Origin of the sequence: Paenibacillus sp. FSL M8-0228, from assembly GCF_038007385.1 — a bacterium.
GTDB lineage: Bacteria > Bacillota > Bacilli > Paenibacillales > Paenibacillaceae > Paenibacillus > Paenibacillus polymyxa_D.
Map to the genome: position 1 here is coordinate 4,457,672 of NZ_JBBOXA010000001.1, position 57,671 is coordinate 4,515,342.

The window sequence follows — 57,671 nt, forward strand, 5'->3', positions numbered from 1 at the left end:
GCTTGGTAACGGTACCCTACAGGTCATTTTCGGGACTCGGTCCGAAATTCTGAAAGATGAAATACAGCGGTTGATGTCATGAGCTGAATCCCTAACTTAAGCACGTGCGTTCTTCATATAACAGACGCACGTGCTTTTTTTTATGGATAAACGTTTCAAATTTTTTGTTTTTGGTTAAGGCAATGCACATAAATGGGTAACAGCTTCATATGATGGAGCTAAACCATTTACAACTTGTTTAGCAGGCAGATTATCTCAGACAGCAAGGAGGGAAATGATGTGAAGACAGTACAATGGTTGGTATTATGTCTTACTTTTCTCACTATGTTCAGTGCTTGTAGTGGACCCTCGTTCTCTGAAAGTCAATCATCTGAAACTAATTTGTCAAACGGAAAAAAGATAACGCTTACATTATGGTATTGGAACCGTTCCATTGATGATGAACTACTCGCCCAAGCGGAAAAACACTTTCCCAACATTGAATTAAAAACTCAAAAAATAGGTGGTGACTTCAAAGCTAAACTGAAGACAACGCTCGCAGCTCGTTCTGGTGAACCAGACATCGTAGCTCTGAACGACTGGATGGTGGAGCTATTTCCTAGTGCGGATCGTTTTTATGATTTAAGGGAACTCGGAGCAGACCGCCTAAAAGATCAATATTTGGAATGGAAATGGAATCAGGGGATCACTCCTGATGGTAAAATGATTGCATTTCCCATGGATACTGGGCCTACTGCCCTCTTCTATCGAAGCGATCTATTTGAGCAAGCAGGCTTGCCTAGTGATCCTGAAAAGGTTAGTGCCTCGATCCGCACATGGGATGATTACATGGCAGCCGGAGAACAACTTCAGCAGAAATTCGGAAGCCGTTCGTTTTTGGCTGATAATATTGTAAACGTTTACAATCAAGTGCTCGCTCAGCATACAAACCTCTACTTCAAGCCGGATGGCAGCTATATTGGCAATCAATCTCCTGACATCCGTCTGGGCTGGAAAACCGCTGTCGATTTCCACAAGAAGCATCTGCTCGCCAATGCGGATGGCTGGACTCCCGAATGGAACGCTTCGGTCAATAACGGCAAAATTGCCTCTTTTGTAGGGGCTGTTTGGATGAAGCAAGTTCTCACAGAGGCCGCGCCGGATACAGCGGGCAAATGGAGAGTCGCCCGTGCTCCTGGAGGAGACGGCAACCTGGGTGGTTCGTTCATTTCTATCCTCAAATCCAGCAAACATCCCAAAGAAGCCTTTGAAGTCCTGACCTGGCTGCAAAACCCGGAACACCAGTTGGAAGCCTACCACAAAATCGGTCTGTTCCCGTCCACTCCCGGCGTCTATAACGATCCTATCATGGGGATACCCGAGCCTTTCTTTGGGGGTCAGGCCACCGGACTCATCTTCTCCGCCTCCGCACGTCATGTGAAAAGCAGCTATTTCGGCGAGCGCTACCCTGTCATCCACGGCATTGTGACCCGTCGCCTTGCTAATGTTGCCAAGCAGGATGCTAATCCTGATGCATTATGGACGGAAACCATGGAACGAATCGAACGGGAATTACAGCGATAAAAAAACAAAATTCAAAAAAGGCGTGTGGACAATATGCTGAGAGAAATCTGGAAGCACCGTGCCGTTTATGCTGCGATCTCGCCGTTTTATCTGCTGTTTGGCATCTTTGGACTGTTTCCGATTGGTTTTTCATTATACCTGGCGTTTCACAAATGGGACGGAATCGGAGACATGACCTACAACGGCTGGGGCAACTTTCGCTACCTTGTAACAGATCATGAATTTTGGCAGGCTGTAGGCAACACCTTTGTGATCTGGGTGTATGCAACGATTCCAATGCTATTCTTCGCACTGATTATTGCCTTTCTGCTTTATGCCCCATTTGTGAAAATGCGCACCTTATGGCGAGTTGGATTCTTCCTGCCCAATGTGACGTCTATTGTGGCTGTCGCCATCATATTTGGTGCCTTATTTGCCAACAATTTCGGATTTCTCAACTACCTTCTGCAACTCTTGGGACTGCCCATGGTTCAATGGCTGAATGTGCCATGGGGTATCCAAATTGCCATTTCTTCTATGGTCGTATGGAGATGGATGGGCTATAACGCAATCATCTATCTGGCCGGACTTCAGAGTATTCCGCATGTGCTGTATGAGGCCGCCAAAATAGACGGAGCAACCGGAGCGCAAGCTTTTTTCCGCATCACTATCCCCATGCTGCGCCCAGTCATTCTGTTTACGGTCATTACGTCCACCATCGGCGGTATGCAACTCTTCACCGAGCCACAGGTCCTGGTCGGTAATGACGGCGGTTCCGGGGCAAGTGGCATGACCATCGTTTTATACCTGTACCGCGAGTCGTTCATTAACAACTATTTTGGATATGGTGCAGCCGTCGGATGGGGCATGTTCCTCATCATTGCTCTATTCTCCATCATCAACTGGAAACTCGTTCAAGGTAAAAAATAACGATGGGAAGGAGCTTCACAACATGATACAGACACGTGCAAAATCCTTTGTTTTATATGCCGGATTGTTGGTGGGAATCATCCTGTCGATGTTTCCATTTTACTGGCTGATCGTTATGGCAACCCGTACAACTTCAGACATCTATCGTTTTCCACCGCAATTGTGGTTTGGTAGCCACTTCTTGGATAACATAACTAGAGTATTACAGCAGATTAATTTTGCCGGAGCCTTTTTTAATACCCTTTTTGTAGCCGGTTCTGTTACCTTATTGGTTCTGTTTTTCGATTCACTGGCAGGTTTTGCATTCGCCAAGTTTGATTTTCCGGGCAAAAAAGTGCTATTTATCGTTCTGCTAGCTACCATGATGGTCCCTTCACAACTTTCGCTTGTCCCCTCCTTTGTCATGATGGCCGCCTTTGGATGGGTAGGTACGTTCAAAGCGCTTATTATCCCGGGGATGGTAAATGCCTTCGGCATTTTCTGGATTCGTCAATATGCGGAAGAATCCATTCCAAAGGAGCTGCTGGATGCGGGGCGGATGGACGGATGCAGCTTTTTTCGACTGTACTTGAATGTAGCACTGCCTATTCTACGTCCTGCGTTCGCTTTTCTCGGCGCGTTTACCTTTATAGGAGCCTGGAATGATTATTTATGGCCGCTAATCGTCTTAACGGATGAGCGTAAATTCACGCTCCAGATTGCACTGTCACAGTTAAACGGGATTTACAATACGGATTATGCGATGGTCATTGCGGGCACCCTGCTTGCTGTACTGCCACTTATTATTTTGTTTCTTTTCATTAGCCGCCAGTTTATTTCCGATCTTGCCGCTGGTGCGGTCAAAGATTAGATTCACTTGAATTCCCTTATTCATTTCATGTATAATAGTTAATCGTCATTTCAAATAGCTTACATGGTAAAGTTAGGTATTCAACAGGCAATCAGGTTAAGCGATTTACGATTTGAACATGAACTATGAACTGAGGGGAACTTTCCAGATGAACAAATTCACATATTATAACCCCACCAAATTAATATTTGGAGACAATCAAATTGAAGAACTGCAGCAGGAGCTGCTGAATTACGGCAAAAATATTTTACTGATATACGGAGGCGGAAGTGTCAAGCGAAATGGTCTGTATGACCAGGTATTAAACGCGTTAGAGCCGCTACATCTTAACATTCATGAATTGTCCGGCGTAGAGCCGAATCCGCGCTTGTCTACCGTTAAGAAGGGCATCGACATTTGCCGAAATGAAAACATCGACTTCTTACTTGCAGTAGGCGGCGGAAGCGTTATTGATTGCACCAAAGCCATCGCAGCAGGGGCTAAATATGACGGCGATGTGTGGGATATTATCAACAAAAAGCACATGCCGACCGAGGCTCTACCATTCGGCACCATCCTCACACTCGCCGCCACCGGTTCAGAAATGAATCCGGATTCTGTCATCACCAACTGGGAAACGAACGAAAAATACGTATGGGGCAGCGCGGTGACGCATCCGAAGTTTTCGATTCTGGACCCAAAAAACACCTTCTCTGTGCCACGTGATCAGACGGTATATGGCATGGTGGATATGATGAGCCATGTATTTGAACAGTATTTTCACAATGTTAAAAATACACCGTTGCAAGATCGTATGTGCTTTTCCGTGCTGCAAACCGTAATCGAAACTGCACCTAAGCTGTTGGAGGATTTGCACAACTACGAGCATCGCGAAACGATTTTATATGCCGGAACGATTGCTCTTAACGGAACACTGCAAATGGGCTACTTCGGGGACTGGGCTTCGCATACGATTGAACATGCATTATCTGCTGTATATGATATTCCTCATGCTGGCGGTCTGGCGATCCTATTCCCCAACTGGATGAGACATACGGTGGATCAGGATGCTGCACGCATGAAACGGCTGATGCTCAGCATGTTTGACTTAGACACCGTAGATAAAACAGATAGAGAAATCGCTTTGGAGGGTATTGACCGTCTTAGTGCATTCTGGACAAGTCTCGGTGCCCCTTCCACCCTGGCCGATTACAATATTAATGATGAGCAATTGGAAAAAATCGCAACCATTGCAGCCCGTGAAATGGAATATGGAGGCTTCGGTAATTATAAAAAGCTGAATCAAGAAGATATTTTAGCTATTTTGCGTGCATCGTTATAACATTCAAAAGGGAGTGTCCTCAAGCCTGTGATGGCTGAGAGCACTCCCTTTTGAAATTTATGAATTAACCGTTTGTCCCTTTTCTTCTACTTGAATAGCTGCCCCTACACTGGCACCTGCAAGAATGCCCTTTTTCTTACTAGAATTCAGAGAATCCATATAGGTTCGGGTTTCTGCAACGACAATGCCTGATAAGCCGAGCAGTGCAATCAGGTTCGGGAAAGCCATCATTGCGTTAAAGATATCTGCCAGCAGCCAAATCGCATCCAGTTTAATGAACGCGCCCCCGCCAACGAGTAGAATGAACAGATAACGGTATGGCTTAATCCACTTGACCCCAAGCAAATATTCAACACAGCGTTCCCCGTAATAGTTCCAGCCGAGCATGGTGGTGAACGCGAACATAATCAGAATAATTGTGAGCAGTTCTGCCCCCAGCGGGAATGCGCTGGAAAATGCTTGCTGAGTCATCAGACCCGCATCGGTAGGCCCGCTCCACACACCGCTAACCAGTAGCGTCAACCCGGTCATCACACAAATAACCATCGTATCAATAAACACGCCTGTCATGGAAATCAACCCTTGCTCCGCAGGCCATTTGGTTTTGGCAGCTGCGGCTGCAATCGGTGCGCTCCCCAATCCGGCCTCATTGGCAAAAATACCTCTGGCTACCCCACTTCGCATCGCCAGCATAATCGTAGCTCCGGCAAATCCGCCCGTTGCAGATGTAGTTGAAAATGCCGAATGGAGCACCAGCGCAATTGCGGCAGGAAGCTGGTCAGCAAACCGAATCAGTACGATGAGACAGATCAGTACGTACAAGCCTGTTTTAAAAGGAACGACCTTCGTCGATACCTTGGCAATGCTTTTGAGTCCTCCAATAGTAACCAGTCCAGTAAGGATAGCTATAATCAGTGCCGTTACAATGGGCGGAACGCCAAAACTGTTTTCCGTCGAAGATACAATCGCTTTGACCTGCGGAAACGTTCCAATCCCGAACAACGCCACCAGCATGCCCGAAAAAGCAAACAGCATCGCCAGCGGTTTAAAACGACGTCCTAGACCTTTCTCAATATAATACATCGGGCCGCCGGAAAATTGTCCATTCCGATCCTTCACCCGGTATTTTACTGCAAGTACACCTTCCGCATATTTCGTCGCCATCCCAAAAAAGGCTGCAACGACCATCCAGAACAAGGCACCCGGCCCGCCCAGCTTAATGGCTGTCGCTACGCCGACAATACTTCCTGTGCCAACTGTAGCCGCTAGCGCCGTACTCAAAGCCGCAAAACTACTTACATCCCCGCTGCCTTCATTCGGGGCCTTACCGATCAGCTTGATCGCCAGGGGCAGGCGGAATACCTGCAACATTTTCAGACGTATGGTCAGCCACAACCCCGTTCCCATGACAAGAATGATGAGAGGCGCCCCCCATATCCAACTGCTAATCGCTTCTAACACATGTACCAAATTCATTTCAACCCGCTCCTCCAGCATATTAGAAAACAAAAAAGAGTCAAATCAGCTGATTCGACTCCTGGAGAGGTTAAAGGCACGAAAAAATACAACCATCTTGTGCAGGTTTCTGCCTCTAATAGCTCATAAAAAAGCCTAGGGCATTCCCTGTCACAGGTTATTCGCGTCTCTGTCCTTTTGCCTGAGAGTTTAAGCAGATGTTCTCTGCGGTGCACCTTCGGCGCCCAATTAAGGGTCTCTCCAGAGTTCTGTCCGTTTACGGTCCCCGCTTGTGGCTGTAAACAGCCTAAGCACCTGAGAGTTTTGCCCCTTCGGTCGGAACTTTCGTTCCATCTCCCGCAAACATCAACCAGACATATGAAATTTTTATTCATTATACAGAAAACTTTCAGCTTATTACAAGTGAAAAGTTTGTGAAGCCCTCTGAAATATTATTATGTCTATCAAAAAAGCGGGTACAGCAGATTGCATCCTTAGGATGTCCTCTGCTATACCCGCCCGAGACGATATGAAATTACAATTCTTCACCATTGGTTGCTATCACATTTTTATACCAGTTAAAAGAGTCTTTTTTGGAGCGTTTGAGCGTTCCGTTACCGTCATCATCCAGATCAACGTAAATAAATCCGTAGCGCTTGGACATTTCGGAAGTAGACATGCTCACAAGGTCGATAGGGCCCCAGTTGGTGTAACCAATCAGATCAACACCGTCGGCAATCGCTTCCTTCATTTGGACAATATGCTGACGCAAGTAATCAATGCGATACGTGTCATGCACAGAGCCGTCCTCTTCCACCTTATCATATGCACCCAAGCCATTTTCCACGATGAACAGAGGCTTTTGATAGCGATCATAAAACGTATTCAGTGTAACACGCAGGCCGATCGGATCGATCTGCCATCCCCAGTCGGAGGACTGCAGATACGGATTTTTCACGCCGCCAATCAGGTTTCCTGCTGCTTTCTCGCCTTCTGGACCTGCCGATACGGTCAAGGTCATGTAGTAGCTAAATGAGATAAAATCAACCGTATTATTTTTCAAAATTTCGTCATCGCCGGGTTCTGTCTGGATCACAATATTATTTTCTTCAAAATAACGATTCATATAGTTGGAATATTCCCCACGGGCATGCACATCCGTAAAGAATAGGTTCATCTGATTTTCATGCTGGGCTTTCAGTATATCCGCTGGGTTACACGTATGTGGATAGCTTTCTATACGTGCCAACATACAGCCGATCTGAGCACCCGGGATGATCTCATGTCCCCGTTTGGTTGCCAGTGCACTAGCTACAAATTGATGATGCAATGCTTGATATATCGCTTGCTGTTTGTTTTCTACACGGTCAATAACCACACCGCCACCGGTGAACGGACTCATGGTCATTACATTGATTTCATTAAAGGTCAGCCAGTATTTTACTTTATCCTTATAGCGTGTAAACACCGTTTCGGCATAATTGACGTAATGCTGTATGACTTCACGACCCAGCCAGCCATTATACTTCTGAGTCAGACCTAGCGGTGTTTCATAATGTGACAATGTTACCAAGGGCTCAATATTATATTTGCGCAGCTCATCAAATACATTGTCGTAGAATTGCAATCCTGCTTCATTCGGCTCGTGATCATAGCCATTCGGGAAAATCCGCGACCAGTGGATGGACATACGAAATACTTTAAAGCCCATTTCAGCGAACAATGCAATATCTTCTTTGTAGTGGTGGTAAAAGTCCACACCTTCACGTTTTGGGAAACGGGCATTGACTTTGCCTGCCAAAATGTCTTCGAGTCGCTCGGACGAAATCTCTATAGCGTGATCGTTCTTACGTTCCGCTTTGGGTACATAAGCAATCATGTCTGCGCTGGACAAGCCTTTTCCATCTACGTCAAAAGCACCTTCCAATTGGTTGGCTGCAGTTGCCCCGCCCCACAAGAAGTTTTTCGGAAATCCTTTTAGCATCTTCGTCATGGTATAAAGACCTCTTTCCGTATATAAGATTTTTACTTTGGCCTAAGTAATCCCATCAAATGCTGCAAATGTGAATCCATACCTAACGGTAACCGTTCTCCTTTGAAATGCATTGACAGATGCTTTAAAATAGATGTAATGCCCTCATAAGCATCCTAATTGTTGTAACGCGTTTCATGTCAAGTATTTTTTTCTTATGTGAGGAGAAGCACCATGTCGAATCTTGATCAAATTGCAAAACTGGCGGGCTTTTCCAAGGCTACGGTATCCAGAGTATTAAATCAGTCCCCCCATGTCAGTCATGAAACAAGAGCTAAGATTTTGAAAATCATGCAGGAATTAGATTATGTTCCTAATCGGAATGCCATTTCCCTATCCAAGGGTCAGACGCTTCAGATTGGTATCATCACTTCAACGATTAATGAAATTGTTCTTGCTTTTCTGGACAGCTTTGTAGAAATCGCCGGACAATATGAATTCCAGACCATTATTTATACTTCGGGAGAAGACAAAAAGAAAGAGCTTCAAGCTTTTGAAGATTTAAAAAGAAAAAGAGTCGACGCGCTGGTCATCATTTCCTGCGTGAATGACACTGATTTTTTGAGTACCTATTGTAAATATGGCCCGATCGTGGCCTGGCAACGAATGGAGCATACCGATATTCGCTCCGTCGCAATGGATCAATATGAAGGTTACATGCTAGCATTAAAGCATTTGATACAAAAAGGCTATACCCGTATAGCCAATGCTTTTGGTCGTCCGAGCAGCATCAATACCCATAGCAGACAACGAGCCTATGAACAGATCATGAGTGAGCACAATCTGTCAGTGTTGCAACACTGGAATCACTCTTCAATTTATAATATCCGTGATGGCGAACAGGTCGTACGGGATTTGTTACAGCATCGGGGGGAATTCCCAGAGGCTATTTTATGTGCTAACGATTATGTAGCTGTGGGCATTCTCTGCGAAGCACGCAGACAACGGCTGAACGTACCGGGAGATCTGGCGATTGTTGGGTTTGATAACACGGAGCTGTCGCATACGTTGGGGATTACAACCATTCAAAATCCCATCATGGCTCAAGCACAAAATGCTTTTTTCATGCTTTCCCCCCAGCTGATTGGACGCCAAATGGAGCTTCATTCGCTAGAGTACAGCCTCATTGAACGTACGACCACATAAGGTAACGCTTTACTTGCAAATTAGGCAAAAGGGTCTTGATATAAAATGTTTTTTGTCGAAACAGAATAAAAAATGTTGAAATCGCTTTTTTTTGTGCTACAATAGCACTATATCGAAGGATTGTGACCGGTGATGCGGGCAATGCCTGAGTTCAATTGAGTACTATTGCTAACAATAGTATTGAATTGTGCTTAGGCATTTTTTATTGGTAAAGGATGGGAGGGGGAACTTCAATGATTATTGAGAAGGTGCTCAATAACAACGTCCTATTGACTAAAAACGATAAAGGCAAAGAGGTCATCGTGATGGGAAGAGGTATTTCCTTCAAAAAGGTGGCTGGCGATCAAGTCGATGATGATAAAATAGATAAGATTTTCATGTTAAATGAAAACGAGTTCACGGCCAAACTAACCGAGCTGCTGAACGATATTCCTGTATCTCATCTGGAGGTCGTGAATGAAATCGTAACCCATGCAACAGAAGTGTTGGATACGGAGTTAAGCGATAATATTTATTTAACGTTGACCGACCATATTCATTTTGCCATACAACGGCAAGAAAAAGGACTGGCACTCCAAAACGCGATGCTGTATGAAATTAAACGCTTTTACAAAAAAGAATTTGCAGTTGGACTGGATGCTCTCCAAAAAATTGAAAATACGCTCGGAGTAAAATTGGGCGAAGATGAAGCGGGATTTATTGCATTGCATATGGTGAATGCACGGATTGACGGTAACGAAATGAAATCTACACTGAAAATGACTGAGATTGTCCAACATATATTGAACATTATTACGTACCATTACGGGATTGTGCTAGATGAGTCTTCTTTTAGCTATTCGAGATTTTTGACACATTTGCAATATTTTGCGATGCGAGTGATTCGTAAAGAAGTCATTCACAGTGGTGAAGAATTCTTGTACAACCAGGTGAAGCAGACGTATACCGAAGCTTTTGCTTGCGCCCAAAAGATCAATGAGTATCTGGAAAAAACATACGATCAATATTTAAGCAAGGATGAATACGTATATCTAACTATCCATATTCATCGGGTAACTGAGCGTAATAACATATAAGACTAACAACTTCATACCCCTCATCGTTCATGGATTGTGACTGGTAAGGCAGGCAAAACCTAAACTGATGGTGAAATCGACGTTCCCTTATAGGAAGAGTGCGCAGTTTTCACCACGAGTTTAGGTTTTTCTTGTTTACAAGGTTAAAAAGATGCATGCCGGCGCATCTTAGCAACAAATGTAAACGGTAAACCCTATCAGTAGCAAGAATAACCCATAAGGAGTTCTAAATATGAGTGATAAAGAACTATCTAAAAAAATAGTGACTCTCGTTGGCGGCGAAGAGAATGTCAATTCCGTATTCCATTGCGCTACACGCTTGAGATTTAAATTAAAAGATCGCACAAAAGCAGACAAAGCTGCACTGGAAGCAACACCTGGTGTCATTACAGTGGTGGAAAGCAGCGGCCAGTTCCAAGTGGTCATCGGCAACAATGTAGGTCAAGTATTTGAGCATATGATGGCAGAAACGAATTTGCAGGATGCAGACAATCCTAATGCCAAAAAGGAAGAATCTTCCGAAAAAACAAATGTTCTCGGCAAAGCGGTCGATATCATTTCCAGCATTTTCTCACCTCTCTTGGGTGCTCTTGCCGGAGCAGGTTTGCTCAAAGGGATTATGGCCTTAATTGCGTCGCTTCATTGGATTGATACTACAAGCGGTACGTATCTCATTTTGAACGCCGCTTCGGACAGCGTATTTTATTTCTTGCCTATATTCCTGGCTATTACTTCGTCCCGTAAATTTAAGACAAATGCCTTTGTATCGGTCGCAGTTGCTGGAGCACTCGTGTACCCGGATGTTATTGCAGCGGTGGATCATCCGGCAAAACTGGCTTTTCTCGGGATTCCAATCATTCTGATAAAATACAGTTCCAGCGTAATCCCAATTATTCTCGCGGTATGGGTACAGTCCTATGTGGAACGTTGGTTTAATTCCTTTGTTCATCAATCGGTTAAAAACATTATCGTCCCTATGCTATCACTGCTAGTTGTTGTTCCGTTGACGTTTTTGGCCTTTGGTCCAGTCGGTAACCTGATCAGTCAAGGCTTGGCGAACGGTTTTACATGGGTATACAATTTAAGCCCATTGATCGCCGGAGCTGTGGCTGGTGCATTCTGGCAAGTGTTTGTTATTTTCGGTGTACATTGGGGCTTCGTTCCTATTATGCTGTCCAATATTCAAACATTGGGTTATGACACGATGCTTCCAATGCTTACAGCAGCCATACTTTCTCAAGCCGGTGCAACACTGGGGGTATTCCTGAAATCACGAAATACTCAAATGAAGGCTTTGGCGGGTTCCTCTACACTGGCAGCTGTATTCGGGATTACAGAACCAACGATTTATGGTGTAACTTTGAAATTGAAAAAACCTTTCATTTATGCTTGCATATCCGGTGGTATTGGGGGCGCTATTATCGCTTCTGGCGGAGCGACTGCAAAATCCTTCTCCCTGCCTAGTTTACTGGCGCTGCCAACTTATTTTGGAGCTGGATTCTTGTGGGTAGTCATCGGTTTGCTCGTTGCCTTTGTACTCGCAGTTGTGTTGGTTATGATTTTGGGCTTTGATGATCCAAAAGAAGAAACTGCAAAAACAGAAGCTGCGCCTATAAAGAAAGAAGTGACAATCGAGAAAGAAATTCTCGTAAGCCCACTGCAAGGTAAAGTATTGCCTTTGGAACAATCTTCTGATGTTGCTTTTGCTTCAGGTGCTATGGGGAAAGGAATCCTTATTGATCCTACAGAGGGTGTGCTGACATCTCCTGTCAATGGAACGATTACGACCGTATTCCCAACCGGACATGCCATCGGTATTACTTCCAATGACGGAGCAGAAATTCTGATTCACGTTGGTGTGAATACAGTGAAGCTGAAAGGACAATTCTTTGACAAGCGCGTCAAAGAGGGTGATGTAGTGAAGCAAGGGCAATTGTTGCTCGAATTTGATATCGAACAAATTAAGGCGGCAGGCTATACAACGACTACGCCGATTATCGTAACAAATTCCGCTCAATACCTGGACGTATTGAACACAATGGAAACTGAAGTGAAGCGTGAGGATTACTTGTTGACTGTTGTGGTCTAACATTTAATTATCAGACTAGGGCATTTTGCATAAATCCCAGGAGCGTTTTCAAATCAGCAGTATATAGATCGAAATGCTTTAATTCGTCTATATACTGTACTTACAAGCGTTGGGAATCGAATTATGCAAAATGCTGACTAAAGAAGCTTTCCCTACGGGAAAGCTTCCAGATTGTCGAGAAACCCCGTCATTTTGAGACGTGGGTTTCTTTTTCACATCATAATGCTTTGGTCTCTGGAGAAGCAGGGGGGGTTACCCCTGTTTCTCCAGGCGATCTAGGTGGATCGCCATCTTCTTCATGTTCTGCACGGCTGCCGTCATAAGGGCTTGTTCCCTGACGTTTGGAAGACCGCGCAAACGGCAATAGCGAAACCCATGGAGCTCTTTGGCATCCGCGAAGCTTCGCTCAATCGTCTCTTTTCGTTTGCGGTACAGCTTTTTACCAGATGGGCTCAGCCGGTTGCTCCGTACCCACTCTTTGCTGTCTTCCCAGACATGCCGAGTCACCACTTTGCGGTGGTTTCGAGACTGGGTACACTGACTTAGCAGTGGGCAATGCTGGCACTGAGCTGGGTCAGAGGCATACTGCCGGTATCCCTTACGGTCCGTCGTTCGGTAGGGCAGTTCCTGTTGGGCTGGGCATCTATACGCATTGCGTTTGGCATCGTATTCAAACTTCCATTTCGGAAACAGTCCTTGTCTGGGATGGAATCTTCGGTGAGCAATCACGGCAAAAATCTTTCGGTTCTGCAAACCTCGGCAAATCGGCGTTGTTAAATAACCTGAATCTAGTGCAACAGCTTCTACTTGAAAACCAAAACGTTCTCTTTGGCGATCCAAACGGGACAAATAGGGGACAGAATCATGTACATTCCCTGGTGTCACATACACGTCCGTAATCAGATTGTACTTCATATCCACCGTGCGGTGGTCCAGATAGAAGAAGCCTTCGGGCTTGCCATCACGGATCATATAGCCGCTGTCCGGGTCTGTTTTGCTCACTTTAATTTCTTTTTCTTCGTTCACTTCCTCTCGGGATTTTAAGGCTTTTTTCCGTGGTTTCTCCGGTCATCCTTCACCGCTTCGTTCAGCTCGTCCATATAGTCTTTAGTATTCTGCAACACTTGTTCTTTGGTGTACTGGTGCCTGTTAGCATTGGCTTTGACGTGTGTGGAATCGGTGACGAGAACACGCCCACCCACCATTCGGTGAGAGATCGCCTGCAGCACAATTTCATCGAAGATATCTTGAAAGATCGTGGTGTCTTTAAAGCGAGTGCGACGATTCCAGCTAATCGTCGTATGGTCCGGAACTTTATCCGTTAAGCCCAACCCCAGAAACCAACGATAAGCTAGGTTCGTCTGAATTTCTCGCTCGAGTTGCCGTTCTGAGCGAATGCCATAGAAATAACCGAGAAAGATCATTTTAAACAATACGGTAGGATCAATGGCAGGACGCCCGTTGTCTGCACAATACAGTGGTCGAACTTTATCATCGATAAACGAAAAATCGATATACTTATCTACTTTGCGGAGCAAGTGATCTTGAGGAACCAGATCTTCGATGGAAACAAATTCGTAGGATTGTTGTTTTTCGCGGTTGGAGCGTAGCATATCAACACCATCCGTTCTACAATAGTTACCTATATTATACAACATTAACGCGGTGTCGTCTTAAACAAAATTAACATAAAATAGGCTGTCGAGACTTTCTCGACAGCCTGGAAGCTTTCCCTACGGGAAAGCTTCTTCAGATTGTCGAGAAACCCCGTCATTTTGAGACGTGGGTTTCTTTTTTACATCATAATGCTCTGGTCTCTGGAGAAGCAGGGGGGTTACCCCTGTTTCTCCAGGCGATCTAGGTGGATCGCCATCTTCTTCATGTTCTGCACGGCTGCCGTCATAAGGGCTTGTTCCCTGACGTTTGGAAGACCGCGCAAACGGCAATAGCGAAACCCATGGAGCTCTTTGGCATCCGCGAAGCTTCGCTCAATCGTCTCTTTTCGTTTGCGGTACAGCTTTTTACCAGATGGGCTCAGCCGGTTGCTCCGTACCCACTCTTTGCTGTCTTCCCAGACATGCCGAGTCACCACTTTGCGGTGGTTTCGAGACTGGGTACACTGACTTAGCAGTGGGCAATGCTGGCACTGAGCTGGGTCAGAGGCATACTGCCGGTATCCCTTACGGTCCGTCGTTCGGTAGGGCAGTTCCTGTTGGGCTGGGCATCTATACGCATTGCGTTTGGCATCGTATTCAAACTTCCATTTCGGAAACAGTCCTTGTCTGGGATGGAATCTTCGGTGAGCAATCACGGCAAAAATCTTTCGGTTCTGCAAACCTCGGCAAATCGGCGTTGTTAAATAACCTGAATCTAGTGCAACAGCTTCTACTTGAAAACCAAAACGTTCTCTTTGGCGATCCAAACGGGACAAATAGGGGACAGAATCATGTACATTCCCCGGTGTCACATGCACGTCCGTAATCAGATTGTACTTCATATCCACCGTGCGGTGGTCCAGATAGAAGAAGCCTTCGGGCTTGCCATCACGGATCATATAGCCGCTGTCCGGGTCTGTTTTGCTCACTTTAATTTCTTTTTCTTCGTTCACTTCCTCTCGGGATTTTAAGGCTTTTTTCCGTGGTTTCTCCGGTCATCCTTCACCGCTTCGTTCAGCTCGTCCATATAGTCTTTAGTATTCTGCAACACTTGTTCTTTGGTGTACTGGTGCCTGTTAGCATTGGCTTTGACGTGTGTGGAATCGGTGACGAGAACACGCCCACCCACCATTCGGTGAGAGATCGCCTGCAGCACAATTTCATCGAAGATATCTTGAAAGATCGTGGTGTCTTTAAAGCGAGTACGACGATTCCAGCTAATCGTCGTATGGTCCGGAACTTTATCCGTTAAGCCCAACCTCAGAAACCAACGATAAGCTAGGTTCGTCTGAATTTCTCGCTCGAGTTGCCGTTCTGAGCGAATGCCATAGAAATAACCGAGAAAGATCATTTTAAACAATACGGTAGGATCAATGGCAGGACGCCCGTTGTCTGCACAATACAGTGATCGAACTTTATCATCGATAAACGAAAAATCGATATACTTATCTACTTTGCGGAGCAAGTGATCTTGAGGAACCAGATCTTCGATGGAAACAAATTCGTAGGATTGTTGTTTTTCGCGGTTGGAGCGTAGCATATCAACACCATCCGTTCTACAATAGTTACCTATATTATACAACATTAACGCGGTGTCGTCTTAAACAAAATTAACATAAAATAGGCTGTCGAGACTTTCTCGACAGCCTGAAGAAGCTTTCCCTACGGGAAAGCTTCTTTTTTATACATAATGAGACAAGTGTTACAGTGAAAAACGAAAAAATCATTTATTGTAAGTTTGAGATTGTAAAAAAAGGAGGGTTTCTGTGAAAAAAGGATATATCGCCGGGTTAAGTGTCATTGTATTGCTTCTCATTGGTATCGCTATTTCAGCTGTAGTTAAATTTCAAGATCTGGAGCAGGTTGTTCAGCAGAAAGATAAAGAGATCCAAGCAAGCAAAAGCAATTATCCCGAAATATATGACCACTTGAATGCGGTTACACTAGATGGTTTTAAGCGTTTGATTCAGCAGGATCAAAGTGTGTTTGTCTATGTCGGCAGACCCAGTTGTGGAGACTGCAATCGGTTTGAGCCTAACTTTAACAAGATGATCGAACAGTATAATCTAGGCTCTAAAATTACTTTTTTGAACGTTCACAAAATCCATAAGGACAAGCCTCAATGGAATAAATTCAAAGAGGATTACAACGTTAAATACACCCCCACTATTGCAGAATTCAGAAACGGCAAGCTGGTTGATAAAATAGAATGGACGCCCAAAAGAGACCTCAGTACGGATGCTGTAAAAGAGTGGCTGACTTCCAAGAAAATTATTATTTTATAAGTCTCTTTTCTATTCAATTCATTACAAACACAGAGAACTGTTTATGCAAAAAAAAGGTATTCATTCGTATAACGCATGAATACCTTTTTAGGAATGCACAGGTCTTCCAAGCTCTAATAAAAAAGGGGCATTCGGATTTTATGGTGGAGACAAAATCAAAACATTTCACTTAAAAATCGGAGAATATGGTGGTATTTTTCTAAAGACTTGATTTGTAGCGATATCTTAGTACAATGGTTTTATGACTACTCAAAACATAATAAATGATGAGCTCAGAGTCAAAATATTTAAGGCGTTAGCTGATGAAACAAGATTGGACATCATACGAGCTCTATACGCCAGCAAGAAGGAAATGAATTGTGGAGAAGTAGGACACATTCGCGATACTACGAAATCGAATACTTCGTATCACTTGCGTGCTTTAAAGGAGGCGAAATTGATCAAGGTACGAAAAGAAGCTCAAACGAAGTATATGAGCATCGATTTGGAGACATTTCAAACTTACTTACCTGGATTTCTGGATACATTGTAGAAAGAAATTCTTTTTTTATTCATTAGTTCAATAATCTTTGAACTATAGAACTAACTAAAAAGGGTGAATAAAATGATCAAATTAACTGCTTTATTTTTCCTCATCATGTTTGTTATCGGTACGGATACGTTTTTGATATCTCCGCTCATCCCCACTCTTCAGAGCTTGTTTCATATCCCAACTGAATATTCCGGTTGGATGGTAGGGTCTTATGCTTTAGGTTATGCCATTTTTGCACTGATTGCTGGACCGCTTTCCGATGGATGGGATCGCAAAAAAGTAATGCTTTCCGGCATGATCTGCTTCTCTGTTTCAACCATGTTATGCGGCTTTGCCACAGGTTTTTGGTCGATGTTCTTCTTCCGTTTTTTAGCCGGAGTCAGCGCAGCATTTACGGCGCCTCAAGTCTGGGCATCGATCCCTACTCTGTTTCCAACGTCAAAAATCGCCAAAGTATCAGGATTCGTCATGGCAGGCTTGGCTGCTTCCCAAGCGTTCGGTATCCCTATTGGAAGTCTGCTTGCCTCAACCCATTGGTATTATCCTTTTTTTACAATCGGTGCATGTGCATTATTGGTAGCAGTATTCATCTTCTATGCTTTGCCCGAAATGAAACCAAATCAAGGCCAAAAAACCAGGACTCCGATTTTCAGTAGATACATCCCACTATTGAATAGCCGAATGGCAAGAAAGGCTTTCCTCGCTCATTTCTTATTTCAATGTGGATTCTTTGCTGCCTTTTCTTTCATTGGAAAATGGGTGACGGATCGCTTTCACCTTTCAATTGATCAAACGGGATACGTAATGTTTTTTCTAGGTCTTGGGAATATAGTCGGGAGCTTTGGCGGTGCCTATGTGATCAAAACGTTAAACCGTTTCAATACGCTGGTTGTAGGCTTTCTTGTCTCTATCATATGTTTTATTGTGTTGCCTCTCTTGCCGTCGGTTGCGGCTTTCGAAAGTGTTTACTTTTTCATATTCGTTAACATGGGGATCTCTTTTCCCCTAATATTGGGAATGCTGAATTCACTAAATCCGACCATCCGCGGCACGATCTCCAGCTTGGCCAATTCAAACATGTACGCTGCGACAACGCTCGGTTCTTGGATCGCAGGCCTGATTTACGCGACTTTTAACGGTTTTTCCGCCGTAGGCATGTTTGCGGCTATATGCTTTGCCGGTTCGTTGTTATCTTTTATATTCAGCGGTATTTTGACCAGTCACGCGAAAACAAAGAAGGAGTTTGCATCATAAATGCATAGAAGAAATTCATATGGATATTTTAAATCTTCCAAACTTCAACATATTAAGTATTAGTGAAAATGAATTTGATTTTCTAATACAAGTGGTGACGAACTCTCCACCTTTGGCTTGCCCTCATTGCGGATGCATAGCCAACCTCTACAAACACGACAGCAGGGAACAAGTTTATATGGACTTGCCCATTCATGGCAAGCGTGCAGGCCTTCTTATAAAGCGTCAGAGGTATCGCTGTAAAGATTGCAATCGAACCTTTTGGGAACACTTAGATCACACCATAGACGAAAAGCGAAACTGTACCAAACGATTATTGTCTTATATAGAGAAGCAAAGCCTTAAACGCACGTTTGTCAGCATATCCGAGGATGTTGGATTGCATGAAAAAACGATACGTAACATCTTTCGTGATTACCTCAATCGTCTTATAGTAACGCTTCGTTTTGAAACTCCTAATTGGCTTGGGATTGACGAAATACACATTATTAAGCCAAGATGCGTTTTAACCAATATTGAGGAACATACGTTGTTAGACGTTTTGCCCAATCGTAACAAGGAAACCGTTATAGACTGCCTCTCACGCCTTCCAAATAGAGGACAAATACGATACGTCACAATGGATATGTGGCAACCATATAAGGACGCCGTGAGGGCTATCTTGCCAAAAGCTCTTATCATCGTCGATAAGTTTCATGTTCTCCGTATGGCAAACCAAGCGTTAGAAACCATTCGTAAGCAGCTCCGAGAAGGATTATCGCCAAAAGAACGCCGCGGGCTGAGGCACGACCGTTTTATCCTCCTAAAACGCCATAAAGCGCTTACAGAGATGGATAAAATTACGCTTGACCTTTGGACAAAGAATCATCCTTCTCTCGGCACTGCTTATGACTTAAAGGAATCATATTTCGATATTTGGGAATGTGATAGCAGACAGACGGCATTCCTTAAATACAACGAATGGAAAGCTAAAATACCAACTGAACTGCAATCCGCTTTTGAACCACTTACAAAGGCTATGAAGAACTGGGAAGAGGAAATATTCGCCTACTTCGACCATCGCATTACAAACGCTTATACGGAGTCTCTAAACAGCCTTATTCGAGTCATTAATCGTTTAAGCAGGGGATACTCTTTTGAAGCCCTACGAGCCAAAATACTCTTTACAGAGGGACTTAAAAAGCAACGTAAGCCTAAGTACCAGAGGCGGTTTGATAGCTACGATCTACGGGAGGAAAACTTCCCGATGTTTAATATGCCACCTATTGAAGTTGTTCGTAAGCCAGAAGAAATAATCTTGCTGGGAATCGATTTTTCCACCTTGATCGAGAAATTGGAGAAGGGCCAGCTATAAACCCTTCTCCGCCATAAAATCCGAATACTCATAAAAAATAGTTCCTACTACTCTTCACTGCCTTCTGATAAACCTCGTTCGTATCTATCAGTCCCTATATTGTAGACACTTCATGAGTATGGTCGTCAATCGAATCAGGAAATTCATAACGGATAATATCCGTTTCGGATACGATATGTCCGATTTGTGACTCAATGAATTCTAAATCTCCTTCTACTGCCCCTATAAAATGCTTTGTACCGGGTTCAATGACGATGACCTCACCGGGGCTGACTGTCTGTATCACGCCATTGATAGAGACACTCCCGGTTCCAGAAACTATAGTCCAAACTTCTTTACGAAACTGATGCTCATGATAGCTGATAAATCTCCCGTTTGAAATGACCACGCGTTTGGTCACTGTCTGCAATCCACTTGCTGCCGCTTGATGGGATAACACCGTTTGCTTTCCCCAGAAGCGCTCCTCAAAACGTGGTCCGATTTCAATTTCCGCCACCATATCCTTAATTCCTGTGGATGACTGCCGATCCGTAACCAGCACGCCATCCGGCCCGGCAACGACGATAATGTCCGGGACATTCCAGATACTGACCGGAATCTCCAGTTCATTGATGATATGCGAGTCATGTGAAGCTTCTGAAATATATCCTGGACCACTCAGCTTCGAGCTTACTTCTCTCACCAACGAATCCCATGTGCCCAAGTCTCTCCACTCTCCATGATATGGAAGCACAGAGAGCTTATGAGTATGCTCTACTACCGCGATATCGAAGCTAGTTTTAGGCAAGTCTGCATAATTTGTCGAAAGAGATTCATAGTCGGCTGGTATACCCATTTGCTTCAGAATATCCAATAAAAAGCCCAGTCTAAAAGCAAACACCCCGCAATTCCATAAGGCCCCTTCACGGATCAACGCTTCTGAACGAATCAGATCCGGCTTTTCTACAAATGAACTAACCCTATAATATGGCTGGTCAAGTGAAGGAGAGGCTGAAGGCACAATATATCCGTATTTATCAGAGGGTTCCGTCGGAGCAGCCCCCATTAATGCGATATGGCTTCCTGATTGCTCTAATATGGAAGGAAGCCTGCGCAGATGCTCAAAAAATTCATCTCCCGTATACCCGTCCACAGGCATGACCCCTACGATCTCGTCGAGTGATGCGCCTGCAACGTCATGCAAGTAGGCCGTAGCCAGGGAAATGGCCGGGAAAGTATCTCGCTGAGTCGGCTCCTCAATCACTACAGCATCTCCGCCAATTTGTCCTCGAATCAGCTCGGCCTGAGTTCCACTCGTCGAAAAATAGGCCTCATCTGCCAAATTCGCCTCATCTAATTGCCTCCATATTCGTTGCAGCATACTTTCGGGCCGTTCGTCGTGACGTAGTATGGAAAGAAACTGCTTGGGACGGTTCACATTGGATAAGGGCCACAGACGTTTACCCGAACCTCCAGATAATAAAATCATTCGCAAAGATGCAACCTTCTTCCTGTAAATTAATATTTTTCTTACATTATAAGACTGTTCATTTTTCGCATTTCTGCCGAATACATAAGTATGTATTATCGTGGCAAATACATGATTATGCAATGCTATTGTATCTTTGTCTGTACAGGAGATGTCAGTCATGCCCATAAAAATACTCATCATTGAAAATCAAAAAGGTTTGGCAGATATGATTGCTCTTCACCTTCAGGAGGAAGGCTATCATACCGAGCTTATTTATGACTCTAAACTTGCAATTCCTACACTCATGCGTTTTAAGCCGGATATTATTGTGACCGCTCTAATGTTTTCCGGTAAAGTCGAATGTGCGCTGATCAGCCAAATCCGTCAATTTACCACAGTCCCTATGCTGGTCATCTCTAATAACACCGTGCTGAATATAAGAATAAAAGCTCTGGATGACGGAGCAGATGACTTCTTATGCAAGCCGTTCAGTCTGATAGAGTTAAATGCCCGCATCAAAGCCCTGCTGCGCCGCTGCGGCCGCAACATGCTCACTGAATCGCAAACGGTAACTCAAAAGAATAAAAAGGTAAGGGTATGGGTGAATGATTACCGTCATTGTCTGTTAGTCGATGACCAAGAAATAGAAGTCACTCAAATCGAATTTTCTATTATAAAAGAAATGTCCTGCAATCCAGGTAAAGTCTTTACCCGCAGTGAGCTGATGGATCGGATCAAAGGCGGAGATGGCGCTTATCTGGATCGCACTATCGACGTACATATTTCCAGCCTCCGCAAAAAAATAGAACGTGACCCTAAAAATCCTCAGCACATCCGTACCGTCTGGGGCAGAGGCTACAAATATGAGATGTAGCCGTATCATGGCTACCCATTTCCCCACTGAGCAGCTTGCTTTTTATGGAAGGTTTCGCTTCTTCCATCGCCGATAAGGAAGAAAACAAGCTGCTCCACCCAGTATCCCTATGAGGAACAGTCCCCATCCGAAACGGTAGGCGGAAGCCAGAATAACGACGACTTTCCCGTTCCCGTTACCATTGGTAATAAATCCGGTAGTTACTCCATTCACAGACAGACGGGCTCGCTGATTTTCGCCACCCAGCCTGAACTCCCATAGTGGATTGGGTGATTCGGTCTCCCGGATCAGCACCTGCTGATGCGTCGGATTATATAGCGTAAAACTGCGTTCCATGGAATTCTCACGAGTAGCCTGAATGCTTTCCGAAGCATGTGGTGCCATAAAAAAGGTATCCATATCCGTTCCCTCAAACAACGTAAATTGATCCACTGTAATCATGGCTTGATAAGGGATAATGGAATATTCCTTCATTTGAAATAAGCCTGACTGCTTCTTGTGCGCATGCGCTAAAATTTGAAACTGCATCATGGCGGTTCCTGCCGGTGCCTTCACAATTTGATCATAATGATTCCATTGTTCCTTATCTCTCTCCTCCACCTCATCAATATAGGAGGTTTGGAGAACCTGGGACGCTTTATTCAAAAATATGACCTTCATGTGCCGACTTCCAACTTGTGCTGATCGCGCATCCAACTGCACGGCATACTCTTGCAGCGGCTCGGCCTTCATTTTCTTGGACGCATATATATTCAAATCACAGGAATAGCTAGGTGCGTAACGGATAGAGAGTCCTTCGTCCATAAATGACAGGTTCGTCTGGCCAGGTCGTATATCCGCTACACATCCGACATCCGTGTCTAATGACTCCTTCGTGTTCTCCCCAGGCATTACCGTCACTTCCTGCCCGCCCATTCGATGAATATCTCCAAAACGGCTCAATGACGGTACTTGGCTGTCCAGCACAAGGGTTAAGTGATACTTTCCCTTGGTTAGGAACAGATTTTTGAATTCTATTCGGCCATAGTCGTTCAGCAGACCGGGAATTTGTATGATTTTCTTGGCAAAACCATCCTGATCGGGCACCGTTTCAATAACCTGCTTTTCAGATAAAGAGGTAGCGGGTAACCGCTTATACGACTCTTCCGTACGAATCGTTCTGGTCAGCACCTCTCCCGTCTCTTCATTCACCCACTTCATCGTTAATGACCCATGGTATCCTGCAGGTAGATTAGCCAAAATAGCTGTGGCATAGGTTCCCGTTTTGGCGACTTCCACATCCCTGCTTAACGTCCCCTTCTGATAGCTGATCCCCCGCCCCATACTAAGTCTTGGTAAAGCACGCTCCGTCTGCACATTCCCTTGGGCGTTAAAATCGTTCTCTGCCTCCAAGGTGAAAAAGAGCTTGCCCCGCTTCAATGCCTGCTCCACTGGAAAAGATAACTGATCTAGCTGATCCACAGGCACAATCGCAAATTGATTGACCGCATTAAAACCTTGCAGGTTATTAACCGTGACTGGAGTATCTCCTTTTGGAAAAACATGTTCCCCCAGATCGACCCATTGAAATTGGTTTAAACCATTATCCTGGGTCTTGATACTAACCACTTTGTCCGGTAGCGTGACTTGTAATTTCCCGCCTGCCTTATTCATAAACACTCTGGCATATACATGCGAGGTTTGAGGTTGATCCAGTTTTTTGTGCATCGTAAACGTGTTAGGCTTACTGTATTGCCCCAAATCACGTAGCTGGATATCATGAATCCACCAGTAATTTTTTTGCTGTGGGCGCTGCAGGGTTAACAAATCCATTCGCATCCAATAGCTGCCGGGCGGCGACACGTATTCCCCGTAAAATTTCACACTGTCAAAATTATATCCCTCCGAAGGCGCCACGACATAGCTAACCCCCAGTTCACGCATTTTCTTATCGTAAAATCTCATTTTCACATGCATTTTGTTCGTCCCACGACCGGAAACGGTAATTTGGAACTGATACGGATTATTTTCCTTGGCTTCCAGCAAACCTGATCGAGCGACCTGCCATATATTACTCGGGTCTCCCTTCATAATTTCACCATGCAGAGTTGGCACATCATTCAATTCCTCACGGGGATTAGCCTGCACACTGAACAACTGCGGGTTATCCGGCTTGAAGAAGGTTTCGGTCCGCAACATGGAATCAAAGTCCACAACCGTCTTCCCTTCGATGCTGCTCATCTGATACGGGGCCACATCCAGCTTCTTACTGGCAAAGGTGACCGCAATCCCTGCATCCATTTCCATATCGAACGGAAAGTTCCGTATATTTTGGGAGGATAAATACCACAACCAATCGTTGGTCGAGGCAAAGGTTTTGGACCATTTTAAAAAGGCATTACCATCCTCAATAGCATCAAAAGGCCGTAAGTAATCCTCTGCTGGAAGCTGTGACAATAGCAAGTCATTAAAGGACGCCGCTTCCACATAATCCCCTTTGTTAATCGTCTGGATGGTTTTTAGCTCAGGCTTTAACGCACTGAACAGCACTCCAAAGCGGCTAAAATCAAAACCAGGCAGATGACTGTAGCTCTCTAGTCGGCTAAAACCGTAAGGTGTTACAATTTTACTCGCAAGGATGTTCATATAGGGCGGTGTCTGGTCGAGATTGAATATGGAAAATAGCCCGTTCTGGTACGTACGTTTCAGCCCGGTCTGACCTTCCAGCTGAGAGAGGTGGAAATCCTGACGCTTCTCCTGTCCCACATATTCATCATGGTAGACCAACTGGTTAACACCAAAGGTAGAGAACAGCCAACCTAATCGGGAGCTTAATCCGTTGTCCATGACATACTGTAGAAAATTCATATAGTATGTAATACCGGGATCATTGCCCTCATGATGAAAGATCGTATTTTTAGGAGAAGAGTATACCTGAAAATCTCCGGTTGCCTTTTCGTTTGCGGTCTTCCCTTTATTCCATTTGGGCGTGGCTACTCCGTTATAGCTCTGAATCATATTGTCAGCAATCGGAAAGTATAATGCCTTGCTATCGAAACGATCCGGATCAGTCAGCTTTTCAGCCATTTGACCATAAGCCTCCGGCACTTGTACTGGCTTGTAGTACCCCTCAATGAACTGAGTGCGCAAGGGAGCAAAATATACCCCCAGACACAGGACGACGATAACGACCGCCAGCTTTTTATATACACGCTGTAGCGGCGATGATCCGAACCATTCCATAAATTGAATGACACCAAAGGTCAGCAACACCCCGAAATTAAGGGCAATCAGTCCAATAAATTTGTTAGGATCACGGAAAACCGAACCAATCACAGGGGTTTTCGTAACCAGAATGACAAACCACTTGGCAATCGATGGGAACGTCGTCCCGGTAGCTGCAACCAGAAACAGCAGCGTAAGTAGCGAGAAGATCAGAATGATCGGATTTTTATGTGAACGTGTCACCATCGCATACCCGATCAATAGCAACAAAAATCCCCCTCCTACATAAAACATGACAGGCAGTGAGGACAAGGAAAACATGGGCCACCAATAGCTCAGTAAATAACCCACATTATTTAAACTGCTGTTGCGGCTGAACAGAGACAACGTATCCACGACATTGATATTATGCTGAGACGCTTGAGCGTCCATCAACATGCTACCGACATATAGAGACAACCAATAAAAACTGAGCAGACCGAAAAACATGCCAAAAATGATCCCTTTACGCAAAAAATTGTCGTATAACGGCTGCAAATAGGTGCGACCAGCCTTACGGTGGGTCCAGGTCAGCTTGATCAATAGCAACATGGTGAACAAGCCCAAATAAATCATGCCGAAGAAAAAATAGTGAATTGCCGCAGCACTAACGGTGAATACCGCAGCCAACAGAAACAGGTCGATCCAGTTCCGCTGATACAACTTGTGGGAATGATAGTTTTTAATTTGTTGAATTTGAAACTTGGGGTCCACCGCACTGAAAAAGAATCGCAGCATTAACGGAAATAAACTATATCCACAGAGCAAATAAATATGCTGAATGCGGAAAATAACCCACGGATTCAACGCATAAAACAACGAGCCGACCATGATGGCAAAAATACGGGTCTTCGTAAAGCTTGGTGAATAATACACGCTAACCAATCGTTTGGCAAAGGCATACATCGAAAATGCCGAAACAAATAACAAGCCTGTAATAAACGACTTGAGCAAGACCGGTCCGCTTTCGTCAAATAAGAGTGACAGTCCATAGAAGGGCAAGATGTACAGGATACGTGGAGCATTGAACAAGGTCGAGGTAGACCATCGCTCGTTCCATACCCCGGTTATTTCCTCCAGATACCGATGAGAGGTGGCTCCAAAAGCAATGTCGCTAAACACAATTTGCCCTGGTCCATAGATGGGTGCAAGATATGCAACAATCGCAATCAGCATCAACATCATTGCCGCCATATCGTAACGATAGCGAAATACCCATTTTTTCATGCTTGTCCCCCTCTCTTGAACTTCTCGTATATCCGTCGGTTATCTTGGGCCTATCTTCTCAAACGAACGATTGCCTGCAAGCCCTGATCGGTATTACGCAGCTTTAAACGGCCGCCTATGGTCTTCAGGTATGCATCCATATGGTACAGGCTGAACGCATGCTCCTGCGAGTTTTGGGAATAGTCTGGCTGGAAATAGCTCCAACGCATTTTATCATCAATCCCGCCGCCTGTGTCCTCAATGATAATAACAATTTCTCCTTCTTCCAACCGTGAACTAACCTTAAGCACTTGAGATTGTCGCTTGGACCGCAGACCTGTTCGGCCCTGTTCCTGATCCTCAGGCAGTTCTCCGCCTTGGCGTCCCATGGCCTGCACTGCATTTTCCAGCAGTCCCTGAATCGTTTTGTACAGCATGGGTGCTTGTGCTGCAATCGATGGAACAGGCTCTTGCCGCAAGATCACTTGAATGTTCTTCATGTTCAATGAACGGTTCGCCCATTTCAGCGACTCAGACAATACTTCATTCATATCTGTAAAGCTAATTCCACTATTATCATGCATCTTCTCTTCCAGCTCATCGCGCAAGCTACGGACTCCCGTCAGTAACTCTCCCAGTGAGGATTCCTGTCTGAGGCGACCCTGGATAAAATTTTCATTCAACTCGCGAAAATACTCTAGTTCCTCATGAGAGGCTCCTTTTCCCTGACTGGAAGCCGCTTCAAAGTGGTTTGCTAGATCATGATAAAATCCCAGCAACTTCAAATCATCACCGCCTGTGAGACGGCTAGTCTGCTCTTGCAGCTCTTGCAGTTGCTGCTCAATCGTCTGCATTAACGGCAAATAATACATGTCCTGCTGCTGTCGCATATCTTCATCTCGCCGTTGATCACGCACCTGGTTGTTCACGATGGCATCCTTTACAATCCTTTTGCGGAACTGTACGAGCATGGCCCACAGAATGAACAATATTAGAACCATGACCATCCACAACTGTTTGCGGAAGGAGCTGATTCGCTGTGCTGTATCCTCGCTGACATCCTTAACCGATATGTAAAGGGCTTCTTCCCCAATGCGGCTAAATCCTATCCCGTATTTTTCACCGTCATCTTCAATGACACCTGTATTGCCCTCCAGCAGCCTACGGGTGACGCCCGTGATGTCCGTTCGGTTAATATCCGGATTACTTCGGGAAGCTACGACCTTAAATTGACCGTTATAAAATAAAGTCTCATACTGGTTAACCGGTTTACTTTTAATAATTCCGCTGAGCATATCAGCGTCAACCTTGCGCACCATAAAACCGCCCATCTGCGCTCCTTGAATCCTGCATGCGATATACTGGGCAGGCTGATGATCCTCTGTCACAAAAGAGCTTACTGCACAACCATTTTGCAGCCACTTAATCTGCTGGACCGCACTTTTCATCTCACGATTATCTCGTCCGACCATCACATGATACTGTTCATCCAGCACATAAAAGGCCCCGCTTTCACGCTTAAACCCCTCAGGATACTGGCGTGTTCCCTGATTCAGCATATCTCTGCCCAGACTGGACGACAGCTCCTTCAATTCAGCCTGCCATGCGGCATAACGCTCGGTTATGCTGCTAGAAAGTTCCTGTACCTCATACTGGAGCTGTTCGTTCTGAATCTCCGCCAAGTGAACACTGAATTGTCGCACGACAAACCATTGAAGCACAGCGGCCAAAAACACGGTCACACCCAGTACGATCAGGTACAGGATCAGCTTTTGCCAACCTGGTTTCAACAAAGCCCATTGTTTCATGCTTCCCTGTCCCCTCCATTTTGTTCACGACGGCTCAAAATAGCCTGCATCAGGCATTCCAGCTCGTAGCTGACCAGCGGTAGCCGTGCGCACAGCAACCGGGGAGTGCGGCGCTGGAGGGCAGCAAACCTCGCAGCGGTTTCCGTTGCCCCGTCCGTCAGTAGGATCAACTCGCATGTTTTTGCGATATATAAGCGATCCAACACTTCCTCGCCGTATTCCCGCAGATCAACAACGTAAATATCATGACGATCGTCCATATGCTGAAGTGCGCTGGAGACAACCAGGGTCACCCCTGTATGCCGTGCAGCATGATACTGATGAAGGAGACGCATACCTTTTTCCCAGAGGGCATGCTCAGCCGAATCAAATCGTTCACAAAAAAGACGCAACGCCCGTTCTGTATTGACATCTTTCAAAAATGCCAAAACGCTGATATTATACATGTAGTTCCTCATTTCTTACTTCCTGATTGGAGTTGCGCAGTTCTTATGACACCCCAAAACATTCTATTTGTTGACGACAGCCCTATGGTTCTGTCCCTGCTTGAACGGACCTTGACGCAAGAAGCATTCACCTTACATACCGCTCACACGCCCAAAGAAGCCCTACAAGTGCTGGAACAGCACCCGATTGATGTGGTCGTTTCCGATCTGCTCATGCCTGGTCTGGATGGGATTACCTTCCTTCGCATGATTAAGAAAGATTATCCACATATCGTACGAATCATTTTGTCTGGTCACCTGCATACGCAGTCCATTTTATCGGCGATTAATCAAGTCGGTGTGTTCCGTTTTTTGACGAAACCGCTGGAGCTGGATGATGATACGCTAAAAAAAATACTGTATGAGGCGCTTGATCAAGCCAAACTCAATCGAAACAGCCTGCATGCAGCAGACCAGAACGTAGCTTCCGACCTGTCAGTATTTATAGACAGCATTTTGAATGCCCCGTACCGACCCTATGTGCTGCTGAATGAACAAGATATCGTAACTGCTGTACACATTGCACTTGCTGAGCTGTATCCTGTTGGCCGCTCACTACGTCATCCTGACGGGGAAGGTATTCAGTTAACCACGCATTCATTATACATACCGTATGAGGAGTCGGAATCTTCCGATCCCGACTTGTACACGCTGGATACGCTGACCCTCGGACATTCATCGTTACGCCTTATCCGCCTTAGCGAGATCGCCTGAGTGACGGGTGCCGCCCTTTAACACGGCGGCTACCCCAATCACAGTTAGGCATACATACATCCACAACATCCCCATCGTCAGCAACGGGTGACGGATATAGTTTTTCAAATTCCCCCACGTATACAGCACCGGACGGAAGAAATACCAACGTTCCAGTGCCTTTCGTAATCCGCCCTCTTCAGATGACATCGTACGATCCATCACTGAAAAGTAGTAGGCTTTTTTACGTAATACATCGTGCAGATACACCTGTTTTTCATCATGATATACCCGTGTAAATACCGCCCGGCGAATGACTCCACCAGACTCTATATAACGTAAGGTCGGCTGTATTTCTTCAAAAGCAATCTGCTCCGCATTAAACCCACCCGTCGATTCGTAAGCGCTCATTCGCCAGAAGCGTGCCGCTTCAATGGAGCGTTTTCCCAAGGTCTCACCCGCATTGTTAATTACATTTCGCTCAAAAACTTTCACTTTTGAAAAAAAATTATTCGCTTCCGAATACGCCTCCTCCGGAACGACCAAAGCGCCAATATCCTGATGATCGTCAAAAAAGTCAATGCTCTGCTGAATCAGATGTTCGGCTAAAATCATATCGGAATCCAATACAAATATGTATTCGGCACCCAAGCGTTTCGCTTCCTCAACCGCTCTAACCCTAGCGACTCCCCGCTCCCCATGGGGAAGCTCCAATACCGTTACGGGTACTGCGCTCCCTGCCGACAGCATACGAATCGTCTCGACGGTCCGGTCACTGGAGCCATCATCAGCAATTACAATATGCAGATCCTTGTAATTTTGCCCCATACAGCTTCGCAAACAAGGCTCTATCGTCCGTTCATTGTTGTACGTGGAGAAGAGAATGACCACTTTGTCCACTCTGTTCCGCCTCCTCTACCCAATCTTCCATCAACTGCTCAAACGCAGCAGCCGTATGATCAAAATGGAATCTTAACGCATATTGATACGCCCGCTCACGGATGGCCATGTAATCTTCGCCACCCTTCGCTGCTCTTTCCATTTGTTCAGATAATCCCCGGATGTCGCCGTGAAAGCATAGATACCCGCTCTTCCCAAAATCCGTTGCATCCACCAGACCCGGTGAATTGCTGACAATGCTGGGCGTTCCAACCGCTGCCGCTTCGGTAATTGTCAACCCCCAACCTTCACGCAAGGAAGGAAACACCAGCGCGTGGGCACGACTCATCAGCTCCAGCTTATGCTCTGCTGAAACAAATCCGTAAAAGGTAATATCAGCTTGCGATTGCCCCTGTTCATCCGGTTCTCCGTATGTTAATCCATACCGTTTCATAATCGGCAACAATTGTTCTGCCACATAGGTTTTATCGGTTTTTCCGGCAATCCATAACATAGCCTGAGGGAACTTTCCCTTGAGCTGCCCAAAGGCCTCAACGACCAGATCAATGCCTTTATATTTGACGAAGCGCCCAGCGTACATGAAGGTCGGATTAGGTTCCTTCGTTAAAAATTGTTCGCGCGGCCAATGATCAAACTCAATGCCTTCCGGTAAAAGATGAACACGATCCGGGTGAAAGCCCAGCTTAAGTAGATCATACCGAGTAGACGGAGATACCGTAAGCGTTCGATCCTTACGAGCCAGCTTAAGCATCAAGGGTTCCATATGAAACCCAATAACATTTAGCGGGAATTTGGCGTTCTCAAACCATATTTCCCTTGTTAGCTGATGTATGAAAAAAATCCGCTTGGATGCCTCCACCCAAAATCGGGTAAAGAATTGATGCGTATTCGCCTGGTTAATCACATAGTCGATCTTCCTTCGATGACGACGGTAATATCGCATCGCATAATAAATAACACTGTATATGTTTCCTTTTCGAATATACGTAATACCGTCAATAATTTCATGCTCAGGCATCCCCTCGAATTGGGGTGAAAAATGAATGAACTGGAAGCGGCCTTGCTGTGAGCGTTTAAGCATTTCGTGGGTGAAAATCTCTGCTCCTCCGCTTTTAGGTGAACGTATGTCACGCCAGGACAGCAATAGAACTACGGTTTTACCGTCCTGTTCATGTATGGTATTCATGGGGTAAATCCCCCTTTATCTTTATTTTGAACAAATGCACATAGGCGTCTATCACAAAGTAGAGAGCCATAGCTCCGTAAACAATGAACTCAGAAAGCAAGAAATCTACCGGCTCTGTGTGGGCAATATGAAAGGCTACTAATAAAGCCGCGGCTCCTGCCATCAGACTGAACATAAATTTGCGTCTGCCCACCAATACGTGCACATGCACAAAAAACAGCACGATGGAAAATAACCAGTACACCCATCCCCCCCATGGAATATAGGCCTCGGCTGATTGGTAAGAGGCTCCGAATAATATGGGTATAGAGGATGGGAACACAAAGGTCGTGCCCACATATACACAGATCGCAGCTACAGCCATTAATCCGGCATAGACGGCAATCAACTTGCCCAAAGCTTGGCGGTCATGCCCCTGCGCACCGAGCTTTGGAATAAAGGCAGCAATGAGGCTATACGAAACGTAATAGACCAACTGGCTATACTTCAGCGCAATGGCATAGCTGCTGGCCTGCTCGGGAAAGTAATGCTGTACATACAACATGTCGATAGAGATACAAAACAAAATGAATAAATTCGTCATAAGGCTATCGGTGAAATCCTGACCCAATGACTTCCATAGCCCAGAAGGGATATGTTCTCCACTGGTTGTGAATAAGGACAAGCCTCGAGCCGAAACGATCCAGCCGTGGAGTAGCGACAGCAACATTCCCCCACAGCTCGCCAATAGTAGGGCTTCCAGCTTTAACCCCAGTGCAGCCAGAACAAAAAACAAGCTCAGCTTCCCTATTACTTCAATGTAATAGTTCACATTGAGCGCCAACATGCGTTCCCTACCCTGTAAATCTCCACGGCACGAACTCACCAAAATATGTAGGCCGATCAAGCCATACAGCATGAATAGCGGGGCGGAATCGACGCCTAAAAGCGAGCGCAATAACGGATGAATGATGAGTAAAATGATCGTGGCAAGCACAGTTAGCACCAAAGGTGCTTTTAGTAATAGAGAACCGAGCGGTAAGCTACGTAGCGCAAGCATCTTGTCACCCTTGGATACCAGCTTGGCGGTCAATAGCTGGATGGATAAGCCCAAAACGGACAACAGTGCAAAGAGGGCCAGCAGCGCATTCGCTTGACCATAGGCTTGTCCGGTAAGATACCAGCTCGCTGCAATGTGGAAGAAAAAATTAAACCCGTTAAGCAGCACATTAAAGAGAGGAAACATCAACGAACGCAATCGGTTGTTCACGTTGTTATCTCACCCGCCGATCCAGTCGCCAAATATCAATGATAGAGCGTAAAAAACGAATGGAATCCTTCCAGACATGGATGTGCGATCCATCGCGGTCAATACATTTGACGGGTAATTGCAGCACACGAAGCTGGAGTCGCTTGGCAATAAACATCATTTCTAGATCCAGCGCCAATCCGAGCTGTTCCTTTAAATGCGGAAACATCCGTTTCACTGCAACCGAACTCATCACTTTAAGCCCAGTCTGGGAATCCACCACACCTGTGGGTAAAAAAGGACGGGAAATGACCCGCTTACCAAAGCTGACAACAGATCGCAATAAAGACCGATTCTCGGCGGTCATATCCTTGGTTCCGATCACGACATCATAATAGCCCTGCTGAACAACATTAATCATTCTGGCAATATCCTCAATAAAAAAAGAGTCGTCCGCGTCCACAAATACGTAGTAATCCGCACCAATGGTCCGCATCCCTTCCAGATACGTCCCTGCCTTACGTGTATTGCGTCCCAATTCCCTTGTTTGAAGCAGCGGACTAAGATTCTGATTAATCCGGTTTACGGACAAGTCCGTTGCTGCCTCCAGCGCTTTAATCAAGGCATGGGTGCCATCGTGGCTGCCATCATCAATGAGATAAATCGAACCTTCAATAATATGGCTGCGGATAAAGGCTTGCAGTCGTTCAGCAAAGGTTTTGACATGAACAAAACGTTGCTCTTCGTTATATACAGACAAGATAAATGCAATATGTTGGCTTTTGGTCGAATACTCGGGATAGAGCAAGCTTTGTATTTCCGAAAGCATTTCTTCGGTGTCATTGGCTTGCCAAAATAGCAGCCGCAAACGGCCTACTCCGGTGATTTGCACCATATGCTGATCACTGAACGGAAATGTTACATCCGTCACCAGTAACAATGGCATTTGCGGAAATTGGCTGCGGATCTGATTGGCTTTCCGCACCGCCTCCCCCGGCTCCCTATAATCAATCAAGCAGCAACATGCGTTCTCGTAGACTGAAGCTGCCTCCGTGTCCTTGCACTGTATATATTGGTAAAAACAAATTACATTGGGATAATCAATAGCCCTGTCATTATCGCTAAAAATGGCTATAGGTCCCTGCACACAAACCTCTCCTTTTCCCCCGAATAGTTCTATTTTGTTGAAAAAGAATTAAGAATGTTTGTTTATAGGGATTAAATTAATGTCCAAATACTTCATATTTTCTTAACAAAATAGCTGACACTCCATGATATATAAGAGAATAAGAGAAGAAAAACTGATTTTCATATTTGATAAAAACAGAGTATTTAGACCTGATTCATTAGAACCAAAATCCTTAGTATTAGTTAGCGAATCCATATCGAAAGTTGGTCCTTTTAGATCAATAGAAAGAAATGAATATGGTTATTTTGTCATATATAAATAAACGAATAAAACAAATTGGCACGTCCATACTATGGATAACATGTCATCTTTCGTTATGAATAGTTATGTAAATGAACAGAAGGAAGGTCTTTCTATGGAAGCATTTTATGTCAATCGCGATGGGTCATTATCTACTCCTTTACGGGGGAAGGATGTGTTGGCAAATCCCCTTTTGAACAAAGGCGTTGCTTTTACAGAAGAAGAACGCAAAGAACTGGGTTTGGATGGAATCCTTCCTCCAACCGTCCTTTCATTGGAGAAACAGAGCGTACGAGCATATCAGCAATTTCTGGCACAACCTACCATGCTACGTAAAAATGCTTCTCTCAACGACCTCCACAACCGAAATGTCGTCCTCTACTATCGGCTACTAACCGATCATTTAAGTGAAATGCTACCCGTAGTCTATACACCGACCGTCGGAACCGCGATTCAAGAATATAGTCACGAGTACAACCGCCCTGGGGGCGTATATTTGTCGATAGATAACCCGAACGGTATTGGACAAGCGTTTTATAATTCCGGTTTGAGTGGTGAAGATGTGGATCTGATCGTCGTAACGGATTCCGAAAGTATTTTGGGGATTGGGGACTGGGGTGTCGGGGGGATTAACATTGCTATTGGCAAACTTGCAGTGTATACGGCTGCGGCAGGCATTCATCCCGGGCGGGTGCTGCCCATTGTACTGGATGTAGGTACGAATAATGAAAAGTTGCTGAATGATCCACTGTACATCGGAAACCGCCATAAACGGGTTCGCGGAGAAGCCTATAACCAGTTTATTGATACTTTTATCAGCAAAACGTTAGCACAATTCCCGAAGGCGCTTTTACATTGGGAAGATGTGGGTAGCGTAAATGCACGCCATATTATAGGAAAATACGGTCAAAGTATACTCACCTTCAACGATGATATACAAGGTACAGGAGCGGTGACCTTGGCTGCAATTCTTTCGGCGGTGGGTGTCACCAAGACTCCGCTGCGTGAGCAAAAGGTACTTGTCTTCGGCCCAGGAGCAGCAGGGATCGGTAACGCTGACCAAATTCGGGGCGCTATGATCGAGGACGGCCTTTCCGCGGAAGATTCATTCAAGTCCTTTTGGGCCTTTGATTACCGTGGGCTGTTAACGGACGATATGGAAGATGTACTGGAATATCAGAAACCGTATGTACGTAAAAAAGAGGAAGTCAGCTCATGGACGCGGTCGGATGACGGCAAAATACCGCTGCTGGAGGTCATCCGTCAGGTGAAGCCTACCATATTAATCGGAACTTCTGGAGTAGCCGGTGCCTTTTCTGAAGAGATCATCAAAGAGATGGCGAAGCATGTAGAACGCCCGATCATTATGCCCATGTCCAATCCTACAAATCTTGCAGAAGCTACACCTGAGGATCTAATACGGTGGACCGATGGCAAGGCATTAATTGCTACCGGAAGCCCCTTTGACCCCGTCACTTATAACGGTACGAAATTTGAAATTGGACAGGCGAACAATGCCTTTGTGTTCCCGGGACTGGGTCTGGGTGCGATTGTGGTTAAAGCCAAAAGGATTACCCCTGCGATGTTTACAGCCGCAGCAGATGCCGTTGCCAATGGCGTAGATTCGAATAAGCCTGGCGGTGCGTTGCTCCCTCATATCCAAAAATTACGTGATGTTTCGTACGTTGTTGCGGTTGCGGTAGCGAAAGCAGCGATTCAGGATCAGGTAGCTCAGGCACACATTTCAAATGTTGAACAAGCTATACGGGATGCAATGTGGAAACCCGAATATGTCAAGGTCAAAGCAGTGGAAAGTGTAATTCATCACCCTCACTAATGCTCCATTTAGGAAAGGGATTGCCTTGTTCAGACAGGCAGAATACGTCAGTTCAAGCAAGGAGAATCAATCTATGAGTGTCGGACATATCTTGTACATTTTGGTGCCGATTTTTTTCGTTATTATTTTAGGGTGGTTAGCGGGGCATTACAAAAGCTTTGATGCCTCTTCCTCCAAGACCCTAAATGCGCTCGTTACCAAATTTGCACTACCTGCGCATCTATTCATCGGTATTACGACAACGGACAGGAAAGCGCTCATCGAGCAATGGCCATTCCTGCTGGCCCTGTTCATTGGCATTGTCGGCTTTTTTACCGTTCTCCTTCTACTGTCCCGCTTTGCGGGGAAGCAGTCGGTCAAGGATGCCGCCATGTTTGCTTTGAACTCGGCACAGCCGACCTTTGCTTTTATGGGCATTCCTGTGCTTGGAGCCATCTACGGTTCCGCTGCTGTCGCCATTCCGATTGCGCTTACCGGGATCGTAGTCAATGCCGTCCTTGACCCGGCGGCTACCATTATAGCTACCGTAGCCAGCAGGAATTCAGGCAAAGAACGGAACGGTCACCTCGGAAGGTTAATCTGGGACTCCATTCTTCATGGATTAAAAGAACCGCTGGCGCTGGTTCCACTGATTGGTGTAATTTTGACCTTGTTCGGCTTCCATTCACCGGATTTGTTGAACAAATCGTTGAATCAAATCGGAGACATTACGTCCGGGGCCGCTTTATTCGCTGTCGGAGTGACCATTGGCGTACGCAACATTAGTTTTAGTGTAAGTGCCTTTGCCATCGCACTGTTAAAAACAATTGTACAGCCTTTATTAATGCTGCTGATCGCCTACCTGTGCGGTCTGTCGTCTGCAGATACTGTGAAGGCAGTTCTGCTCGTTTCCTTCCCGGGTTCAGCAGTCGCTGCTATGATCGCCACCCGTTTTGAAAGCCTGGAATCAGAAACAGCCTCCTCCTTTGTCATCAGTGCTGTCATATCGCTCGTTACACTCCCAGTACTGATTTCTCTATTGGTATAAATGCTGATTATTTAGACATTGGAGCCTGCCGCGAATTCCTTCGTGTATACGGAACTGATCTTCTCCAGCGCCTTTTTCCCTCTCGGAAGCGAACTTCAGCTCTGTCGTTTGGCCCTTGACCAGATAGACATGTTTGACATAGCGTATGAACGTATGTACAGTAATAGTCAAAAGAATAGAAGTCCACTAGGGGAGCCGCTATGGCTGAGACAAGAACGTATCTTGGACCCTTTGAACCTGATCTAGTTCGTACTAGCGTAGGAAAGTGGAGCCTTCGTATATAAGGTTTCAAGCGTTTTTTGCGTATTGGGCCTATTGTTGAAGCCGCTCCATTTTTCTGGGGCGGCTTTTTAGCGTTGTTCCGGAATTATATTCTTACAGGACTTCTTGCTCTTCAATTTTATGGAGGTGGCGAAATTGAGTTTTACACAAGAACTCCGTCGGCAGGCGGACGGCATTTTTCAAGCGATTTTTGAGCATCCCTTTGTGAGAGGTATTGCTGAAGGAAGTTTGACAAGGGGACAGCTGATTCACTATGTAAAACAGGACTTTGAATATTTGAACGCCTACATGCGGATATACGGCATCGCAATCTCCAAATGCACGAATCGGGAGGACATGGATGTATTTAATGAACAAATCTCTTTTATTCTCCACAGCGAGGTTCATCCGCATCAAAATTTCTGTGCTGTCGCAGGGGTGACCTATGAAGAATTGCAGGGATATCCGCTCGCTCCGTCGGCTCATCACTATATCCGGCACATGCTGACGGTTGCGCATGAGGGCAACCTGGGCGAGATCTTGGCTGTGCTGCTGCCATGTATGTGGACGTATGCCGAGATTGGCCGCAGGCTGCTAGATGAAGTAAAGCCGGATAAGTCCCATCCGTTCTATGAATGGATTGGCTTTTATGGAGACCAGCTTGATGATACAACACTCAAGTTCCGAGAACGTGTAGATGCTTGGGCGGAAGGGGCAACGGCTGCTGAGCGGGAGCGGATGATTGAGCATTTTATACTGAGCTGCCAGCTGGAATATAAGTTCTGGGACATGGCTTATAAGCAGGAAGAATGGCCGGTCCAGATGCAGGCAGCGGTCTTGGAATAGTCAGCCTGTCAATTCGATGAGTGAAGTACGGTTAATGTCCTGTTAAACCACCAACTATAGAGAGGATAATCATGATGAGTACATGGGAAAAAAGTTATTCGGATCTCCTAACGAAGGTACAAAATAGCAAACCCCTCGTTCACAATATCACCAATGTGGTAGTCACCAACTTTACCGCCAACGGCCTGTATGCATTGGGTGCCTCCCCAGTGATGGCCTATGCACCCGAGGAAGTAGCAGACATGGCAAAAATAGCGGGAGCCGTCGTATTAAACATCGGTACGCTGAACCGCGAACTGGTGGATGCCATGATCATTGCTGGACAATCAGCAAATGCACACGGTGTTCCAGTCCTGCTAGATCCGGTCGGTGCGGGAGCAACGAGCTTTAGAACCGAGTCTGCACTGCGAATCCTGAATGAAGTCAAAATCTCCTTGGTACGAGGCAACGCGGCCGAAGTCGCGCATCTTGTTGGAGAAGCGCGTGAGATTAAAGGCGTAGATGCTGGTGACAGTGCTGACAGCGGCCATGTCGATCTGGCAATTCGGGCTGCTCGAGTGCTCAATACAATGGTTGTCATCACTGGAAAAGAAGACGTCATCACCGATGGGGCCGAAGCACGAATGATAAGCGGCGGAGACGTACTGCTCACGAAGGTAACCGGAGCAGGCTGCCTGCTGACCTCTGTGTTAGGTGCCTTTGCAGCTGTTGAACCCAACCTGCTGCTCGCAGGTACAGCAGGCTTGGCATTTTACAGTGCAGCAGCTTCCCGAGCCGCAGCACGTACCGCAGAGCTAGGGCCAGGCAGCTTCCAGATTGCCTTTCTCGACGAGCTCGCCAAACTACATACTGGTTCGCTAGAGGGGCATGTCACGATCCGTGAAGCTGGAACAACTACAGCAGGTGGTGCGCGATGACAGACACTCGTGTACCCAGAGCACTGACGATTGCCGGCTCAGACAGTGGCGGCGGGGCCGGAATTCAAGCCGATCTCAAAACCTTTCAAGAGCTTGGCGTATACGGCATGTCAGCTATTACGGCCATTACTGTACAGAACACCTTAGGGGTCCACGGCGTATATCCGCTGCCACAGGAAGCAACAGCGGAACAGATCGAAGCTGTAGGATTAGACCTTGGAGTGGATGCCCTGAAGACTGGCATGCTGTTTAATGCGGGTATCATCCGTCTTGTGAGTGAGCAGATCCGAAAGTTCGGCTGGAAAAAGGTCGTCGTCGATCCCGTGATGATTGCGAAGGGGGGCGCTGAACTGCTGCAATTGGAAGCGGTGCAGGCTTTGAAGGACGAACTGCTCCCCTTGGCCCTGGTCGTTACACCGAATATCCCGGAGGCGGAAGCCCTGACAGGGATCAGCATCCGTACGATGGAGGATCGCCGCGAGGCTGCAAGACATATTAGCAGTATGGGATCAGAATTCGTTGTGATCAAGGGTGGCCACGCTGACGAGAGCGAGAGCAGCGAACAGATTGTTGACCTGCTCTTTGACGGAACCGCCTTTACAGAGCTGAGCGGCAAGCGAGTACGGACTGTCCATACACACGGAACTGGGTGCACCTTCTCGGCAGCGATTACCGCGGAATTAGGGAAAGGGATGTCTGTACCGGAGGCTATCTCGAATGGCAAAGCCTTCATCCAGGCGGCGATTGAGGAATCTTTGCAGCTTGGACAGGGACATGGGCCCACCAATCATTGGGCCTTCCGTCGTCGTCAGGAGATGCTTCTATGAGCGGCAGAATGTTGTCAGAGGTGGTGCGCCGCCAGCTACAGATGTACCTGGTGCTTGGAAGCGTGAATTGCCTAGCGGAACCAGGCTGGGTCGTGCAGGAGGCTCTGGCTGGCGGGGCAACCATGGTCCAGTTCCGGGAAAAAGGCCATGGCGCATTAACGGGTATCCCTATGTTCGAACTTGCGCGCCAGCTACAGGAACTGTGCCGCCACGATGGTGTCCCCTTCATCATCAATGACGATGTGGAGCTGGCTCTTGAAATCGATGCTGACGGTGTTCACATCGGTCAGGACGATGAATCTGCCGAAACCGTCCGCGAGCGAATCGGAAATCGAATTCTAGGCGTCTCTGCCCATACCATTGAGGAAGCACGTCGAGCCATTCTGCAAGGTGCTGATTATCTCGGCGTCGGGCCAATCTATCCCACCCTCTCGAAGGATGATGCCCATGCTGTACATGGGCCAGCAATTTTATATGAGATGCGTAAAGCGGGAATTGATGTGCCAATTGTTGGGATCGGAGGTATTACAGTCGACCGTGTTGAGGAAGTCGCACGTGCAGGTGCAGATGGTGTAGCGGTGATTTCAGCCGTGACACAGACAAAGCAGGTTAGAGGTACGGTCAAGGAATTAAAGAAAAAGGTAGTGCTAGGCATCAAAAATCGAGGGATGTATGGATCATAGCAAATTGTTTCGATTGACTAAATAATTTCTCGTTTCATACCCAGCAGAAGACGATATGATTAATCAGATCGTCTTCTTAGGTTGTCGAGACTTTATATAAGACCAGTATTATAACCGATACGATCGTAGAACTGATTATGTTTATGATCTTATTCGGAATTATCCTATTTTTATTTATCTCAAAAGAAACACGATGGCATAAGTCGCTTTTAATTAATACTTATGTTCAGACAGAGTCGTTTCAAAAATAGAAATAATACATTATTCTTCAATTCCGAGCAATTCGGATACTTGTTTTCTGTATCTTGTAGCCTTGCGTGTCCCATGAATGAGATTTGACAATCTGGAAGCTGGAATATGATATGTACTACAAAAAGTTTTCTGATCCATTCTTTTCTCGAGCAGTTTTTGCTTGATCTCCCATCCAAAAGGGGTTACAGAATTTCGATGATTCAACATCACTACCTCCAAGTTTTAGTTTTTGGAATCATGTATTACGCAACATGTAATACACCAGAGCTTAATGATTCGATCTGCATGTTTGGTAATGATTCAACAGGTAATCCAACCTTTTAGATTGCTCAATTACTTTGGGGTGTGTTAAAAATCCATACTTTTTCTGGACTTGGTACAGTTTCCTCCTAGCTCTCTCGACACGAAGTAAAGTCACACCTTGGTTCATCAGTATGATCCCCTCCTCTATGTCACATTTTAGAATAAAAAGACGTTTTTTGGTTTTTCGGATGATGCGCCTAACAAAAAGAGAATATCACAAAAGTTTTCATAAATAAGGGCGTCCCTAAAATATGCAAAAAACCTCCGTTTCCACTAATAAAGTGGAGCAGAGGCTCTAGTTTCTATTAATAATATTTACATACAGGATTTTAATCCTACATGAATAAAAGGATACTACTACCAATAATAAAACGATCTTTCTCTTTGCCCTTCGCTCACTAAACTTTCGTACTTCATATGAGCCTTAACATCTGCAAACGCTTTAAACTTCTCAAATAGTCTTATGCACCTAATGAAAAAAGCTTCTTTATTAATGGTTAATGATTTAGATAAAACGTCTAGCAAGTATTTAAAGCCATGCGAGTAGCTACCTCTATTCAAGTAATATTTAGCAAGTTCATATTTAAAAAGCGTTATGTGTTCTGGTACGACTTGATGTGTGTACATATCAGTAGATGCTGGATCAAAAGAATTAAACTCCACTTCAAAACGTGAGAGTACATCATCAACATCTATTGCATATCGGTTAGCCGCTATTATAATGTTCAACAGCTTTGAGAGCTTTTCATCTTCGTTAGTAATTGATGTGGCTACAATATATTCAACATAATCTGGAAGCACACTGGTATCCCCAGACAGAAGTTTATTTACAAAGATATTACCTACTGCCCAATGCTCGAACAAGTTGATCCAGTGTCGGGTTTCCTCGTCCGTCTCAATCACCCAATCTAAATTTGCGTAGGCGTATGTAAACTGTAAAGCTTGCTGATAATTGCCTTGGGCTTCACAGACACTAGCACACAGTAAATCAGCATAGGTAATGTAAACAAATATGGGACGACTTAGCCTCATATAAGACTCCTCACTCTTTTGCTTCTTCTGCCGTTGTTTCATAGAATAATAAATTTCCGCTTTATGTCTCATTTTTTGAGCTGTTTCATAAAGCATATCCCACTCGTGTAATGAACGATACACATTCGCTAGATCCTTCAACGCATCAAGTTGATCTATTTCATCCAGACGTTCGACAAAGGGCTCAAATCGAGTAGCCGCCTTGAGATTTCGGATCTGATCGTTCCCTACCTGAATCGTAAACAGACGATACTGACAGATAGCCAAGCGTTCAGAGTGCTGGTACTTCTCGCCTTCCGCAATCCCCTCATAGAGTAACAAAGCAGCATTACGCTGACCTTGTGCGAATAACTTTTCTGCCGCATCGAATAGCTTCGGGGAATAAAGGAGGTTGTCCATGATATGGGCCACTACAAGCTGGATCGCATGTAACTTGTCCAGTTCCGCACAGCGAAATAACAACGGCTCAATTCGCCGCCAATCTGGGGAACGCTCAATGATATAATTATCTATGTATAGTTCGTAAAAAAAACCTTCCGGTAATCCCATGGCTAGCGTGATTCGATCCAACTGATGTATAGCAACAGGACGATGCTTAGTAATCCAATTATTAAGTGTTCTTTGATGAACACCTGAATGTTCGGAAAATTGCGCCAAAGTCAAATTGTTTTGTTTTAAAAAATTCTCAAACTTATCTAAGATCGTAGGTGTATGTCCCAAGTCATAACCACCTTTCATATAAAAATACCAAATTTTTATAATCTCATCTCAAATTATTGTCCAAATTTTAACATACGTCAATGAGCATTAGTCAATATCCACATTATTAGTACCCCTTAAAAAGGTGAAAATACCACATTAATTCATATATTCATTAGCATTTAAATATTTGTAACAATGGATGGGTGAACACCTCCATCATTTTCATTGAGAAGCTTTGATACACAACCCTTTCAGAATTCAGGTGGTCGCTCGCTCTACTAATTTGAATTCCAGATGATGTATCGTTTCTTCCAGCCCTTCGAGGGCATTTCGAATCATAATGAACGCATTCTCAGCTTGCTTGTCTATCGGGTAATGAATCGTAGTTAAATCAAGCAAATGCGAGATTTCGGTGTTATCAAAGCCTACTACTGCAAAATCACTCGGTACAGAAACACCTAGCCTACGCGCTTCAGTCAAAAGACCTGCTGCCAAATAATCGGTAGAACAGGCGAAGGCGTCCGGCCTGTCTGTTGGTGCTCGTTCTGCCCACCAATGAGCTATTTGTTCACCAGCTTCTATTGAATTTAAATCATAAAAATGCGGGAAGGCCTCAGCGTCCAAATCATATTTTTCGCAAAAGTCATGATAAGCTCGAATGCGTTCTTTTGTATTTAACCCCCGCATGCTGCCGTACACATTCACCATTTTCCGATATCCTCGGGTGTACAAATGTTCCAATGCCAGCGTATAGCCCTGATACTGATCCATAAATACAGACGGGATTGCCTCAATGTTTACACGCTGCCAGGTCACAATCGGACCATATTTTGTATAATGCTCAATCACACTCCACTCATTAACGCGAATCATACAGACCAAAGCGTCCAGTTGCTTTCTCCGCAACATTTCCAGCGCTTCAAGCTCCTGTTCCTTCTCCCCATTGGTAATAAACAGCGCTATATTAAAGCCATGCTCCTGGGCATACATTGTAAATCCGCGCACAAATAAACCCAATGAATCATTAAAAGAAAGTGAAATAATCCCTATGAGCTTGGTCATCCCTTTTTTTAAAGATACCGCATTGAGATTAGGAACATAATCCAGTCGATCTATGACCTCCTGCACACGCTGTCTTGTCGGTTCACTTACGTACGGATGGTTGTTAATGACACGGGACACCGTAGCCGAGGATACCCCCGCCAGCTTTGCAATTTCATGAATATTCGCCATTTTTCTCACCTCATTCTTTCTATTTTAGCATGTTCGTGTTTAGCATGTTCGTAGTGTCCGCCCTATAATTGTCACCTTCCCAAAATAAGTTTTTTAAAAGCGCTTGACCTGTAATGCATTACAGGGATTACAGTGAATTTGTGCTTAAGAAAGCGGTTTACAAAACATACTTAGGAGGCACTAACTATGAAAAAAGGCATAAAGATTGCAACCATTGGCGGAGGCTCCAGCTATACACCAGAACTAGTAGAAGGCTTCATCAAACGTTATGCAGAGCTTCCCATTCGGGAATTGTGGCTGGTAGATATTGAGGCAGGTCGTGAAAAACTGGAGATCGTAGGCGCCATGGCCAAACGGATGGTAAAAGCCGCAGGCATTGATTGTGAGGTACATTTGACCCTGGATCGCCGGGAAGCGTTGAAGGACGCTGATTTTGTAACGACCCAATTTCGGGTAGGCTTGCTGGAAGCGCGGATTAAGGATGAAAGTATTCCGTTAAAGCACGGCATAATCGGTCAGGAAACTAATGGGGCCGGTGGGATGTTCAAAGCTTTTCGTACCATCCCTGTTATCCTCAGTATCGTCGAAGATATGAAAGAACTGTGTCCGAATGCATGGTTAATTAATTTTACCAACCCTGCGGGTATGGTCACCGAAGCCGTGCTTCGTTATGGTCAGTGGGATAAAGTCATCGGATTATGTAATGTTCCAATCGGCGCGATCAAGAGTGCATCGGTTGTGCTGGACAAACCGGAAGAAGAGCTATTCTTTAAATTTGCAGGCATTAACCACCTTCATTGGCACAAAGTTTATGACAAAACAGGGGTCGAATTAACAGAGCAAGTTATTGAAGGACTGTACGCTCCGGGCGCAAAGCCAGAGAAAGTCGTAGAAAATATTAAGAACATGCGCTTTCTGTATGATCAAGTTCGTCAATTGAAAATGCTGCCTTGTCCTTACCATCGGTATTACTATATGACGGATAACATGCTCAAGGAAGAATTAGAGGAAGCCAAAAACGAAGGAACTCGGGGCCAAGTGGTCAAACGTCTGGAAGAAAGTCTGTTTGAATTGTATAAAGATCCGAATCTGGATTACAAACCAGAGGAACTATCCAAACGCGGCGGTGCGCATTACAGCGATGCAGCCTGTGAGATCATTAATTCCATTTATAACAACAAAGGCACATTGATGGTGGTTAGTACACGTAACAATGGTGCGATTGATGATGTTCCCTATGATAGCGCCATCGAAGTGACCAGTGTCATTCGCGCTCATGGTGCCGAACCTGTCAACTTTGGCAAATTTCCACCTGCACAGCGGGGCTTGCTGCAAGTGATGAAGGCAATGGAAGAGCTGACGATAGAAGCGGCGGTCACCGGTGACTATGCAACCGCACTGCAAGCCTTCACCCTGAATCCGCTCGTACCAAGCGGGGACATTGCTCAAACCGTGCTGGATGAATTACTAGAAGCACACAAAGAGCATCTACCTCAATTCTTTGCTCATAAGGAGAAGGCAACGGTATAAAAAGGGCGTCTATCATCCCACTAAAACACAAAAAAGCTTCCTACATGAGGAAGCTTTTTTTGCTATACGTCCCAGGAGGGATTCGAACCCCCGACCGACGGCTTAGAAGGCCGTTGCTCTATCCAGCTGAGCTACTGGGACAAGATGGTGATCAATAAAACTTTATGTATTCAGCGCATTGATTATTATATCACATTTCGAGCAACTGTCAAAAGCATTTTTTTCATGATGTAGGGAAGCTGGCTGCAAAGGAATCATTTGGACGCTAACGGGGTATTATGTACAAAGAACCATGCATAAAGGAGGGGTTAATCCGTGAGAGGTCTTTTGTCGTCACTTTGTTATTTCAGCATTTTCTTCGCACCTTTTCTAGTGCCTGTCATTGTGTGGATTGCAGTACGGGACGAATATGTTCAGGGACATGCAAAAAAAGCTATTTTATCGCATATTTTCCCCATTATTGCGGCGATTCCGCTAGTGTATTTTATTATAACGGCGAATCATGCAGGTTCAGTGATCGGGTTTGTACTGCTATTCGTAGTGGTCTATCTCGGGGTTTTTGTGTATAACATCTACAAAGGGATTATGACGCTGCGTGAAGCGGCTTAGTTCAAAAAGAAGCCTCCTACATACCGCAAATTTGGCGGATACGGAGGCTTCTTTAGGGTCATTTTTGATAAGTTGCTGTTGCTATTTGGTTCAATGGCTGCTTATTTATTCCCAAAGCGTTTAGGACTTCTCCGTACTTCATGTCTTACGTTTTTCTCCAGCACTTCTTCCGCGAACTCATTGTTATGAATATAACTGCTGCCTTTATTTTTCTTATAATTCGCTTTGCCGTCTATGATTTCCCCCTCCTTTCACGCTGATCCGGCGATGGCGCCGGGGCCCAAATCAACAAAAGCCGAGGCATAGCACACCATATCCTCATGTCCCGAACTCCTTGGCGAACTCTGTGCTGAGCTGCCCATAGGAGAGCAATTCTTTTTTAAACTTCTCTCGCTCCTCACCAGCAGTAATGTGTGTAGAGTCGGTAAAAGCCTTGTCTGTCACTTCCTCAAATGCCGAATGCAGGTTATTGTCGTACCAATCCAGCTCCAGATCGGCGTCATTGCGGATGATCCGTACCATGTCGTAGTCATGCTGACCATCCGTCTGATCCTTGGCCGTGATATAGACCAGCAGTTCCGGGTCATCCGCGGCACCGGGCCGCACCTCTACCTCAGCGCAGCGCACTCCGTCAAGCTCAGTGAAGCGGCGGATTTTGGCATCCTTGATGTAGTACATGGTCTTCCTCCTTCCTTGCGAGTAGACGGGTTGCCCCATCAGTAGTTTTCGGAACGGACAGACATTTTATGCTTCTTTTCGGCATATATACTGTTGAACTGGGGATTTAGTTTTTGATTCATTCCAACACTGGATGAACACGACAAAGAGAGGATGAACAGACATGTGCGGAATTACAGGTTTCATACAGTGGAACGGAGACTTAATGCATCAATCTGAGCTGCTGCTGAATATGACACAAACGCTCTCCGATCGCGGACCAGATGCTGCGGGTACCTGGATATCCAATCCGTGTGCCTTCGGACACCGAAGACTGAGCGTTATGGACCCGGAAAATGGCGCTCAACCCATGATCCGGCAGCTGGAGGATATCACTTATACGATTGTATATAACGGGGAAATATATAACGCGCCTGAGCTGAAAAAAGAGCTGCAACAGCGCGGGCATTTTTTCCGTACACAATGCGACACGGAGGTGCTGCTCGAATCCTATATCGAATGGGGCCCCGAATGTGTGGATCGGTTAAACGGCATTTTTGCGTTTGCAGTCTGGGATAGTGAGCGGGAGCAGGTATTTCTGGCACGGGATCGGCTGGGAGTGAAGCCGCTATTTTATAGCCAGACCGAAGAAGTATTCGTATTTGGCTCAGAACCCAAAGCACTGCTTCAGCATCCAGCGGTAGAAGCAGCAGTGGACGCCGAGGGATTGGCCGAAATTTTTATCATCGGGCCTGCACGTACCCCCGGACACGGCGTCTATTCGTCTATGAAGGAGCTACGCCCCGGGCATACGCTAACTTACAGCCGCGACGGCGTGCGCATTCAAGCCTACTGGACACTGGAAAGCATTGCGCATGAGGATAACACCGAAGAAACGGCGCTTAAGGTACGAGAACTGTTGCTGGATACGGTGGAGCGGCAGCTCATTTCGGATGTTCCGGTGTGCACCTTATTGTCTGGCGGGTTGGATTCAAGCGCTCTATCCGCATTAGCTGTCGATTATTACAAACGTACCGGGCAGGGACAAGTTCATACGTATTCGGTCGATTATGTGGATAACGACAAGCATTTTAAAGCCCATGCGTTTCAACCAGGAGCCGATGCCCCCTGGATTCAGCGGATGGTGGATGAATTAGGGACAAATCATCACTGGATTGAATTCGATACGCCAGAAGTCGTAGCAGCTCTGAACAACTCCACGCTAACGCGGGATTTACCCGGAATGGCGGACGTGGATTCGTCGCTGTATCTCTTTTGCCGGGAGATTAAAAAAGGGGCTACGGTCGCTATTTCCGGCGAGGCTGCGGATGAAGTTTTTGGCGGATATCCATGGTTCCACCGGGAGGATATGCTGAATTCGGGTACATTCCCGTGGGCAGTTGCACCCGACATGAGAGCCAGTCTGTTGTCTCCCGAAGTGCGGGACTGGATCAAGCCGCTGGAGTATTTGAACGACCGCTACTCCGAAGCGGTAGGAGAAGTGCCGAAGCTACCAGGAGAAACAGGAAAAGCTGCACAAATGCGCGTTATGTCCTATTTGAACATCACCCGCTTTATGCCTACTCTGCTGGACCGCAAGGATCGGATGAGTATGGGAGCCGGACTCGAAGTGCGGGTACCGTATTGCGATCATCGATTGGTGCAATATGTATGGAACATTCCGTGGAGCATTAAGATGACAGGCGGACGTGAAAAAGGTATTTTGCGCAAGGCGCTTGAGGGTGTACTGCCGGATGATGTGCTGTATCGCAAAAAAAGCCCATATCCAAAAACGCATAACCCTTCCTACCTTGAGGCTGTGAAAAAGCAGGCGCTGCAGCTGCTGGATGACTCCTCTTCCCCACTGCTCAAGCTGATTGATGCGCAAAAGGTACGCGATATTGCCGCCTCACCGGAGGCATCCACCAATCTGCCTTGGTTTGGTCAACTGATGTCGGGTCCGCAGTTGTTTGCCTATTTGGCCCAAGTGGATAACTGGTTGCGCACTTACAAGGTTGCGATTCGATAAGCTAAAAATACAAAAAAGGCTATCCGCAACTCATGACTGACGGATAGCCCTTTTTCGTTATGTGAGTGGGGGATAATTTCGCCCCTGTTACCAAGCTATGCCTGTGGATTACCCAGCTTTGTTGCCAAATCCCGCAGAGCTATCCCTCGGTGACTGATAGCCTGCTTTTGTTCCAACGTCAGCTCGGCCATTGTCTTCTCAAACTCTGGCAAATAAAACAGCGGATCATACCCAAACCCGCCGCTGCCGGCGGTTTCAGTAGTAATCCAGCCTTCCACGGAACCTGTCGATTCCAGCGTCTCGCCAGTCTGCGGATTATACAGAATCAAGGTACAGACGAATTGAGCCGGGCTTAGCAAAGGCTGTCCCGTATCATCACCCAGCTGCTTCGATTCCAGAACGTCGAGCAGCTTAATATTGTTTTCGTGATCGCTGGCACCTTCTCCAGCATAACGGGCAGAGTATACCCCCGGTGCACCGTCCAGCAAGTCCACGCAGAGGCCTGAATCATCGGCCAGCACGGGCAATCCGAGCACATCTCCAACCGCTTTAGCCTTTTTCAGTGCATTTTCGGCAAAGGTTTTGCCATCTTCAACGACATCAGGAATGTCGGGATAATCGTACATGCTTCTGACTTCCTTGCCAAACGGCGCAAAAGCATGCGCAAATTCCCGCACTTTTCCTTTATTTTTCGTAGCGACAATGACGACCGGGCCATCCAGCTGCATTAGGCGCCAGCTCCTGTACGTCCAGCACCGATCTTATCAGCAATCGGTCCAAGTACTTCTTTTTGGCGCTCAATCATTTGCAGAATCCCTTGTTCGCCCAAGCTAAGCAGTTGATCCAATTCGTTACGGTCAAATGGGCTTTCTTCACCTGTACCTTGCAGCTCGACATATTTTCCACTGCCAGTCATGACAAGATTCATGTCCACTTTGGCCTTGGAATCCTCTTCATAGTTCAGATCCAGCAACGCTTTTTCACCTACAACCCCTACGCTGACGGAAGCCAGAAAATCGGTAATTGGAAAAACAGGCAGCTTGTGCTGGGTAGCAATTTTATTGACCGCAATCGCCAACGCTACGAAAGAACCGGTAATTGAGGTTGTACGTGTTCCGCCGTCCGCCTGAATGACATCACAATCCAACGTAATCGTCCGTTCACCAAGCGCCTGCAAATTGACCACCGAACGCAATGCTCTTCCAATCAGACGCTGAATTTCCATGGTACGGCCTGTCAGCTTGCCACGCGCAGCTTCACGCTGATTACGGCTATGAGTCGCACGCGGAAGCATGGAATACTCTGCGGTTACCCAGCCTTTTCCTTGTCCCTTCATAAAGGGGGGGACGCGTTCTTCTACAGTAGCCGTGCAAATGACTTTCGTCTCGCCAACCTCTATAAAAACAGAGCCCTCCGCGTATTTATTTACTCCTGCTGTCAATTTCATCGGGCGCAGCTCATCACCGTTTCGTCCGTTAGATCTACTCATGCTTTTTCCTCCTACGTCGTATGCAACCTGTTCTTATATGTTTATTTTACCAAAGTGTGCAGGCAAAAGCACCCCAAGGACGATTCCCGCCCTTAAAGAGGTTGTTCAAAAAGTCGTCTTTCCATGACGAAGCTAATCAAGAAGCGGATTCAACGTCGAATCTTGAATTCAGCCGGGCCTTCCGTTGCTCACGTAGATCTGTCTACGCTCCGCTACTCAGTCCCTAGCTTCATCCAATCTTCTCGGTCCTGAAAAGCCGACTTTTGAACACGCCCTTAAAGAGGGATTTCGTTAATATGCTGCGGCTTGGCTACAGGCTCTCCATAATTTTGATTATTTTGTCCAATCACGCTTTTTTCACCATTCAGTTCAATCCGAATTTTTGTTTTGACTGCATCATCTGAATTGTCTGCCGCTGTCAGCACAACCGATTCCAAAAATTCAGCAGGCACGGCTTCTCCCTTAGCAAACATATCATCCGAGAGCGATACCGTAATGACGTTGTCTTTGGAGCGTTCTACTGATTTCAGTGCCGTCTCTCCTGTCATCACTTCTTGTAACCCATCTTTGGTCTGCGGCCCTTGAATCAATTGATGCAGTGCTGACTGGACACGATCTTTTTCAGGGCTGACCAACCGTGTTACAGGTACATAGTATTGAACTCCAGCAGGAGAAGATGAAGAGAAATACACAGTGACTGGACTAGAATCCAGTGGTGTTACGCCATGACCAATCTCCAAGTTAATACCTACTGCACGTGTCAACGGATGATCCAGCGGTGTGCCGCCAACAGGCATTTCGTTCAGCTTTTTGCCCTCCACCCAGATCTGTACGCTCTCAATATCAGGACGGTCGGTCAGGGTCCAGGTCAAGCTCTCCATTAATTTTCGTTCATCCTGTGGCTTATAGTTGGCGAAAGATTTGTTGAATTCGACAACAGCCAGCTTGTTGTTCTTGTCCACTGTCACACTTTTCACTTCCGTGCCTTGGGGAATTACACCTTTAAATCCCTCTGGCAATAATCCGGCATACGGCCCCCCCTCAACCAGGGCTTCCAGCGCCGACTTGGCATCTGCCTGTACATCCCCTGTAGCCATCGGTAAAGATACCGGGGCCAGCAAACCGTTATGATCTTGCAAAAAAACAGCCCTCAGTTGCCCTGTACTGGCAGGTGCTTTTCCGGTTACAGCCTTAATCATGGACTGCTCTGTCGTGGACGGCGGGGGGTCAATGGATGCCGATTCGTTGCCGAAAAGGCTGCAGCCTGACAACAACAGGGGTAGGGATAGCAGTCCAGCTACAGAGGTCATACGCCATGGGTGTTTTATATTCATAAGTGAAGTTCCTCCCTAACAATTTTGTACAGATTGTACTAATATGTATACAAGCCTCGCGTAAAAAATAACTACTTTTTCAGCAGACTGGACACACTGGTCATAATTGCAGTAGAAATCAGGATCTATACGAGGAGGGTAACTTCAATTTTATGGACAAGAAAAAAGTACCTTACAGCCTGAACAGTAAAAAGGTAGCTGATGCCACCCGCGAGTGGCTGCACAAGCGTGGCGTTAACATGACTGAAATCGCAGAACTGGTCATGCTTTTACAGAAAAAATATTACCCAACCCTAACGATGGAAGAATGTATGGAGAATGTGGACAAGGTACTGATGAAGCGCGAGGTTCAAAATGCCGTGCTCACGGGCATCCAACTGGATATCCTTGCAGAACAGGGCGCTCTTCTTCCCCCATTGCAGGATATGATTGAAAATGATGAGGGATTATACGGGGTGGATGAAATTCTGGCCTTTTCCATTGTAAATGTGTACGGCAGCATTGGATTCACCAATTACGGTTATGTCGATAAACTCAAACCAGGTGTGCTGGAACGCCTGAATGATAAAAGCCTCGGGCCGATCCATACGTTCCTGGACGACATTGTGGGCGCTATCGCAGCTTCGGCCAGCAGCCGTATCGCCCATCGCAAACAGGCAGAGCGTGAGCAGGAGCTTGGGGAAGAAAGCGCACCGAATACAACACGTTAAACAACATGCTAAATAACAAACAACGCGTGGGAATATAACAGATATATAAGGGTTAGAGGAGAACTAGACATGGCAAACATTACTGAAGGGTATGCATTCCGTACGATGCAGGCTAATGATTATGATCAAGCCATTGAGCTGTGGAATGGCTTAGACGGATTGGGATTAAGCGAGGCCGACTCACCGGAGCGAATTGCACGCTTTTTACAACGGAACGAAGGACTTAGCTTTGTCTGTGAGTACAACGGAAACATCATAGGCACGATTTTAGCGGGCCACGATAGTCGCAGGGGGTTTCTGTATCATCTGGGTGTAGCTGCAGCACATCGTGGTCAAGGGATCGCGCCCAGATTGGTGGATAAAGCGTTATCTGCTTTGCTGAGAGAAGGCATTGATAAATGTCATCTGTTTGTGATGGAGCATAACGCAGGGGGTCAACGCTTCTGGTCAGCTAATGGCTGGGAGAAACGGGATGGAATTTTACTATATTCCCGAGGACTAGAATAGGATCTAAGCGCTTGATCTATACAAATAGGAACACCGGGTCTGATTCAAGTCGAGCTATAAACGATCAGACCCGGTGCATAATACTCACAGCTTATTCATTGCCATTCTAACATTTCAAGCTCAGATTACCTTCATTCATAAATTACAATCCATTTTGTGGACGCAGTGCACGTTCTACAATTCCCAGCGCGGATTGACGAGAGAAGAACCGGGACACCTGAGCTACCCAATAGTTTTGGCGACCGGAAATGATGTGACTACGTCCCTTTTCAAATGCTCTCAACGCATTCTTCACAACGGTTTGGGGAGTTTCCCTAATTCCAATTGACGCTTCACTTGCGCCAACAATATCAAAAAACGGCGTTTCTGTTGAGCCTGGACAAAGGGCCAGAACTTTAAGCCCCCGTTTCCGATTTTCGGCCCATAACGCTTCAGTAAAAGAAAGCACAAATGCTTTGGTTGCTCCATATACGGCCATATAAGGATCGGGCTGAAATGCGGCTGTGGAAGAAACATTGATGAGTCCCCCATCCCGCTTACGCAATAAATCAGGCATAAATGCATGTGTGATGTCGACTAAAGCAGCCACATTGAGCATCACTTCCTCATGCTGTCGTTCTCCTGAAACCTGCTCAAAGTATCCATAGGTGGCAAAACCCGCGTTGTTAATCAGGAGATCTACCTTTAGCTGTTGTTTTTGAACCTCCTGATGCAATGTCTGGGATGCTCCGGGTGTGGAAAGATCCAGCGCAATCACTGTTGCTTTTACGTTATATTTAGCTATGAGCTCCTTGGCCAGCGCTTCTAATTTGGTTTCATTCCGAGCTACCAAAATGAGGTCACATTTCTTAGCTGCGAGCGAATAGGCAAATGCCTCGCCAATACCGGATGATGCCCCTGTGATCAGAGCTGTTTTGTTTGCGTACATAAACATGATGATAACCTCCATAGTATCGTTGTTTTATTCTAGAAACATTGTTACCACTACTCTATAATGAACTGAAGTCATCTACTATGACGACCTCAGTACACTTCATTTTTACGATGGGGATGAGGATGTTTTAAATGCTACGAGCGTATTCTTCAGTGTAAATGCATACACCCCTTGAGCCATATCTACATCTGAAAAATGACCTGCAAACTGAAGATGTATGACCCCATGTAAAGCAGACCAAAACATCCGGACAACCAGCAACGGATCATGCTCTTTCAATGCTCCCTGCTCCATAGCGTGTATGACGGTTTGCAGAATTCGTGACAGTGCCGTTGTGGTCCCCTCCAAGCTCTGTTCATCCGGCTTGAAATCAGACAATGCCCCGCCAAACATCATTTTATAATAGGCTGAATGGAGCTGTGCAAATTCCCAGTACGCCCAGCATAGAGCTTCCAGATCAGCGAGTACGCTTTCGGTAACAGGTACTTGCTGAAAGGTTTCAGCCAATAGCCGACATCCATCCAGGTACATCTCATTGGCAAGACCATCCTTACTGCCAAAAATATTGTAAATGATCTTGGTGGAACAGCTTAATTTCTGCGCAACTCGCCGTACGGTCACAGCCTCAGGCCCTTCTTCCACAAGAAGGATGCATGCGGCATCGATGACATTTTTACGTAGCAATTGCTGCTGCTGTTGCTTCACTTCCGAATAGGTTTTATAGGGAGGCGATGGCTCGGACATGATTGAATGCACTTCCTTTTGCTTGAGGATTTTGCAAAATCCTGGCTTATTAAAAACTGTTGCTTGTTGCTACTATAATAAATTAAAGAACTACACAAGACTTTCGGGAAACGGTGTTTCCGTTAAGAATCATAGTATTCTAAGCCTGAGTATTTGTCAAATAAAAAAAGAAACACAATAAGTAGATACACTTACCGTGCTCTGGTTGATTGCTTAAAAATGAAGCTATGTTGGGTGTTCCACGATCAATAGGCAATGCCTACCCGTGTACGGATAAATCCGTAACTCTTGCATTGCCGATAGGTAAAATCAGCCGTATCCGCGGTGGTAATTTGTGAGCCACCTTCAGGCAAAAAATCTTTTTCCACGCGATAAATACCTGTCCGCGCTCCATCCGGTAGATAGGTTGGACATACGATTGTCCAGTCTAGTGCCGATTCACGCAGCAATTCGTACACTCGCCGATGTTCCTGGGCCGCACGAGTGCTGCGTCGTCGGGTATCGTAGGACTCGTAACGATACAGGTCCGGTTCGGTCCGGCTTTGCAAAATTCCTGCCGTTCCTACCGTAATGAGCCGAGAAATGGACTGTTCCTGCATGAGCCGGATCAGCAGGGCTATATTAACGGATAAGGTAGTCGTTCCATCCGTATTCAGCGCACTGATCACAGTCGTCGCCCCACCCTTCAGCGCCTGTGCTACGTCCTCTCCATTAGTGGCATCGCCTTGTACGATTTGCAGCTGATTCCCATATCCAGGTATGTAATCCTCCAACTTGTCCGGTGAACGAACAAGGACCGTAACGGTATGACCGTCCGCTAACGCATAATCTAATATATACCGTCCTACGCGTCCGGTAGCTCCCAGCAGCAGCAAATTCATAAAGTCCTCTTTTCCGGCATGCATGCCGCTTGTCATGTTGTTTCGTTATGTCACTTGTTGGTCAACTTTCCGTGACTATTGACGGCAAAAGGGATAGAAGCGCGTGATTGGGTTCGTCTCGCTCATAGAGGCCCGTTCACGGCGCACCAGCTCCACCAGATGAGCCAGCGTCTCGGACATGGCAAACCTTAGCTGGTGAATACCCAGCTTGCCACCGAACATGGCAATGCACAGCTCATAGGCTGTGCTTCCCTCCGGTTGGATCAGCTGCTGAAATTTCTCCAGTCGTTCTTCATGATGTGCCAGCAACGCTTGCGTCCGCTCCCGAAAATAACCAAACGGATTGCGGTGCCCCGGATATGCCCACGCTACCTCCAGCTTACCTAGACGCTGCAAGCCGTCTACATAAGACTTCAACGGCTGGGCATCACTGCCCGGCAGCAGACTGATATTAGGAGAAATCTGCGGCAAAACTGCGTCACCGCAGAGGATAACACCGCTATTCGGGTCATATAAGGACATATGTCCGGGCGCATGCCCTCCCGTCTCGACGGGCAGCCAACTGCGTCCACCCCATTCCAGACGAGCGTCTATGCCGGTAGGAATAACGGTAATCTCAGGCTGTGGATTCACTTGCAAATAAGCCTGCCGCATATGTAATTCCAAGGCCGGCACTTGCTCCAAAGGAAAACCATGCTGGACAAAAAAGCTGGGAAGCCTGTTCTCCATAGCGACCGTCGATTCTGGAGCGTCCCACATCATCATCGCTTCCTTATGGCTTCGGGCTGACATATGTACACGAGCCTGACTTTGCTGCTGCATCCAGCCCGCCAATCCGTAATGATCGGGGTGATGATGAGTGACCACAATGTCCGAAATATCCCCAAAGGACATTCCCAGCTGGTGGAAGACATGCGCCCATTCTGCCTTGGTGTCCATATTGCGCGGCCCCGGGTCTACAATTGTAAAACCGTGCTCTCCCTTGAGCACATAGCTATTCACCCAGCGCAGCGGAAAGGACATGGATATTTTGACCTGAAAGCCTCCGTCTATTCGCTCACACGGTGTAAGCTCTGGCATTTTCATGGCTTCCACCCGCCTTTCTGTTTCAAGCCCGCACGCCGACAAAAATCATTCGAGGCGAAGCATCTTCAATATATTGATCTTCATTATAGCTTCCGTGTACCTGCTCTACAGATAGTCCGGCTTGCTCTAGCAATCCACGAAACTTCTCATATGGATATAGCTTCACTCGTTCATGATACACGCGCGCAGGTTCTCCCTCAGTAGGAGTCGTGCCCAGAGCAGAGGCTGCCTCAGTGCCCGTAACGGATGCAGCTGACCGAATCGCAATTTGCTTTTTCACAAATCCATCTTCAATGACCCGATGCTCCTCAATCCAATTCCCTTCATCCTCCCGCGACGAATGCGGTACCAAATGAGCGGCTACGTAAGCAGGGTTCAAATAATCTATGATAAAGCGTCCTCCCGGCTTCAACAGCCGATATATTTCCTTTAGCACTTTAAGCTGCTCCTCATCCTGTTCAAAATAACCAAAGGAGGTGAACAAATTCATCACCGCGTCATAGCTTTCATCCAGCGGCACCTCTCTCATATCCCCTTGATGCCAACTTACCCGCCCTTCGGAATCAGCTGCACGAGCCTCTCTCAGCAGCACATTGGAAAGGTCCACACCTGTCACCTGATAACCTGCATCTGCGAGCGCAAGCGAATGACGTCCCATCCCACAGCATAAATCTAATACGCTGGAGCCTTGCGGTAATTTGAGCCAGGAGATCATTTTTTGCACTTCCTGATAGGCTCCCTGAAAGTCGCGATGCTTGTATACCAATAAATAATCTTCCCCAAAGCTTTGCTCGTACCATTCTGCCATATCGTTTCTCCTCCATGAACTCATTTCGCTCTATTACATACTATATTAGCTTTTTCAAACTGGAAACTCAAAAGCATTACGAATAAGGGTTTTGCAAAATCCTGAATAAGGAAACATGTTACAATAACCGTATTTGAGCTTAAATATTCATAGGAACTTCATACCAACTTCATGTGATTCACCCCATTTTATCATTAAAATGATTCATGGGAACGCCTTTAGAAGTTTTCATGAAGGAAAGGAGCGGGGAAGTTATGATTCAAATTGGACTTACGGGTTGGGGCGATCACGATGACTTGTATCCGACGGGTACCAAAGCTAACCAAAAACTAAGTATCTATGGAAGCCATTTTCCGGTAGTAGAAATGGATAGCTCTTTCTATGCGGTGCAGCCCACAGATCGTATGGCA

General features: G+C 46.0%; 51 protein-coding genes, 1 tRNA gene and 3 riboswitches (2 of these 55 running past the window's edge). Of the genes, 26 read left to right on the plus strand and 26 right to left on the minus strand.

Annotation, left to right across the window (positions count from 1 at the left end; genetic code table 11):
* The 5 genes from MKY98_RS20090 to MKY98_RS20110 form a co-directional block, all read left to right on the plus strand.
* Positions 1-82, plus strand: the final stretch of a protein-coding gene (locus MKY98_RS20090) for a PTS transporter subunit EIIC (protein WP_069011255.1). It extends 1,400 nt beyond the left edge of the window; only the last 82 of its 1,482 coding nucleotides appear in the window; its start codon lies off the left edge, out of view; its stop codon occupies positions 80-82.
* Between the two features lie 197 nt (positions 83-279).
* Positions 280-1,563 carry an ABC transporter substrate-binding protein gene (locus MKY98_RS20095; RefSeq protein WP_069011254.1) on the plus strand — a complete coding sequence of 428 codons (1,284 nt, stop codon included), beginning with the start codon at positions 280-282 and terminating at the stop codon, positions 1,561-1,563.
* A 33-nt stretch (positions 1,564-1,596) separates the two neighbouring features.
* On the plus strand, positions 1,597-2,472 hold the full coding sequence (locus tag MKY98_RS20100) for a carbohydrate ABC transporter permease (RefSeq protein ID WP_029518392.1): 876 nt from the start codon (positions 1,597-1,599) through the stop codon (positions 2,470-2,472).
* Between the two features lie 22 nt (positions 2,473-2,494).
* Positions 2,495-3,322, plus strand: coding sequence for a carbohydrate ABC transporter permease (locus MKY98_RS20105; RefSeq protein ID WP_069011253.1), 828 nt, complete (start codon positions 2,495-2,497; stop codon positions 3,320-3,322).
* Positions 3,323-3,470: 148 nt separating this feature from the next.
* Entirely contained in the window at positions 3,471-4,643 is a 1,173-nt protein-coding gene (locus MKY98_RS20110) for an iron-containing alcohol dehydrogenase (protein ID WP_069011252.1), read from the plus strand.
* A gap of 57 nt (positions 4,644-4,700) precedes the next feature.
* On the opposite strand, the gene MKY98_RS20115 is transcribed toward MKY98_RS20110, so the two are convergent.
* Both MKY98_RS20115 and MKY98_RS20120 read right to left on the minus strand, forming a co-directional pair.
* On the minus strand, positions 4,701-6,119 hold the full coding sequence (locus MKY98_RS20115) for an alanine/glycine:cation symporter family protein (protein ID WP_029518389.1): 1,419 nt from the start codon (positions 6,117-6,119) through the stop codon (positions 4,701-4,703).
* 159 nt (positions 6,120-6,278) lie between these two features.
* A riboswitch (glycine riboswitch) is annotated at positions 6,279-6,373 on the minus strand.
* An 18-nt stretch (positions 6,374-6,391) separates the two neighbouring features.
* A riboswitch (glycine riboswitch) is annotated at positions 6,392-6,468 on the minus strand.
* A 165-nt stretch (positions 6,469-6,633) separates the two neighbouring features.
* On the minus strand, positions 6,634-8,091 hold the full coding sequence (locus MKY98_RS20120) for a glycoside hydrolase family 1 protein (protein WP_069011251.1): 1,458 nt from the start codon (positions 8,089-8,091) through the stop codon (positions 6,634-6,636).
* Between the two features lie 213 nt (positions 8,092-8,304).
* Between MKY98_RS20120 and MKY98_RS20125 the strand changes: the two genes are divergently transcribed.
* From MKY98_RS20125 to MKY98_RS20135, 3 genes are all read left to right on the plus strand, one after another.
* Positions 8,305-9,276: a LacI family DNA-binding transcriptional regulator gene (locus MKY98_RS20125; protein ID WP_069011250.1), complete on the plus strand. Its 972-nt coding sequence runs from the start codon at positions 8,305-8,307 to the stop codon at positions 9,274-9,276.
* 233 nt (positions 9,277-9,509) lie between these two features.
* Positions 9,510-10,352: a BglG family transcription antiterminator LicT gene (gene licT, locus MKY98_RS20130; RefSeq protein WP_023990001.1), complete on the plus strand. Its 843-nt coding sequence runs from the start codon at positions 9,510-9,512 to the stop codon at positions 10,350-10,352.
* A 232-nt stretch (positions 10,353-10,584) separates the two neighbouring features.
* Positions 10,585-12,441 carry a beta-glucoside-specific PTS transporter subunit IIABC gene (locus MKY98_RS20135; RefSeq protein ID WP_069011249.1) on the plus strand — a complete coding sequence of 619 codons (1,857 nt, stop codon included), beginning with the start codon at positions 10,585-10,587 and terminating at the stop codon, positions 12,439-12,441.
* Positions 12,442-12,693: 252 nt separating this feature from the next.
* Here MKY98_RS20135 and MKY98_RS20140 read toward each other — a convergent pair.
* Both MKY98_RS20140 and MKY98_RS20145 read right to left on the minus strand, forming a co-directional pair.
* A protein-coding gene (locus MKY98_RS20140; RefSeq protein WP_341011446.1) for an IS1182 family transposase occupies positions 12,694-14,054 on the minus strand; the annotation gives its coding sequence in 2 pieces (ribosomal slippage) (positions 12,694-13,487 and positions 13,487-14,054; 1,362 coding nt in all).
* Between the two features lie 221 nt (positions 14,055-14,275).
* A protein-coding gene (locus MKY98_RS20145) for an IS1182 family transposase (RefSeq protein WP_341011439.1) occupies positions 14,276-15,636 on the minus strand; the annotation gives its coding sequence in 2 pieces (ribosomal slippage) (positions 14,276-15,069 and positions 15,069-15,636; 1,362 coding nt in all).
* A 226-nt stretch (positions 15,637-15,862) separates the two neighbouring features.
* Between MKY98_RS20145 and MKY98_RS20150 the strand changes: the two genes are divergently transcribed.
* The 4 genes from MKY98_RS20150 to MKY98_RS20165 all read left to right on the plus strand — a co-directional run bounded on the left by MKY98_RS20150 (position 15,863) and on the right by MKY98_RS20165 (position 19,521).
* A complete protein-coding gene (locus tag MKY98_RS20150) occupies positions 15,863-16,381 on the plus strand; it encodes a thioredoxin family protein (RefSeq protein ID WP_029518385.1) in 519 nt (172 codons plus the stop codon).
* Between the two features lie 241 nt (positions 16,382-16,622).
* The gene (locus tag MKY98_RS20155) at positions 16,623-16,913 is read left to right on the plus strand and encodes an ArsR/SmtB family transcription factor (protein WP_049817030.1); all 291 of its coding nucleotides are present in this window, start codon (positions 16,623-16,625) and stop codon (positions 16,911-16,913) included.
* Between the two features lie 72 nt (positions 16,914-16,985).
* Positions 16,986-18,167, plus strand: coding sequence for an MFS transporter (locus tag MKY98_RS20160; protein ID WP_029518384.1), 1,182 nt, complete (start codon positions 16,986-16,988; stop codon positions 18,165-18,167).
* 19 nt (positions 18,168-18,186) lie between these two features.
* Positions 18,187-19,521 (plus strand): ISL3 family transposase, encoded by a 1,335-nt coding sequence (locus MKY98_RS20165; RefSeq protein ID WP_069011054.1) that lies wholly within the window; start codon positions 18,187-18,189, stop codon positions 19,519-19,521.
* A 94-nt stretch (positions 19,522-19,615) separates the two neighbouring features.
* On the opposite strand, the gene MKY98_RS20170 is transcribed toward MKY98_RS20165, so the two are convergent.
* Positions 19,616-20,989 carry a sugar phosphate nucleotidyltransferase gene (locus tag MKY98_RS20170; RefSeq protein ID WP_049817031.1) on the minus strand — a complete coding sequence of 458 codons (1,374 nt, stop codon included), beginning with the start codon at positions 20,987-20,989 and terminating at the stop codon, positions 19,616-19,618.
* Between the two features lie 160 nt (positions 20,990-21,149).
* Here MKY98_RS20170 and MKY98_RS20175 point away from each other — a divergent pair, with 160 nt between their 5' ends.
* On the plus strand, positions 21,150-21,845 hold the full coding sequence (locus tag MKY98_RS20175; RefSeq protein ID WP_069011053.1) for a response regulator transcription factor: 696 nt from the start codon (positions 21,150-21,152) through the stop codon (positions 21,843-21,845).
* A gap of 42 nt (positions 21,846-21,887) precedes the next feature.
* Here MKY98_RS20175 and MKY98_RS20180 read toward each other — a convergent pair whose 3' ends face one another.
* Genes MKY98_RS20180 through MKY98_RS20190 form a run of 3 tightly spaced genes read right to left on the minus strand, consistent with a single transcriptional unit; the run spans position 21,888 to position 28,548 of the window.
* Entirely contained in the window at positions 21,888-26,315 is a 4,428-nt protein-coding gene (locus MKY98_RS20180; RefSeq protein ID WP_069011052.1) for a hypothetical protein, read from the minus strand.
* Between the two features lie 50 nt (positions 26,316-26,365).
* Positions 26,366-28,102, minus strand: coding sequence for an ATP-binding protein (locus MKY98_RS20185; RefSeq protein WP_069011051.1), 1,737 nt, complete (start codon positions 28,100-28,102; stop codon positions 26,366-26,368).
* Positions 28,099-28,548, minus strand: a complete 450-nt coding sequence (locus MKY98_RS20190; RefSeq protein ID WP_069011056.1) for a hypothetical protein — start codon at positions 28,546-28,548, stop codon at positions 28,099-28,101. The genes MKY98_RS20185 and MKY98_RS20190 overlap by 4 nt, the downstream gene beginning before the upstream one ends.
* A gap of 45 nt (positions 28,549-28,593) precedes the next feature.
* Between MKY98_RS20190 and MKY98_RS20195 the strand changes: the two genes are divergently transcribed.
* Positions 28,594-29,301: a response regulator gene (locus MKY98_RS20195; protein ID WP_069011050.1), complete on the plus strand. Its 708-nt coding sequence runs from the start codon at positions 28,594-28,596 to the stop codon at positions 29,299-29,301.
* Here MKY98_RS20195 and MKY98_RS20200 read toward each other — a convergent pair.
* The 4 genes from MKY98_RS20200 to MKY98_RS20215 are packed head-to-tail and all read right to left on the minus strand — an operon-like array spanning position 29,269 to position 33,741.
* Positions 29,269-30,180: a glycosyltransferase family 2 protein gene (locus MKY98_RS20200; RefSeq protein ID WP_069011049.1), complete on the minus strand. Its 912-nt coding sequence runs from the start codon at positions 30,178-30,180 to the stop codon at positions 29,269-29,271. The two genes, MKY98_RS20195 and MKY98_RS20200, sit on opposite strands and share 33 nt — an antisense overlap.
* Positions 30,140-31,366 carry a glycosyltransferase family 4 protein gene (locus MKY98_RS20205; protein WP_069011048.1) on the minus strand — a complete coding sequence of 409 codons (1,227 nt, stop codon included), beginning with the start codon at positions 31,364-31,366 and terminating at the stop codon, positions 30,140-30,142. Before MKY98_RS20205 ends, MKY98_RS20200 begins: the two co-directional genes overlap by 41 nt.
* Positions 31,350-32,615: a transporter gene (locus tag MKY98_RS20210; RefSeq protein WP_069011047.1), complete on the minus strand. Its 1,266-nt coding sequence runs from the start codon at positions 32,613-32,615 to the stop codon at positions 31,350-31,352. Before MKY98_RS20210 ends, MKY98_RS20205 begins: the two co-directional genes overlap by 17 nt.
* Positions 32,616-32,619: 4 nt before the next feature.
* Positions 32,620-33,741: a glycosyltransferase gene (locus tag MKY98_RS20215; protein ID WP_029518373.1), complete on the minus strand. Its 1,122-nt coding sequence runs from the start codon at positions 33,739-33,741 to the stop codon at positions 32,620-32,622.
* 397 nt (positions 33,742-34,138) lie between these two features.
* Between MKY98_RS20215 and MKY98_RS20220 the strand changes: the two genes are divergently transcribed.
* The 6 genes from MKY98_RS20220 (at position 34,139) to thiE (ending at position 40,421) form a co-directional block, all read left to right on the plus strand.
* Complete coding sequence (locus MKY98_RS20220; protein WP_069011046.1) at positions 34,139-35,860, plus strand: NAD-dependent malic enzyme; 1,722 nt, start codon at positions 34,139-34,141, stop codon at positions 35,858-35,860.
* Positions 35,861-35,933: 73 nt separating this feature from the next.
* Complete coding sequence (locus MKY98_RS20225) at positions 35,934-36,887, plus strand: AEC family transporter (protein WP_029518371.1); 954 nt, start codon at positions 35,934-35,936, stop codon at positions 36,885-36,887.
* A 178-nt stretch (positions 36,888-37,065) separates the two neighbouring features.
* Positions 37,066-37,168, plus strand: a riboswitch (TPP riboswitch).
* Positions 37,169-37,304: 136 nt separating this feature from the next.
* Positions 37,305-37,994: a thiaminase II gene (gene tenA, locus MKY98_RS20230; RefSeq protein ID WP_029518370.1), complete on the plus strand. Its 690-nt coding sequence runs from the start codon at positions 37,305-37,307 to the stop codon at positions 37,992-37,994.
* A 71-nt stretch (positions 37,995-38,065) separates the two neighbouring features.
* Positions 38,066-38,911 (plus strand): hydroxyethylthiazole kinase, encoded by an 846-nt coding sequence (gene thiM, locus MKY98_RS20235; protein WP_039272594.1) that lies wholly within the window; start codon positions 38,066-38,068, stop codon positions 38,909-38,911.
* Positions 38,908-39,738 carry a bifunctional hydroxymethylpyrimidine kinase/phosphomethylpyrimidine kinase gene (gene thiD / locus MKY98_RS20240; RefSeq protein ID WP_069011045.1) on the plus strand — a complete coding sequence of 277 codons (831 nt, stop codon included), beginning with the start codon at positions 38,908-38,910 and terminating at the stop codon, positions 39,736-39,738. The genes thiM and thiD overlap by 4 nt, the downstream gene beginning before the upstream one ends.
* Positions 39,735-40,421 carry a thiamine phosphate synthase gene (thiE, locus tag MKY98_RS20245; RefSeq protein ID WP_069011044.1) on the plus strand — a complete coding sequence of 229 codons (687 nt, stop codon included), beginning with the start codon at positions 39,735-39,737 and terminating at the stop codon, positions 40,419-40,421. Before thiD ends, thiE begins: the two co-directional genes overlap by 4 nt.
* Before the next feature lie 261 nt (positions 40,422-40,682).
* Here the strand turns inward: thiE and MKY98_RS20250 are convergent, their stop codons facing one another.
* From MKY98_RS20250 to MKY98_RS20265, 4 genes are all read right to left on the minus strand, one after another.
* A complete protein-coding gene (locus MKY98_RS20250; RefSeq protein ID WP_370682681.1) occupies positions 40,683-40,880 on the minus strand; it encodes an XRE family transcriptional regulator in 198 nt (65 codons plus the stop codon).
* Between the two features lie 61 nt (positions 40,881-40,941).
* Entirely contained in the window at positions 40,942-41,103 is a 162-nt protein-coding gene (locus tag MKY98_RS20255; RefSeq protein ID WP_176715706.1) for an aspartyl-phosphate phosphatase Spo0E family protein, read from the minus strand.
* A gap of 230 nt (positions 41,104-41,333) precedes the next feature.
* Positions 41,334-42,728, minus strand: coding sequence for a helix-turn-helix domain-containing protein (locus MKY98_RS20260; protein WP_141695476.1), 1,395 nt, complete (start codon positions 42,726-42,728; stop codon positions 41,334-41,336).
* 240 nt (positions 42,729-42,968) lie between these two features.
* Positions 42,969-43,943, minus strand: coding sequence for a LacI family DNA-binding transcriptional regulator (locus MKY98_RS20265; RefSeq protein WP_069011042.1), 975 nt, complete (start codon positions 43,941-43,943; stop codon positions 42,969-42,971).
* Between the two features lie 186 nt (positions 43,944-44,129).
* Here MKY98_RS20265 and MKY98_RS20270 point away from each other — a divergent pair, with 186 nt between their 5' ends.
* Complete coding sequence (locus tag MKY98_RS20270; RefSeq protein ID WP_069011041.1) at positions 44,130-45,473, plus strand: 6-phospho-beta-glucosidase; 1,344 nt, start codon at positions 44,130-44,132, stop codon at positions 45,471-45,473.
* A 67-nt stretch (positions 45,474-45,540) separates the two neighbouring features.
* On the opposite strand, the gene MKY98_RS20275 is transcribed toward MKY98_RS20270, so the two are convergent.
* Positions 45,541-45,614 (minus strand) — tRNA-Arg (locus tag MKY98_RS20275).
* 174 nt (positions 45,615-45,788) lie between these two features.
* Here MKY98_RS20275 and MKY98_RS20280 point away from each other — a divergent pair.
* Positions 45,789-46,082, plus strand: a complete 294-nt coding sequence (locus tag MKY98_RS20280) for a DUF4870 domain-containing protein (protein ID WP_016324668.1) — start codon at positions 45,789-45,791, stop codon at positions 46,080-46,082.
* Between the two features lie 318 nt (positions 46,083-46,400).
* Here the strand turns inward: MKY98_RS20280 and MKY98_RS20285 are convergent, their stop codons facing one another.
* On the minus strand, positions 46,401-46,760 hold the full coding sequence (locus MKY98_RS20285; protein WP_069011040.1) for a hypothetical protein: 360 nt from the start codon (positions 46,758-46,760) through the stop codon (positions 46,401-46,403).
* Positions 46,761-46,923: 163 nt separating this feature from the next.
* Here MKY98_RS20285 and asnB point away from each other — a divergent pair, with 163 nt between their 5' ends.
* Positions 46,924-48,768: an asparagine synthase (glutamine-hydrolyzing) gene (gene asnB / locus MKY98_RS20290; RefSeq protein WP_029518362.1), complete on the plus strand. Its 1,845-nt coding sequence runs from the start codon at positions 46,924-46,926 to the stop codon at positions 48,766-48,768.
* A 95-nt stretch (positions 48,769-48,863) separates the two neighbouring features.
* Here asnB and MKY98_RS20295 read toward each other — a convergent pair whose 3' ends face one another.
* From MKY98_RS20295 to MKY98_RS20305, 3 genes are all read right to left on the minus strand, one after another.
* Positions 48,864-49,496: an XTP/dITP diphosphatase gene (locus MKY98_RS20295; protein ID WP_069011039.1), complete on the minus strand. Its 633-nt coding sequence runs from the start codon at positions 49,494-49,496 to the stop codon at positions 48,864-48,866.
* A complete protein-coding gene (rph, locus tag MKY98_RS20300) occupies positions 49,496-50,257 on the minus strand; it encodes a ribonuclease PH (RefSeq protein ID WP_013311675.1) in 762 nt (253 codons plus the stop codon). Before rph ends, MKY98_RS20295 begins: the two co-directional genes overlap by 1 nt.
* A gap of 275 nt (positions 50,258-50,532) precedes the next feature.
* A complete protein-coding gene (locus tag MKY98_RS20305; protein ID WP_069011038.1) occupies positions 50,533-51,591 on the minus strand; it encodes a GerMN domain-containing protein in 1,059 nt (352 codons plus the stop codon).
* A gap of 152 nt (positions 51,592-51,743) precedes the next feature.
* On the opposite strand from MKY98_RS20305, the gene MKY98_RS20310 reads away from it, so the two are divergent.
* Positions 51,744-52,301, plus strand: a complete 558-nt coding sequence (locus MKY98_RS20310; protein ID WP_069011037.1) for a phosphatidylglycerophosphatase A family protein — start codon at positions 51,744-51,746, stop codon at positions 52,299-52,301.
* 69 nt (positions 52,302-52,370) lie between these two features.
* The gene (locus tag MKY98_RS20315) at positions 52,371-52,808 is read left to right on the plus strand and encodes a GNAT family N-acetyltransferase (protein WP_069011036.1); all 438 of its coding nucleotides are present in this window, start codon (positions 52,371-52,373) and stop codon (positions 52,806-52,808) included.
* A gap of 142 nt (positions 52,809-52,950) precedes the next feature.
* On the opposite strand, the gene MKY98_RS20320 is transcribed toward MKY98_RS20315, so the two are convergent.
* From MKY98_RS20320 to MKY98_RS20340, 5 genes are all read right to left on the minus strand, one after another.
* Positions 52,951-53,742, minus strand: a complete 792-nt coding sequence (locus MKY98_RS20320) for an SDR family NAD(P)-dependent oxidoreductase (RefSeq protein WP_069011035.1) — start codon at positions 53,740-53,742, stop codon at positions 52,951-52,953.
* 105 nt (positions 53,743-53,847) lie between these two features.
* Entirely contained in the window at positions 53,848-54,486 is a 639-nt protein-coding gene (locus tag MKY98_RS20325) for a TetR/AcrR family transcriptional regulator (protein ID WP_029518356.1), read from the minus strand.
* Between the two features lie 245 nt (positions 54,487-54,731).
* Positions 54,732-55,367: an NAD(P)-dependent oxidoreductase gene (locus MKY98_RS20330; protein ID WP_069011034.1), complete on the minus strand. Its 636-nt coding sequence runs from the start codon at positions 55,365-55,367 to the stop codon at positions 54,732-54,734.
* Positions 55,368-55,442: 75 nt separating this feature from the next.
* Positions 55,443-56,453, minus strand: a complete 1,011-nt coding sequence (locus MKY98_RS20335; RefSeq protein ID WP_069011033.1) for an MBL fold metallo-hydrolase — start codon at positions 56,451-56,453, stop codon at positions 55,443-55,445.
* A 22-nt stretch (positions 56,454-56,475) separates the two neighbouring features.
* A complete protein-coding gene (locus MKY98_RS20340) occupies positions 56,476-57,261 on the minus strand; it encodes a class I SAM-dependent methyltransferase (protein ID WP_029518353.1) in 786 nt (261 codons plus the stop codon).
* Between the two features lie 254 nt (positions 57,262-57,515).
* Here MKY98_RS20340 and MKY98_RS20345 point away from each other — a divergent pair, with 254 nt between their 5' ends.
* A protein-coding gene (locus tag MKY98_RS20345) for a DUF72 domain-containing protein (RefSeq protein ID WP_069011032.1) crosses the window boundary here: on the plus strand, positions 57,516-57,671 show its 5' end (the start). It continues 723 nt past the right edge of the window; 156 of the gene's 879 nt are visible here — the first part of the coding sequence; the start codon lies at positions 57,516-57,518; the stop codon falls past the right edge of the window.

Excerpts from the sequence above, each read along its gene's own strand:
- MKY98_RS20115 (WP_029518389.1), bottom strand. The coding sequence starts at position 6,119 with ATGAATTTGGTACATGTGTTAGAAGCGATTAGCAGTTGGATATGGGGG.
- thiM (WP_039272594.1), top strand. The coding sequence starts at position 38,066 with ATGATGAGTACATGGGAAAAAAGTTATTCGGATCTCCTAACGAAGGTA.
- MKY98_RS20225 (WP_029518371.1), top strand. The coding sequence starts at position 35,934 with ATGAGTGTCGGACATATCTTGTACATTTTGGTGCCGATTTTTTTCGTT.
- rph (WP_013311675.1), bottom strand. The coding sequence starts at position 50,257 with ATGAGTAGATCTAACGGACGAAACGGTGATGAGCTGCGCCCGATGAAA.
- MKY98_RS20295 (WP_069011039.1), bottom strand. The coding sequence starts at position 49,496 with ATGCAGCTGGATGGCCCGGTCGTCATTGTCGCTACGAAAAATAAAGGA.
- MKY98_RS20185 (WP_069011051.1), bottom strand. The coding sequence starts at position 28,102 with ATGAAACAATGGGCTTTGTTGAAACCAGGTTGGCAAAAGCTGATCCTG.
- MKY98_RS20330 (WP_069011034.1), bottom strand. The coding sequence starts at position 55,367 with ATGAATTTGCTGCTGCTGGGAGCTACCGGACGCGTAGGACGGTATATA.
- MKY98_RS20100 (WP_029518392.1), top strand. The coding sequence starts at position 1,597 with ATGCTGAGAGAAATCTGGAAGCACCGTGCCGTTTATGCTGCGATCTCG.
- MKY98_RS20255 (WP_176715706.1), bottom strand. The coding sequence starts at position 41,103 with ATGAACCAAGGTGTGACTTTACTTCGTGTCGAGAGAGCTAGGAGGAAA.
- MKY98_RS20220 (WP_069011046.1), top strand. The coding sequence starts at position 34,139 with ATGGAAGCATTTTATGTCAATCGCGATGGGTCATTATCTACTCCTTTA.
- MKY98_RS20155 (WP_049817030.1), top strand. The coding sequence starts at position 16,623 with ATGACTACTCAAAACATAATAAATGATGAGCTCAGAGTCAAAATATTT.
- MKY98_RS20120 (WP_069011251.1), bottom strand. The coding sequence starts at position 8,091 with ATGACGAAGATGCTAAAAGGATTTCCGAAAAACTTCTTGTGGGGCGGG.
- MKY98_RS20265 (WP_069011042.1), bottom strand. The coding sequence starts at position 43,943 with ATGGCGAATATTCATGAAATTGCAAAGCTGGCGGGGGTATCCTCGGCT.
- MKY98_RS20325 (WP_029518356.1), bottom strand. The coding sequence starts at position 54,486 with ATGTCCGAGCCATCGCCTCCCTATAAAACCTATTCGGAAGTGAAGCAA.
- MKY98_RS20270 (WP_069011041.1), top strand. The coding sequence starts at position 44,130 with ATGAAAAAAGGCATAAAGATTGCAACCATTGGCGGAGGCTCCAGCTAT.
- MKY98_RS20110 (WP_069011252.1), top strand. The coding sequence starts at position 3,471 with ATGAACAAATTCACATATTATAACCCCACCAAATTAATATTTGGAGAC.
- MKY98_RS20165 (WP_069011054.1), top strand. The coding sequence starts at position 18,187 with ATGGATATTTTAAATCTTCCAAACTTCAACATATTAAGTATTAGTGAA.
- MKY98_RS20320 (WP_069011035.1), bottom strand. The coding sequence starts at position 53,742 with ATGTTTATGTACGCAAACAAAACAGCTCTGATCACAGGGGCATCATCC.
- MKY98_RS20285 (WP_069011040.1), bottom strand. The coding sequence starts at position 46,760 with ATGTACTACATCAAGGATGCCAAAATCCGCCGCTTCACTGAGCTTGAC.
- MKY98_RS20135 (WP_069011249.1), top strand. The coding sequence starts at position 10,585 with ATGAGTGATAAAGAACTATCTAAAAAAATAGTGACTCTCGTTGGCGGC.
- MKY98_RS20250 (WP_370682681.1), bottom strand. The coding sequence starts at position 40,880 with ATGTTGAATCATCGAAATTCTGTAACCCCTTTTGGATGGGAGATCAAG.
- MKY98_RS20175 (WP_069011053.1), top strand. The coding sequence starts at position 21,150 with ATGCCCATAAAAATACTCATCATTGAAAATCAAAAAGGTTTGGCAGAT.
- MKY98_RS20125 (WP_069011250.1), top strand. The coding sequence starts at position 8,305 with ATGTCGAATCTTGATCAAATTGCAAAACTGGCGGGCTTTTCCAAGGCT.
- thiD (WP_069011045.1), top strand. The coding sequence starts at position 38,908 with ATGACAGACACTCGTGTACCCAGAGCACTGACGATTGCCGGCTCAGAC.
- MKY98_RS20310 (WP_069011037.1), top strand. The coding sequence starts at position 51,744 with ATGGACAAGAAAAAAGTACCTTACAGCCTGAACAGTAAAAAGGTAGCT.
- MKY98_RS20105 (WP_069011253.1), top strand. The coding sequence starts at position 2,495 with ATGATACAGACACGTGCAAAATCCTTTGTTTTATATGCCGGATTGTTG.
- licT (WP_023990001.1), top strand. The coding sequence starts at position 9,510 with ATGATTATTGAGAAGGTGCTCAATAACAACGTCCTATTGACTAAAAAC.
- MKY98_RS20205 (WP_069011048.1), bottom strand. The coding sequence starts at position 31,366 with ATGAATACCATACATGAACAGGACGGTAAAACCGTAGTTCTATTGCTG.
- asnB (WP_029518362.1), top strand. The coding sequence starts at position 46,924 with ATGTGCGGAATTACAGGTTTCATACAGTGGAACGGAGACTTAATGCAT.
- MKY98_RS20305 (WP_069011038.1), bottom strand. The coding sequence starts at position 51,591 with ATGAATATAAAACACCCATGGCGTATGACCTCTGTAGCTGGACTGCTA.
- MKY98_RS20315 (WP_069011036.1), top strand. The coding sequence starts at position 52,371 with ATGGCAAACATTACTGAAGGGTATGCATTCCGTACGATGCAGGCTAAT.
- MKY98_RS20190 (WP_069011056.1), bottom strand. The coding sequence starts at position 28,548 with ATGTATAATATCAGCGTTTTGGCATTTTTGAAAGATGTCAATACAGAA.
- MKY98_RS20160 (WP_029518384.1), top strand. The coding sequence starts at position 16,986 with ATGATCAAATTAACTGCTTTATTTTTCCTCATCATGTTTGTTATCGGT.
- MKY98_RS20180 (WP_069011052.1), bottom strand. The coding sequence starts at position 26,315 with ATGAAAAAATGGGTATTTCGCTATCGTTACGATATGGCGGCAATGATG.
- thiE (WP_069011044.1), top strand. The coding sequence starts at position 39,735 with ATGAGCGGCAGAATGTTGTCAGAGGTGGTGCGCCGCCAGCTACAGATG.
- MKY98_RS20170 (WP_049817031.1), bottom strand. The coding sequence starts at position 20,989 with ATGATTTTATTATCTGGAGGTTCGGGTAAACGTCTGTGGCCCTTATCC.
- MKY98_RS20340 (WP_029518353.1), bottom strand. The coding sequence starts at position 57,261 with ATGGCAGAATGGTACGAGCAAAGCTTTGGGGAAGATTATTTATTGGTA.
- MKY98_RS20195 (WP_069011050.1), top strand. The coding sequence starts at position 28,594 with ATGACACCCCAAAACATTCTATTTGTTGACGACAGCCCTATGGTTCTG.
- MKY98_RS20335 (WP_069011033.1), bottom strand. The coding sequence starts at position 56,453 with ATGAAAATGCCAGAGCTTACACCGTGTGAGCGAATAGACGGAGGCTTT.